54 protein-coding genes and 1 tRNA gene (1 of these 55 only partly in view) are annotated in these 56,376 nt (G+C 72.0%); 26 read left to right on the forward strand and 29 right to left on the reverse strand.

Annotation, left to right across the window (positions count from 1 at the left end):
• The coding region (locus ON36_RS32585; RefSeq protein WP_052313676.1) for a DUF8176 domain-containing protein at positions 1–1,219 on the forward strand (1,219 nt) is incomplete at its 5' end.
• Positions 1,220–1,309: 90 nt separating this feature from the next.
• Positions 1,310–2,491 carry an aminotransferase-like domain-containing protein gene (locus tag ON36_RS05240; RefSeq protein WP_043648316.1) on the forward strand — a complete coding sequence of 394 codons (1,182 nt, stop codon included), beginning with the start codon at positions 1,310–1,312 and terminating at the stop codon, positions 2,489–2,491.
• On the opposite strand, the gene glpK is transcribed toward ON36_RS05240, so the two are convergent.
• Positions 2,476–3,972 carry a glycerol kinase GlpK gene (glpK, locus tag ON36_RS05245; protein ID WP_043648319.1) on the reverse strand — a complete coding sequence of 499 codons (1,497 nt, stop codon included), beginning with the start codon at positions 3,970–3,972 and terminating at the stop codon, positions 2,476–2,478. The genes ON36_RS05240 and glpK overlap by 16 nt on opposite strands.
• A gap of 173 nt (positions 3,973–4,145) precedes the next feature.
• Here glpK and glpD point away from each other — a divergent pair, with 173 nt between their 5' ends.
• Positions 4,146–5,939 (forward strand): glycerol-3-phosphate dehydrogenase, encoded by a 1,794-nt coding sequence (gene glpD / locus ON36_RS05250; protein WP_083884923.1) that lies wholly within the window; start codon positions 4,146–4,148, stop codon positions 5,937–5,939.
• Positions 5,940–5,955: 16 nt separating this feature from the next.
• Here the strand turns inward: glpD and ON36_RS05255 are convergent, their stop codons facing one another.
• From ON36_RS05255 to ON36_RS05270, 4 genes are read right to left on the reverse strand one after another with little or no spacing between them, the layout of a single operon-like run.
• Positions 5,956–6,795 carry an MBL fold metallo-hydrolase gene (locus ON36_RS05255; protein WP_043648325.1) on the reverse strand — a complete coding sequence of 280 codons (840 nt, stop codon included), beginning with the start codon at positions 6,793–6,795 and terminating at the stop codon, positions 5,956–5,958.
• The gene (locus ON36_RS05260; protein WP_043648327.1) at positions 6,795–7,358 is read right to left on the reverse strand and encodes a TetR/AcrR family transcriptional regulator; all 564 of its coding nucleotides are present in this window, start codon (positions 7,356–7,358) and stop codon (positions 6,795–6,797) included. Before ON36_RS05260 ends, ON36_RS05255 begins: the two co-directional genes overlap by 1 nt.
• A gap of 33 nt (positions 7,359–7,391) precedes the next feature.
• Positions 7,392–8,177: an Fpg/Nei family DNA glycosylase gene (locus tag ON36_RS05265; protein ID WP_043648330.1), complete on the reverse strand. Its 786-nt coding sequence runs from the start codon at positions 8,175–8,177 to the stop codon at positions 7,392–7,394.
• A complete protein-coding gene (locus ON36_RS05270; protein WP_043648469.1) occupies positions 8,177–12,898 on the reverse strand; it encodes an ATP-dependent helicase in 4,722 nt (1,573 codons plus the stop codon). The genes ON36_RS05265 and ON36_RS05270 overlap by 1 nt, the downstream gene beginning before the upstream one ends.
• 112 nt (positions 12,899–13,010) lie before the next feature.
• Here ON36_RS05270 and ON36_RS05275 point away from each other — a divergent pair, with 112 nt between their 5' ends.
• Positions 13,011–13,556 (forward strand): histidine phosphatase family protein, encoded by a 546-nt coding sequence (locus ON36_RS05275; protein ID WP_043648472.1) that lies wholly within the window; start codon positions 13,011–13,013, stop codon positions 13,554–13,556.
• A gap of 59 nt (positions 13,557–13,615) precedes the next feature.
• Here ON36_RS05275 and ON36_RS05280 read toward each other — a convergent pair.
• Both ON36_RS05280 and amaB read right to left on the reverse strand, forming a co-directional pair.
• Positions 13,616–13,692, reverse strand: a tRNA-Met gene (locus tag ON36_RS05280).
• Positions 13,693–13,745: 53 nt separating this feature from the next.
• Positions 13,746–15,275, reverse strand: coding sequence for an L-piperidine-6-carboxylate dehydrogenase (amaB, locus tag ON36_RS05285; RefSeq protein ID WP_043648333.1), 1,530 nt, complete (start codon positions 15,273–15,275; stop codon positions 13,746–13,748).
• Positions 15,276–15,386: 111 nt separating this feature from the next.
• Between amaB and ON36_RS05290 the strand changes: the two genes are divergently transcribed.
• Positions 15,387–15,842 carry an Lrp/AsnC family transcriptional regulator gene (locus ON36_RS05290; protein WP_043648336.1) on the forward strand — a complete coding sequence of 152 codons (456 nt, stop codon included), beginning with the start codon at positions 15,387–15,389 and terminating at the stop codon, positions 15,840–15,842.
• A gap of 77 nt (positions 15,843–15,919) precedes the next feature.
• Positions 15,920–17,254 carry an L-lysine 6-transaminase gene (lat, locus tag ON36_RS05295; protein ID WP_043648340.1) on the forward strand — a complete coding sequence of 445 codons (1,335 nt, stop codon included), beginning with the start codon at positions 15,920–15,922 and terminating at the stop codon, positions 17,252–17,254.
• A gap of 15 nt (positions 17,255–17,269) precedes the next feature.
• On the opposite strand, the gene ON36_RS05300 is transcribed toward lat, so the two are convergent.
• The 5 genes from ON36_RS05300 to ON36_RS05320 form a co-directional block, all read right to left on the reverse strand.
• On the reverse strand, positions 17,270–17,614 hold the full coding sequence (locus ON36_RS05300) for a hypothetical protein (RefSeq protein ID WP_043648343.1): 345 nt from the start codon (positions 17,612–17,614) through the stop codon (positions 17,270–17,272).
• A 22-nt stretch (positions 17,615–17,636) separates the two neighbouring features.
• Positions 17,637–19,001, reverse strand: a complete 1,365-nt coding sequence (locus ON36_RS05305) for a hypothetical protein (protein WP_052313678.1) — start codon at positions 18,999–19,001, stop codon at positions 17,637–17,639.
• 104 nt (positions 19,002–19,105) lie between these two features.
• A complete protein-coding gene (locus ON36_RS05310; protein ID WP_083884925.1) occupies positions 19,106–20,074 on the reverse strand; it encodes a patatin-like phospholipase family protein in 969 nt (322 codons plus the stop codon).
• A 138-nt stretch (positions 20,075–20,212) separates the two neighbouring features.
• Positions 20,213–22,018 carry an acetyl/propionyl/methylcrotonyl-CoA carboxylase subunit alpha gene (locus tag ON36_RS05315; RefSeq protein ID WP_043648346.1) on the reverse strand — a complete coding sequence of 602 codons (1,806 nt, stop codon included), beginning with the start codon at positions 22,016–22,018 and terminating at the stop codon, positions 20,213–20,215.
• Positions 22,019–22,198: 180 nt separating this feature from the next.
• A complete protein-coding gene (locus ON36_RS05320; RefSeq protein WP_043648349.1) occupies positions 22,199–23,104 on the reverse strand; it encodes a sulfurtransferase in 906 nt (301 codons plus the stop codon).
• A gap of 181 nt (positions 23,105–23,285) precedes the next feature.
• Here ON36_RS05320 and ON36_RS05325 point away from each other — a divergent pair, with 181 nt between their 5' ends.
• A complete protein-coding gene (locus ON36_RS05325; RefSeq protein ID WP_043648352.1) occupies positions 23,286–24,050 on the forward strand; it encodes a helix-turn-helix transcriptional regulator in 765 nt (254 codons plus the stop codon).
• Here the strand turns inward: ON36_RS05325 and ON36_RS05330 are convergent.
• The 3 genes from ON36_RS05330 to ON36_RS05340 all read right to left on the reverse strand — a co-directional run bounded on the left by ON36_RS05330 (position 23,976) and on the right by ON36_RS05340 (position 26,777).
• Positions 23,976–24,638, reverse strand: coding sequence for a Maf family protein (locus tag ON36_RS05330; protein ID WP_245557914.1), 663 nt, complete (start codon positions 24,636–24,638; stop codon positions 23,976–23,978). The genes ON36_RS05325 and ON36_RS05330 overlap by 75 nt on opposite strands.
• A gap of 5 nt (positions 24,639–24,643) precedes the next feature.
• The gene (locus ON36_RS05335) at positions 24,644–24,964 is read right to left on the reverse strand and encodes an acyl-CoA carboxylase epsilon subunit (RefSeq protein ID WP_306306898.1); all 321 of its coding nucleotides are present in this window, start codon (positions 24,962–24,964) and stop codon (positions 24,644–24,646) included.
• A gap of 172 nt (positions 24,965–25,136) precedes the next feature.
• Positions 25,137–26,777, reverse strand: a complete 1,641-nt coding sequence (locus ON36_RS05340; protein WP_043648356.1) for an acyl-CoA carboxylase subunit beta — start codon at positions 26,775–26,777, stop codon at positions 25,137–25,139.
• A 129-nt stretch (positions 26,778–26,906) separates the two neighbouring features.
• On the opposite strand from ON36_RS05340, the gene ON36_RS05345 reads away from it, so the two are divergent.
• Complete coding sequence (locus ON36_RS05345; RefSeq protein ID WP_043648359.1) at positions 26,907–27,704, forward strand: biotin--[acetyl-CoA-carboxylase] ligase; 798 nt, start codon at positions 26,907–26,909, stop codon at positions 27,702–27,704.
• A gap of 49 nt (positions 27,705–27,753) precedes the next feature.
• On the opposite strand, the gene ON36_RS05350 is transcribed toward ON36_RS05345, so the two are convergent.
• Entirely contained in the window at positions 27,754–28,716 is a 963-nt protein-coding gene (locus ON36_RS05350; protein WP_043648483.1) for an acyl-ACP desaturase, read from the reverse strand.
• Between the two features lie 131 nt (positions 28,717–28,847).
• Here ON36_RS05350 and ON36_RS05355 point away from each other — a divergent pair, with 131 nt between their 5' ends.
• From ON36_RS05355 to ON36_RS05365, 3 genes are all read left to right on the forward strand, one after another.
• Entirely contained in the window at positions 28,848–29,378 is a 531-nt protein-coding gene (locus ON36_RS05355) for a PH domain-containing protein (protein ID WP_043648362.1), read from the forward strand.
• A gap of 40 nt (positions 29,379–29,418) precedes the next feature.
• Complete coding sequence (locus ON36_RS05360; protein ID WP_043648365.1) at positions 29,419–30,129, forward strand: response regulator transcription factor; 711 nt, start codon at positions 29,419–29,421, stop codon at positions 30,127–30,129.
• A 112-nt stretch (positions 30,130–30,241) separates the two neighbouring features.
• Entirely contained in the window at positions 30,242–31,552 is a 1,311-nt protein-coding gene (locus ON36_RS05365; protein ID WP_043648368.1) for a sensor histidine kinase, read from the forward strand.
• Between the two features lie 44 nt (positions 31,553–31,596).
• On the opposite strand, the gene ON36_RS05370 is transcribed toward ON36_RS05365, so the two are convergent.
• Positions 31,597–32,133, reverse strand: a complete 537-nt coding sequence (locus tag ON36_RS05370) for a GtrA family protein (protein ID WP_043648371.1) — start codon at positions 32,131–32,133, stop codon at positions 31,597–31,599.
• A gap of 87 nt (positions 32,134–32,220) precedes the next feature.
• On the opposite strand from ON36_RS05370, the gene ON36_RS05375 reads away from it, so the two are divergent.
• From ON36_RS05375 to ON36_RS05390, 4 genes are all read left to right on the forward strand, one after another.
• Positions 32,221–33,399, forward strand: coding sequence for a 5-(carboxyamino)imidazole ribonucleotide synthase (locus ON36_RS05375; RefSeq protein ID WP_157224796.1), 1,179 nt, complete (start codon positions 32,221–32,223; stop codon positions 33,397–33,399).
• A 25-nt stretch (positions 33,400–33,424) separates the two neighbouring features.
• On the forward strand, positions 33,425–33,934 hold the full coding sequence (purE, locus tag ON36_RS05380; RefSeq protein ID WP_043648377.1) for a 5-(carboxyamino)imidazole ribonucleotide mutase: 510 nt from the start codon (positions 33,425–33,427) through the stop codon (positions 33,932–33,934).
• Between the two features lie 57 nt (positions 33,935–33,991).
• Positions 33,992–34,651 carry a TetR family transcriptional regulator gene (locus tag ON36_RS05385; RefSeq protein ID WP_043648380.1) on the forward strand — a complete coding sequence of 220 codons (660 nt, stop codon included), beginning with the start codon at positions 33,992–33,994 and terminating at the stop codon, positions 34,649–34,651.
• A 172-nt stretch (positions 34,652–34,823) separates the two neighbouring features.
• Positions 34,824–35,981, forward strand: a complete 1,158-nt coding sequence (locus tag ON36_RS05390; RefSeq protein ID WP_043648383.1) for an acyl-CoA dehydrogenase — start codon at positions 34,824–34,826, stop codon at positions 35,979–35,981.
• Between the two features lie 250 nt (positions 35,982–36,231).
• Here the strand turns inward: ON36_RS05390 and ON36_RS05395 are convergent, their stop codons facing one another.
• The 3 genes from ON36_RS05395 to ON36_RS05405 all read right to left on the reverse strand — a co-directional run bounded on the left by ON36_RS05395 (position 36,232) and on the right by ON36_RS05405 (position 38,452).
• Positions 36,232–36,558, reverse strand: a complete 327-nt coding sequence (locus ON36_RS05395) for a hypothetical protein (protein ID WP_043648386.1) — start codon at positions 36,556–36,558, stop codon at positions 36,232–36,234.
• 196 nt (positions 36,559–36,754) lie between these two features.
• Positions 36,755–37,039, reverse strand: a complete 285-nt coding sequence (locus ON36_RS05400) for a GNAT family N-acetyltransferase (RefSeq protein WP_043648389.1) — start codon at positions 37,037–37,039, stop codon at positions 36,755–36,757.
• Between the two features lie 39 nt (positions 37,040–37,078).
• The gene (locus ON36_RS05405; protein WP_245557916.1) at positions 37,079–38,452 is read right to left on the reverse strand and encodes an FAD-binding oxidoreductase; all 1,374 of its coding nucleotides are present in this window, start codon (positions 38,450–38,452) and stop codon (positions 37,079–37,081) included.
• A 228-nt stretch (positions 38,453–38,680) separates the two neighbouring features.
• Here ON36_RS05405 and ON36_RS05410 point away from each other — a divergent pair, with 228 nt between their 5' ends.
• Positions 38,681–38,986, forward strand: coding sequence for a hypothetical protein (locus tag ON36_RS05410; protein WP_043648392.1), 306 nt, complete (start codon positions 38,681–38,683; stop codon positions 38,984–38,986).
• A gap of 52 nt (positions 38,987–39,038) precedes the next feature.
• On the forward strand, positions 39,039–39,548 hold the full coding sequence (locus ON36_RS05415; RefSeq protein ID WP_052313679.1) for a GtrA family protein: 510 nt from the start codon (positions 39,039–39,041) through the stop codon (positions 39,546–39,548).
• Here the strand turns inward: ON36_RS05415 and ON36_RS05420 are convergent.
• Genes ON36_RS05420 through ON36_RS05430 form a run of 3 tightly spaced genes read right to left on the reverse strand, consistent with a single transcriptional unit; the run spans position 39,541 to position 41,497 of the window.
• The gene (locus ON36_RS05420) at positions 39,541–40,206 is read right to left on the reverse strand and encodes a Type 1 glutamine amidotransferase-like domain-containing protein (RefSeq protein ID WP_043648396.1); all 666 of its coding nucleotides are present in this window, start codon (positions 40,204–40,206) and stop codon (positions 39,541–39,543) included. The genes ON36_RS05415 and ON36_RS05420 overlap by 8 nt on opposite strands.
• The gene (locus ON36_RS05425) at positions 40,206–41,048 is read right to left on the reverse strand and encodes a maleylpyruvate isomerase N-terminal domain-containing protein (protein WP_043648399.1); all 843 of its coding nucleotides are present in this window, start codon (positions 41,046–41,048) and stop codon (positions 40,206–40,208) included. Before ON36_RS05425 ends, ON36_RS05420 begins: the two co-directional genes overlap by 1 nt.
• Positions 41,048–41,497: an HIT family protein gene (locus ON36_RS05430; RefSeq protein WP_043648402.1), complete on the reverse strand. Its 450-nt coding sequence runs from the start codon at positions 41,495–41,497 to the stop codon at positions 41,048–41,050. Before ON36_RS05430 ends, ON36_RS05425 begins: the two co-directional genes overlap by 1 nt.
• 195 nt (positions 41,498–41,692) lie before the next feature.
• Between ON36_RS05430 and ON36_RS05435 the strand changes: the two genes are divergently transcribed.
• The 3 genes from ON36_RS05435 to ON36_RS05445 are packed head-to-tail and all read left to right on the forward strand — an operon-like array spanning position 41,693 to position 44,552.
• Positions 41,693–42,811: a Re/Si-specific NAD(P)(+) transhydrogenase subunit alpha gene (locus ON36_RS05435; protein WP_043648406.1), complete on the forward strand. Its 1,119-nt coding sequence runs from the start codon at positions 41,693–41,695 to the stop codon at positions 42,809–42,811.
• Positions 42,811–43,113 (forward strand): NAD(P) transhydrogenase subunit alpha part 2, encoded by a 303-nt coding sequence (locus ON36_RS05440; RefSeq protein ID WP_043648409.1) that lies wholly within the window; start codon positions 42,811–42,813, stop codon positions 43,111–43,113. Before ON36_RS05435 ends, ON36_RS05440 begins: the two co-directional genes overlap by 1 nt.
• 17 nt (positions 43,114–43,130) lie before the next feature.
• Entirely contained in the window at positions 43,131–44,552 is a 1,422-nt protein-coding gene (locus ON36_RS05445) for an NAD(P)(+) transhydrogenase (Re/Si-specific) subunit beta (RefSeq protein WP_043648411.1), read from the forward strand.
• A 73-nt stretch (positions 44,553–44,625) separates the two neighbouring features.
• On the opposite strand, the gene ON36_RS05450 is transcribed toward ON36_RS05445, so the two are convergent.
• The 3 genes from ON36_RS05450 to ON36_RS05460 form a co-directional block, all read right to left on the reverse strand.
• Positions 44,626–46,206: an MFS transporter gene (locus tag ON36_RS05450; RefSeq protein ID WP_245557918.1), complete on the reverse strand. Its 1,581-nt coding sequence runs from the start codon at positions 46,204–46,206 to the stop codon at positions 44,626–44,628.
• 57 nt (positions 46,207–46,263) lie between these two features.
• Positions 46,264–47,583 (reverse strand): MFS transporter, encoded by a 1,320-nt coding sequence (locus tag ON36_RS05455; RefSeq protein ID WP_043648415.1) that lies wholly within the window; start codon positions 47,581–47,583, stop codon positions 46,264–46,266.
• Between the two features lie 77 nt (positions 47,584–47,660).
• Positions 47,661–48,497, reverse strand: a complete 837-nt coding sequence (locus ON36_RS05460) for a Rossmann-fold NAD(P)-binding domain-containing protein (protein WP_043648417.1) — start codon at positions 48,495–48,497, stop codon at positions 47,661–47,663.
• A 94-nt stretch (positions 48,498–48,591) separates the two neighbouring features.
• Here ON36_RS05460 and ON36_RS05465 point away from each other — a divergent pair, with 94 nt between their 5' ends.
• A complete protein-coding gene (locus tag ON36_RS05465) occupies positions 48,592–49,542 on the forward strand; it encodes an AraC family transcriptional regulator (protein ID WP_043648489.1) in 951 nt (316 codons plus the stop codon).
• Positions 49,539–49,961 (forward strand): acyl-CoA thioesterase, encoded by a 423-nt coding sequence (locus tag ON36_RS05470; RefSeq protein ID WP_043648419.1) that lies wholly within the window; start codon positions 49,539–49,541, stop codon positions 49,959–49,961. The genes ON36_RS05465 and ON36_RS05470 overlap by 4 nt, the downstream gene beginning before the upstream one ends.
• Here the strand turns inward: ON36_RS05470 and ON36_RS05475 are convergent, their stop codons facing one another.
• From ON36_RS05475 to ON36_RS05485, 3 genes are all read right to left on the reverse strand, one after another.
• Complete coding sequence (locus ON36_RS05475; RefSeq protein ID WP_043648421.1) at positions 49,962–50,189, reverse strand: hypothetical protein; 228 nt, start codon at positions 50,187–50,189, stop codon at positions 49,962–49,964.
• A 132-nt stretch (positions 50,190–50,321) separates the two neighbouring features.
• Positions 50,322–51,119: an SDR family oxidoreductase gene (locus tag ON36_RS05480; protein ID WP_043648424.1), complete on the reverse strand. Its 798-nt coding sequence runs from the start codon at positions 51,117–51,119 to the stop codon at positions 50,322–50,324.
• A gap of 62 nt (positions 51,120–51,181) precedes the next feature.
• Complete coding sequence (locus tag ON36_RS05485; protein WP_043648491.1) at positions 51,182–51,673, reverse strand: Lrp/AsnC family transcriptional regulator; 492 nt, start codon at positions 51,671–51,673, stop codon at positions 51,182–51,184.
• Between the two features lie 171 nt (positions 51,674–51,844).
• On the opposite strand from ON36_RS05485, the gene pdhA reads away from it, so the two are divergent.
• The 4 genes from pdhA to ON36_RS05505 all read left to right on the forward strand — a co-directional run.
• A complete protein-coding gene (pdhA, locus tag ON36_RS05490; RefSeq protein ID WP_043648427.1) occupies positions 51,845–52,927 on the forward strand; it encodes a pyruvate dehydrogenase (acetyl-transferring) E1 component subunit alpha in 1,083 nt (360 codons plus the stop codon).
• Positions 52,924–53,898 (forward strand): alpha-ketoacid dehydrogenase subunit beta, encoded by a 975-nt coding sequence (locus tag ON36_RS05495; protein WP_043648430.1) that lies wholly within the window; start codon positions 52,924–52,926, stop codon positions 53,896–53,898. The genes pdhA and ON36_RS05495 overlap by 4 nt, the downstream gene beginning before the upstream one ends.
• A gap of 41 nt (positions 53,899–53,939) precedes the next feature.
• On the forward strand, positions 53,940–55,268 hold the full coding sequence (locus tag ON36_RS05500; protein WP_052313680.1) for a dihydrolipoamide acetyltransferase family protein: 1,329 nt from the start codon (positions 53,940–53,942) through the stop codon (positions 55,266–55,268).
• Between the two features lie 78 nt (positions 55,269–55,346).
• Positions 55,347–56,376, forward strand: the 5' portion of a protein-coding gene (locus ON36_RS05505; protein WP_083884926.1) for a nucleobase:cation symporter-2 family protein. The gene runs 395 nt beyond the window's last position; only the first 1,030 of its 1,425 coding nucleotides appear in the window; its start codon is at positions 55,347–55,349; its stop codon lies off the right edge, out of view.

The raw sequence follows: 56,376 nt of genomic DNA on the forward strand, positions 1-56,376 counted from the left end.
GCCCTTCGGCGCCGCCACCCCGCCCCCGGCCGATCCTCCCGCCGCTCAGGCGCCGAACACGGGCGTCACGCCCAACGGCGGCGCGACCCCGTCGGCGTCTGCCTCGCCGTTCGGTGCCGCGACTCCGTCAAGGGCTCCCTCGCCGTTCGGTGAGGCGACCCCGCCCCCGGTTGGCCCGCCCGCCGACCAGGCGCCGTCGGCAGCCGCCTCCCCGTTCGGTGGCGCGACGCCGCCGCCCGCGGGTCCGTTCGGCGCCCCGACCCCGGAGCCCGGCCCGTTCGGCGCCCCGCCGCCGATCTCCGAGGCGACCACGCGTTTCGGCACGAGCCCGGGGCTGCCGGTGGCGGGCGCCCGGCCCGGCACCGATCCGGGTCGGCCCCTGACGGGCCCGGCCGCGTTCGGCGCGCCGACCCGCCCGCGCACCGGCGAGCAGCCCTTCGGCGGCCCGGCCGACGGCGCCGATGCCACCGAGGTGATCCGGCGCGAGTCCGCCGGCCGTGCGGTCGCCCCCGACGCGGCGAAAACCTCCGGCGCGCAGCGGGTTCCGTCCGACGCCGACGATGATCAGCCGTGGTGGAGCAAGCCCGACGACGACGGCCTGATTCCCAAGCCGCCCGCCGAGCCCGGCCTGTCGTGGGCCGACGATCCGATCGCGCGGCGGCTCGCCCCGGCGACGCCCGCTGCCCCGCAGCGTCCCGAGCGGCCCGATCAGCAGCGGCTGTACTGGATCATCGGCGGCGCGGCCGCGGCCGTGCTGCTGGTGATCGGCCTCGTCGTGACCATCGGCTTCGTGAAGCGCGGCGGTGAGGAGGGGCCGACCTCGCCGCCGATCGCGGCGACGACGTCGGCGACGGACTGCAAGCCGGTCTCCGAGCAGGGCGTCACGGTGGGTAACGGTCCCGGCGACACCACCAGCGGCGCCCGTGCGATCCTCGGCTTCCAGTACGCCTTCTATCACGATCGTTCCGGTCCGAAGGTGCGCGAGTTCGTGGCGCCGGACGCCGAGATCAACGGCGCCGAGGTGATCCAGCAGGCGATCGACACCCAGGTGCCGCAGGGGACCACGCACTGCGTGCGGATCCGCCAGACCGACAACGCCCGCTTCGACGTGCAGCTGACCGAGTTCGCCCCGGGCGGCCGCAAGCAGCTGTACCGGCAGGAGATCCTCACCACCAACCGCGACGGGAAATGGCTGATCGTGTCGGTGACGCCGCGCTAGCTTCTCAACATATGGGACAGGAATTTCATATTCCGGTATGAGATATGGGATCGTAGGATGACTTCGCATCGAGTCGTCCCGGAGGTCCCCATGTCGTCGCTCCACGCACCCCTGGCAGGCAAGCTCGCCGGACTGCAGAGTTCGGCGATTCGTGACCTGCTGAAACTCACCGCGCGGGCCGAGGTGATCAGCCTCGCGGGCGGGTTGCCCGACGCCGCCCTCATGCCGCGCGAACGCATCGCCGAGGCGGCCGCCGCCGCGCTGGCCGACCGCGGGGTGCTGCAGTACACCGAGTCGCCGGGCTGGTCCCCGCTGCGCGAGGTGCTGGCCGCGCGCGAGTCGGCCCGCATCGGCCGCGACGTGCCGGTCGGCGAGGTGTTCGTGACGCACGGCTCCCAGCAGGCGCTGTCCCTGCTCGGCGAGGTGCTGCTGGACCCGGGCGCGCTGGTGGTCGTCGAGGACCCGGCCTACGTCGGCGCGCTGCAGGTCTTCCGTGCGGCGGGCGCCCGGATCCGGGCCGTCCCGCTCGACGACGAGGGCCTGCGACTCGACCTGCTCGAGGAACTGCTGGCGGCGGGCGAACGGCCCGCGCTCGTGCACACGGTGAGCAACTTCCACAATCCGGGCGGGGTCACCATGAGCCCGGCCCGCCGCGCGCGGCTGGCGGAACTGGCCGACCGGCACGGTTTCTGGGTGATCGAGGACGACCCCTACGGCGAACTGTGGTTCGACGCGCCCGCCCCCGCGCCGGTGGCCGCGCACTCGCCCAGGATCATCCGGCTCTCCAGCGTGTCCAAGATCCTCGCGCCCACCCTGCGCGTCGGCTGGATGACCGCGCCCGACGAGGTCTGCCGCGCGGTGGAACTCCTCAAGCAGGGTGCCGACCTGTGCGGATCGGCGCTGACCCAGCAGATCGCCACCGAGCTGCTCGCCGACGGCAACTGGCTGGCCGCGCACGTGGAGGGCGTGCGCGGCGCCTACGCGACCCGGGCCAAGGCCCTGGTCGGCGCCGTACGGGAGACCTTCGGCGACCGGCTGCGGGTCACCGACGCGACCGGCGGCATGTTCGTCTGGGGCACGTTCACCGACGGCACCGACACGACCGCCCTGCTCACCGCGGCCCTGGCGGCGGGCGTCGCCTACGTCCCCGGATCGGCCTTCGCGGTCGAGGGCGGGCACGAGTCCGCCATGCGGCTGTGCTTCACCACCTCCGACGAACAGACCCTGCGCACCGCCGTGGCCCGGCTGGCCGCGGCTCACACCCAGTCGTAGGTGCGGGCCACCGCCTTGTCCCATTCGGCCAGCAGGTGGGCGCGCCGCGGCGCCGGCATGTCCGGGTGCCAGGTGCGCTCGGCCGACCAGTTGGCCCGGATGTCGTCGGTGCTCTCCCAGTAGCCGACGGCCAGCCCCGCCGCGTAGGCGGCGCCCAGCGCGGTGGTCTCGCTGACCACGGGCCGGACCACCGGCACGTCGAGCACGTCGGCCTGGAACTGCATGAGCAGCGCGTTGGCCGTCATACCGCCGTCGACCTTCAGGGTGGTCAGCGACAGGTCCAGGTTCTGCGCGGCGGCGTCGGCGCGCATGGCCTCGACGACCTCCCTGGTCTGGAACGCCGTGGATTCCAGTGCCGCCCTGGCCAGATGGGCCTTGGTGACGAAGCGGGTGAGCCCGGCGATGACGCCGCGGGCGTCGGGCCGCCAGCGCGGCGCGAACAGGCCGGAGAAGGCGGGCACGAAGTACGCGCCGCCGTTGTCGTCGACGCTGCGCGCGAGCGGCTCGACCTCGGCGGTGGAGCCGATGATGCCGAGGTTGTCGCGCAGCCACTGCACCAGCGAACCGGTGACCGCGATGGAGCCCTCCAGCGCGTACACCGCGGGGCGGTCGCCGAGCCGGTAGCAGGCCGTGGTGAGCAGCCCGTGCTTGCTGAACACCGGCGTCTCCCCGGTGTTGAGCAGCATGAAATTACCGGTGCCGTAGGTGTTCTTGGCCTCGCCGGGGGACAGGCAGGCCTGTCCGAAGGTGGCGGCCTGCTGATCGCCGAGGATGCCCGCGACCGGGGCGCCGGCGAACGGGCCCGAGGTGATCTCGGCGTACACCTCCGAGGAGCTGCGGATCCGCGGCAGCAGCGACATCGGGATCCGGAAGTCGGCGCAGATCTCCGGATCCCATTGCAGCGTCCGCAGATCCATGAGCATGGTGCGCGAGGCGTTGGTGACGTCGGTGCAGTGGACGCCGGTGAGGTTCCACAGCACCCAGGAGTCGACGGTGCCGAAGCACAGGTCGCCCGCCTCGGCGCGGGCCCGCGCCCCCTCGACGTTGTCGAGGATCCAGCGCAGTTTGGGTCCGGCGAAGTAGGTCGACAGCGGCAGGCCGGTGCGTTCGGCGTAGCGGCCCGGCCCCTGGGTTCCCGCCAGCTCGGCGCACAGGGCGTCGGTGCGGGTGTCCTGCCAGACGATCGCGTTGTAGACCGGCTCGCCGGTGTGCCGGTCCCAGACGACCGTCGTCTCGCGCTGGTTGGTGATGCCGATGGCCGCCAGCTCGCCCGCCGAGATCCCGCCGTTGCCCAGCGCCGCGCCGAGCACGAACTCGGTGTTGCGCCACAGGGTCCGGGGATCGTGTTCGACCCAGCCCGGCCGGGGGAAGATCTGTTCGTGCTCGCGCTGGGCGGTGCCGACGATGCGGCCCTGCCGGTCGAAGACGATGCACCTGCTCGAGGTGGTTCCCTGATCGATGGCGGCCACGAAGCGACGCATCTGTGCAGGCTACTAGAGCCCCGTCCGGGCGCGGCGCGGATCACGACGACACGGGTGCCGCGCGCGGACCGCCGGGCGGGACCGGGGTCTAGCGTGTACGGCAGCGGCGCCGGACGGAGGCAGGGCCGGTGCCCGCAGTGTCCGAGGAGATGACCCGGCGCCGAGGAGTCGAGATGGCCCACCCAGCGGATTCCCCCTTCCTCCGATCCGGCGAACTCGTCGCCGGACGGTCCGCCCGCGACCGTCTCGGCCCCGGCGTGCTGGGACCGGCCGCTCGGGACGCGGCCTGGGAACGGCTCGGCAAGGACCGGTTCGACGTGCTCGTCGTCGGCGGCGGCGTGGTCGGCGCCGGCATCGCGCTGGACGCGGCGACCCGGGGGCTGTCGGTCGCGCTGGTCGAGGCGCGGGACCTGGCCTCGGGGACCTCGAGCCGGTCGTCGAAGATGTTCCACGGCGGCCTGCGCTATCTCGAGCAGCTCGAGTTCGGGCTGGTCCGCGAGGCGCTGAGGGAGCGGGAGCTGGCGCTGTCGACACTGGCACCGCACCTGGTGAAGCCGCTGCGCTTCCTCTACCCGCTGACCCGGCGCGGCTGGGAGCGCCCGTACGTGGCCTCGGGCCTGCTGCTCTACGACACCATGGGCGGCGCGAGATCGGTTCCGGGACAGCGTCATCTGACCCGGCACGGCGCCCTGCGGCTGGCGCCGGGCCTGCGCAGGAACTCCCTGGTCGGCGGCGTCACCTACTACGACACCGTCGTCGACGACGCCCGGCACACGCTCACCGTCGCGCGCACCGCCGCGCACTACGGCGCGGTCATCCGGACCTCGACCCAGGTGGTCGGCTTCCTGCGCGAGGCCGACCGGGTGGTCGGCGCGCGACTGCGGGACACCGAGGACGGGCGGACCGGCGAGGCGCGCGCCGACGTGGTCGTCAACGCGACCGGCGTATGGACGGGGGAGGTGCAGGGCCTGTCGCATCAGCGCGGCCGGTTCCAGGTGCGCGCGTCCAAGGGCGTGCACATCGTGGTGCCGCGCGACCGGATCGTCAGCGACGCCGCGATCATCCTGCGCACCGCGACGTCGGTGCTGTTCGTCATCCCGTGGGGTTCGCACTGGATCATCGGCACCACCGACACCGACTGGAACCTCGACCTCGCCCACCCGGCGGCCACGAAGGCCGACATCGACTACCTGCTCGACCGGGTCAACCAGGTGCTGGTCACCCCGCTCACCCACGACGACATCCACGGCGTCTACGCGGGCCTGCGCCCGCTGCTGGCGGGGGAGAGTGACGAGACCTCCAAGCTGTCGCGCGAGCACGCGGTCGCCCGGGTCGCGCCCGGCCTGGTCAGCATCGCGGGCGGTAAGTACACCACCTACCGGGTGATGGCCGCCGACGCGGTGGACGAGGCGGCCGCCGACATCCCGGCGCGGGTCTCCCCGTCGATCACCGAGAAGGTGCCGCTGCTGGGCGCCGACGGGTACTACGCGCTGGTCAACCAGACCGTGCAGCTCGCCGAGCATTACGGGCTGCACCCGTACCGGATCACCCACCTGCTCGACCGCTACGGCTCGCTCGTCGACGAGGTGCTCGCCCTGGCCGAGGGCAGGCCCGAACTGCTGCAGCCGATCACCGACGCCCCGTCCTATCTGCAGGTCGAGGCGGTGTACGCGGCCGCGGCCGAGGGCGCGCTGCACCTCGACGACATCCTGGCCCGGCGCACCCGTGTCTCGATCGAGTACGCCCATCGCGGGGCGAACTGCGCCGAGCAGGTGGCCCGGCTGGTCGCGCCCGTGCTGGGCTGGGACGACGCGGACATCGACCGCGAGGTGCGGATCTACCAGGCGCGGGTCACCGCCGAGGTCCGCTCGCAGACCCAGCCCGACGACGCCTCGGCCGACGCGCTGCGGGTCGCGGCGCCGGAGCCGCGCCCGCAGCTGCTCGAGCCGGTCCCGCAGGACCGCTGAGGATCGGCCCGCGCGGCTAGGACGCCACGGACTGCCGCTGCAGCGCGCGCAGTTCGGCGGCGTTGTGCGCGCAGAACACCGTCACCGTGTCCGCCCGGTCGCGGGCGAGTTCGGCCAGGCGGCGCTGGTTCTCCCGCCGCGGCCCGCCCACCGTCTCCACCATGCGCTCGAACAGGGCGTTCAGCGGCGGCTGGTGCGGGTGATCGAGGTCGAGGCTGCCGGGATGGAAGTAGGCGTCGCCCGCGGCGAACCGCCATCCGTCGCCGGTGTCGAGGGCGACTCCCGCGTGGCCCCTGGTGTGCCCGGCCAGCGGGACGAGCAGCAGTTCCGCCGGGAGGCCGCGCAGTTCGCGCACCGCGTCGAAACCGAACCACGGCTCGCCGAGGTCGTCGTAGGTCTCCCAGCGCGGGCCGTGCGCGAATTGCGCGGCGCGGTAACGGAACTGCTCGCGCGGGCCGTGATGTCCCTCCAGGGCGCGCAGTTCCTCGCCGTAGACGTGCACCCGGGCGTCGGGGAAGTCGGCGAGCCCGCCCGCGTGATCGAGGTCCAGGTGGGTGACCAGGATGTCGCTGACATCGGTGCGCCGGAAGCCGAGCGCCTCGATCCGGCGGGCGATGGTCAGCTCGGGGTCGAGGACCGGCCGGGTCATCCGCAGGAACTGCGCGCCCAGCCACTCGCCCGGCCGGACGGTGGCCTGTTCGCCGATTCCGGTCTCGATGAGGACGAGCCGGTCGCCGAGTTCGACCAGGACGCAGTGGCAGACGAGCTCGGCCCGGCGCAGCAGGCCGCCCGCGCCGTCGAGCAGGGTGCCGCCGAACGGGCGCAGGGTGCCGCCGTCGAGGTGGTGGATACGCATCAGGACAACTCCGATTCCAGCAGGGTGCGCAGGTGGGTGGCCACCGTGCGCAGCGGGGCGAGGTCGCGCTGGGTGCGGGCCAGCAGCAGCCCGCCTTCGATCAGGGCCAGCGCGACGGTGGCGAGGTGGTCGGCGCGTCCGGCGGGGATGCCCTCGGCGCGCAGGTGGTCTCCGATGGCCCCGCGCCACGACTCGAAGCCGCCGGCGCACGCGGCGCGGATGGCGTCGCTCTCGCCGCCCGCGTCGAGCGCGATGGTGGCGATGGGGCAGCCGCGCGTGTAGCCGGAGTCGGCGAGGACCGCGCCGAGGGCCTCGAACAGGCCGTCGAAGCCGGCCGTGTCGAGGGCGGCGGCCAGCAGTTCGCGCAGCTGCTCGCCGGACTGGGCGAGTGCCTCGGCGGCGAGCTGTTCCTTGCCGCCGGGGAAGTGGAAGTAGAACGAGCCCTTGGGCGCGCCGCCCGCGCTGACCAGCTGGTTCAGCCCGGTGGCGTGGTAGCCCTGGGTGTGGAAGAGGTCGGCGGCGGCGTCGAGGAACCGCTGCCGGGTATCCGTGCGTGGGGTCACACCACGTACGGTACGCCAACTATGACGACTGGTCTAGTTATCGCCGTCCGGGTCCGGCTGGCAGCGCGGGCAGAAGTAGATGCCCCGCTCGTGCCGGGTCACCGAGTCCCCCGGGTCGTCCTCGCCGAGCAGGGCCGAGCGCAGCGCCGTCCCGCAGCGGGGGCAGGGGCGGCGGGCGCGGCCGTAGACCAGGGCCCGCCACGGCGGATCGTGGGCGGCCTTGTGCAGCACCCGGTGGGACTCGTCCACCAGCGCGGGCAGATCCGGAATGGTCCCCGCCGGGGTCGCGGGGTGCACGCGGCGCAGGAAACAGATCTCGCTGCGGTAGATGTTGCCGATCCCCGCCAGCACCCGCTGGTCGAGCAGCGCGAGACCGATCGGGCGGCGCGGATACCGCTCGATGCGGCGCAGGGCCTCCTCGGCGTCCCAGTTCGGGCCGAGCAGATCGGGTCCGAGATGGTCGGTCACGGTGTGTTCGTCGGCGCGGCGCAGCAGCTCCAGGGTGCCGAGGGAGAAGCCGACGGCCTCCAGCTCGTCGGTGGCCAGCACCACCCGCGCCGTCACCCGCGGCTTGGTCCAGCGCTGGCCGCAGTGGAAGACGCGCCACGCGCCCTCCATCTTCAGGTGCGAGTGGATGCTGAACTTCTCGGTGCGGATGAACAGGTGCTTGCCGTAGCTGCCCACCTCGGTCACCGGCTCGCCGGACAGGTCGACCGTCGCGAACCGGGGCACCCGGAAATCGCTGCGGGTCAGGGTCTTTCCCGCCAAGGCGGCGCGCAGCCGTTCGGCCGTCCGGAACACGGTGTCACCCTCGGGCATCAGACCTGCCTGCGCAGCCGCAGACCGCGCGGGGTGGCCGCGAAGCCCGCCTCGGTCAGGAAACCGGCGAAGGTGTTGCCGTGCACGGATTCCCCGTTCACCTTGTCGATCACCAGCGACTCCACCTTTCGCCCCGTGACCAGCCCGGCCAGCGCCGCCGCGGCCGCCCGGCGGGCGTCGGGATCCTCGGTGAAGGTCAGCAGGGTCTTGCCGCCGCGCTCGAGGTAGAGCACCAGCTCGCCGTCGACGAGAACCACCAGCGCGCCCGCCTTCCGGCCCGGCCGGTGCCCGCTGTCGGTGTCGCCCTTGGGCCACGGCAGCGCCGCGCCGAACGGATTGGCCGGATCGCAGGCCGCCAGCGCGAGCGCCCGTGACTCCCGCCGCCGGTCGCTGTCGAAGCCGCGCAGCCGGTCGACGGTGTCGGTGGTGGCGAACTGGGCACCACCCAGGGTGTCCACGAAATAGCCGCGCCTGCACCGGCCCCGGTCCTCGAACTCGGTGAGCACCCGGTACATGAGCGCGAAGCCGCCGGGCACGCCCTCGCTCTGCACCGGCCCGCGGGTGAGGACGCCGTAGCGCTCGAGCAGCTGGTCGGCGGTGGCGTGCGCGCGCACGGTGTTGTCGAGGACGCGGTCGGGCAGCAGCGACCAGCGCCCGGCCAGGGTGGGCGGGCCGGACCGCGTCGGCATCGCGGGCCGGGGCAGGTACGCGCGGCCACGGGGTGCGCGGCGCGGCGTGCGGTGCGCCGTCGTGCTGCGGGTGGTCCCCGACAGCAGGGCACGGACCGGGGCGAAGGTGTCCCCGCTGACGTATCCGGCCCACACCAGCTGCCACAGGGCCTCGCCGACCGCCTTGTCGTCGAGCAGTCCGGTGCTGTCGGCCAGCTGCCGGAAGAAGAACGCGCCGCCGCCGTGCAGCACCGGCGGAAGCCGTTGCCCGCCGGGGTCGTCCGGGCGCGGCTCGATCCGCGCGCCGAGGGCGGCCAGGATGCTCAGCTGCGTCTCGGTGGTGTCGAGGTCGTCGGGCGGGGGCAGGGTGAACGCGGCCTGCTCGGCGACGTGCAGCGCGATCCAGCCGTCGCGGGCGGTGATCGCGCCGTGGCCCGACCACAGCACCTCGCCGGTGGCCATCAGTTCGTCGAGCATGGCGGGCGTGTAGTCGGCGACCCGGGCGGGCAGGATCAGCGACTCCCACGCCGAGGCGGGAACCGGGACGCCCGCGAGCTGTTCCACCACCGTGGCGACGCCGTCCACCCCGCGCAGCGTGCCGGTGCCCACGTGCTGCCAGTCCGGCAGGAAGCGGGCGAAGGCCCCGGTGGAGACCGGCTCCACCTCGTGGCGGGCCGCGGCGAGCGAGCGCCTGCGCAGTCGGCGCAGCACCTGCGCGTCGCACCACTCCGAGCCCGCCGTCGCCGGCGTGAATTCCCCCTCCACCACGCGCTTCTCGGCCGCGAGCCGGTGCAGCGCGGCGGCGGCGACGGCGGGCCCGAGGCCGAAGCGCTCGGCCACCGCCGCCGTGGTGAACGGCGCGTGGGTGCGGGCGTAGCGGCCGACCAGGTCACCGAGGGGATCGGGGACCGGCTCGATGAAGGCGGTCGGCACGCCGATGGGCAGCGGTACACCCAGCGCGTCCCGCAGGCGCGCGGCGTCCTCCACGGCGGTCCACCAGGTGCGGCCCGCGAAGGTGACCGCCAGCGCGCGCCGGGCGGAACGCAGGGTGTCGAACCAGGATTCGGCCGCGGCGAGGGCGGGGTGGTCGGTCGCTTCCTGCTCCTGGGGCGAGCCGGGGTCGCACCGGGCCGCCGCCTCCTCGGGCGTGAGGGGGCCGAGCAGGCGCAGCAGATCGGCCAGACCCTCGGCGTCGCGGGCGCGGCGTTCCGGGGTCAGGCGCTGGAGCTCGCGCTGGGTGAGGTCGAGGACGGCGGGGTCGAGGAGCTCGCGGAGTTCGACCCGGCCGAGCAGCTCGGCGAGCAGGCTCGAGTCGAGGGCGAGCGCGGCCGCGCGGCGCTCGGCGAGGGGGCTGTCGCCGTCGTAGAGGAACTGGCCGATGTAGGAGAACAGCAGGGCGCCGGCGAACGGGGACGGGGTGGCGGTCTCGACCTCGACGAGGCGGACGCGCCTGCTCGCGACCTTCGCCAGCAGCTCGTGCAGCGACGGCAGGTCGTAGACGTCGCGCAGGCACTCGCGCACCGTCTCCAGCAGGATCGGGAAGTCGGGGAACTTGCGCGCCACGTCCAGCAGCTGGGCCGAGCGCTGCCGCTGCTGCCACAGCGGGGCGCGACGGCCCGGATCCCGGCGCGGCAGCAGCAGGGCGCGCGCCGCGCATTCGCGGAACCGGGAGGCGAACAGCGCCGAGCCGCCGACCTCCTCGGTCACGATGTCGTCGATCTCGTCGGGCTCGAAGACGAACAGCTCGGCGCCCGGCGGTTCGTCGGTGGTGTCGGGCAGCCGCACCACGATGCCGTCGTCGGACGCGGTCGGGGCGGCGTCCACCCCGAACCGCTCCTGCAGCCGCGCGCCGACCGCCAGCGCCCACGGCGCGTGCACGGGCATGCCGTACGGCGAGTGCAGCACCAGCCGCCAGTCGCCGAGCTCGTCGCGGAAGCGCTCGACGACCAGCGTCCGGTCGGTGGGCAGCTGGCCGGTGGCGGTGCGCTGTTCCTCCAGCAGCGCCCCGAGATTCGCGACCGCGTTCTGATCGAGACCGATCGCGCGCACCAGACCGCGGATCTCCCGCAGGGGGGCGCTGTCGTCGCCCCCGGACCCCGGCCGGTCGTCGCCGGAGGGTGTCGCGTCGTCGCGGTGGGGGCCGTCCGGCCGCGCGGGCTCGCCGGGCGCCGACCCGGTCTCGCGCACCAGCGTCGACCATCCGTCCTCGCCGACCCGGCCCGCCGTGCGCACGAATTCGCCGAGGGCGGCGCCGAGTTCGGCCGGGCGGCCCAGGCTGTCGCCGTGCCAGAACGGCAGCCTGCCCGGCAGGCCGAAGGCGGGGGTGACCAGCACCCGGTCGAAGGTGATCTCCTCGATGCGCCAGCTGGTCGCGCCCAGGGCGAACACGTCGCCGACCCGGGACTCGTAGACCATCTCCTCATCGAGTTCGCCCACCCGCGAGGCCTTCTCGCCCACCATGTACACCGCGAACATGCCCCGGTCGGGGATGGCGCCGCCGGAGGTGACGGCCAGGCGCTGGGCGCCGGGGCGGCCGGTGAGCGTCCCGGCGTCCCGGTCCCAGACCAGCCGGGGCCGCAGCTCGGCGAACTCGTCGCTGGGGTAGCGGCCGGAGAGCAGGTCGAGCACCGACTCGTAGGCCGAGCGCGGCAGCGTCGCGTAGTTGCCGGTGGCGCGGACGGTGTCGAACCAGGCGTCGACGTCGATGGTCTCGAGCGCGCAGGCCGCCACGGTCTGCTGGGCCAGGATGTCGAGCGGGTGCGACGGCATCTGCATCCGCTCGATCTCGCCGTCGAGCATCCGCCGGGCGGCCACCGCGCAGTGCACGACGTCGGTGCGGTGCTTGGGGAACAGCACCCCGCGCGAGATCTCCCCGACCTGGTGCCCCGCCCGGCCGACCCGCTGCAGGCCGCTCGCGACGGAGGTGGGCGCCTCCACCTGGACGACCAGGTCGACCGCGCCCATGTCGATGCCCAGCTCCAGGCTGCTGGTGGCCACCACGCAGCGCAGCCGGCCGGACTTGAGATCGTCCTCGATGAGCGCGCGCTGCTCCTTGCTGACCGACCCGTGATGGGCACGGGCCAGCAGGGGGTTCGCGCCGTGGATCACCTCGGTGGACGGGCCGAGCTGGGCGGGTGGCGCGTGCTCGGTCTCGACCGGCGTGCCGAGCCGGGCCGCGTAGGCCTCGTTGAGCCGGGCGGTGAGCCGCTCGGCGAGGCGGCGCGAATTGGCGAACACGATCGAGGAGCGGTGTTCCAGGACCAGGTCGACGATGGCCTCGTCGACGTGCGGCCAGATCGACCCCGGCTGCTCGGACTCCCCGGGATCGGTCATGTCGGCGACCGGCACCCGCACCGACAGGTCGAAGGTCTTGGGGGAGGGCGGGGCCACGATGGTGATCGGGGCCGCGCCGACCAGGAACCGGCCCATCTCCTCGGGCGGGCGCACCGTGGCCGAGAGGCCGATGCGCTGGGCGGGACGCGCGGTGAGGCCGTCGAGCCGGGCCAGCGACAGCGCCAGGTGCGCACCACGCTTGGTGCCCGCGATGGCGTGCACCTCGTCGACGATGACCGTGCCGACCTCGGCGAGGGTCTCGCGGGCCGCCGAGGTCAGCAGCAGGAACAGCGACTCGGGGGTGGTGATGAGGATGTCGGGGGGCGTGCGCTGCATGGCGCGGCGCTCGCCCGCCGGTGTGTCGCCGGAACGGACGCCCACGGTGATCTCCGGCGGGTCCAGTCCCAGCCGTTTCGCGGTCTGGGTGACCCCGACCAGCGGCGCGCGCAGGTTGCGCTCGACGTCCACCGCCAGCGCCTTGAGGGGGGAGATGTAGAGCACCGAGGTGCCGCGGCGCTCGCCCGCGGCCGCCGGCGGCCGCTGCGCCAGCCCGTCGATGGCCCACAGGAACGCCGACAGCGTCTTGCCCGACCCCGTCGGCGCGATGACCAGGGTGTGCTCCCCGCCCGCGATGGCCGCCCACGCGCCGAGCTGGGCCGACGTCGGCGCGGGGAACGCGCCGTCGAACCACTGCCTGGTCGCTGGGGAGAACCGGTCCATGGGGTTCAGTGTGCACCGCCGCACCGACAGATCCCCGCAGTCGCGCGGTGTCGCGCCCGTGATCGGCGGATGCCGGTCGCCGCCCTGTTCGCGCACCGTATGCTTGCCGTTCGTGCGATCGGTGCTCAGAGTTGATCTCATCGGCCATGGCCTGACGGCGGCGATGCGCGGCGCGCGGTTCCCCGTCGACGAGGAACTGGACGCGTCCGCCCGGACCGGGCAATCGGACTACCTTCCCCCCGCCGACGCCCGCGTCGTGCTGGGCCCCGAGTTACGTGTGGCCCAGACCGCGGCGCGGTTCGGGCTCTCCGGCGACACCGACGACCGGCTGCGCGACCTCGACGCCGGTTCGTGGCGGGGGGCCGAGATGGGCGGGCTGGCCCAGGACCAGCTCTTCGCCTGGCTGACCGACCCCGACTTCCGGGGCCACGGCGGCGAATCGGTGACCGAGGTGATCGAGCGCACCCGCTACTGGCTGGCCGAGGTCGCCGCGGCGGGCAGCGACACCGTCGCGGTCACCCATCCGGCCGTCGTGCGCAGCGCGGTCGTCGTCGCCCTGGACGCGCCCCCCACCGCGTTCTGGCGGATCGATGTGGCCCCGGCGAGTGTGACGCGCCTGCACTTCCGCGGGCAGTGGACCCTGCGCCTGACCGCCTGACCGCCTGACCGCCTGAACGACGAAGGCCCGGAATGCGTGTGCATTCCGGGCCTCGATCGTGGTAGCGGGAACAGGATTTGAACCTGCGACCTCTGGGTTATGAGCCCAGCGAGCTACCGAGCTGCTCCATCCCGCGTCGTGATTCCTACTGTACACGCATCCGGGCGCGGGACGTAAATCGCCTGGTCATCAGCCGAAATGGATGCCCTGGGCGAGCGGCAGGCCGGTCGAGTAGTTGATCGTGTTCGTGGCCCGGCGCATGTAGGTCTTCCACGAGTCCGAGCCGGACTCGCGGCCGCCGCCGGTGTGCTTCTCCCCGCCGAACGCGCCGCCGATCTCCGCGCCGGAGGTGCCGATGTTGACATTCGCGATGCCGCAATCGGATCCGTCGGCGGCGAGGAAGCGTTCGGCCTCGCGCTGGTCGAGGGTGAAGATCGCCGACGAGAGGCCCTGGGGCACCGCGTTGTTGAGGCCGATGGCCTCGTCGATGGTGTCGTAGGTGAGGACGTACAGGATCGGCGCGAAGGTCTCCTCGCGGACGAGCTCGGTCTGGGCGGGCATGCGCACGATCGCCGGGCGCACGTAGTACGCGCCGGGGCCGACGAGCTCGACGCGCTCACCGCCGCAGACGATCTCGCCGCTCTCGGCGCGCGCCCGCGCCAGCGCCTCCTGCATGGCGTCGAAGGCGCGCCCGTCGATGAGCGGCCCGACCAGCACGCCCTCGTCGAGCGGGTTGCCGACGCGCAACTGGTCGTAGGCGGCGCGCAACCGCTCGACCAGGCCGTCGGCGACGCTGTGGTGGACGATCAGCCTGCGCAGGCTCGTGCAGCGCTGCCCGGCCGTCCCGGCGGCCGCGAAGACGATGCCGCGCACGGCCAGATCCAGGTCCGCGCTCGGGGTGACGATCGCGGCGTTGTTGCCGCCGAGCTCGAGCAGGCAGCGCCCGAACCGCGCCGCGACGCGCGGGGCGACCGCCGCGCCCATCCGCACCGAGCCGGTCGCGCTGACCAGCGCGACCCGGCGGTCGTCCACCAGCGCCGCGCCCGCCTCGGCCCCGCCGGTGACGAGCTGGTGCACCTCGGGGTCGGCGCCCACCTCGGCCGCCGCCCGGCGCAGCAACGTGTGACAGGCCAGCGCGGTGAGTGGGGTCGTCTCCGAGGGCTTCCACACCACCGTGTCCCCGCACACGAGCGCGATCGCGGTGTTCCACGCCCAGACCGCGACGGGGAAGTTGAACGCCGAGATCACCCCGACCACCCCCAGCGGGTGCCAGGTCTCCATCAGCCGGTGTCCCGGCCGTTCGGACGGCATGGTCAGGCCGTAGAGCTGGCGGGAAAGGCCGACGGCGAACTCGCACACGTCGATCATCTCCTGCACCTCGCCGACCGCCTCGGCGCCGATCTTGCCGGCCTCCAGGGTGACCAGTTCGGCGAGCTCGTCGCGGTGGGTCACCAGCAGCGCGGCCAGCCGGCGCACGACCGCGGCCCGCACGGGCGCCGGGACTGTGCGCCAGGCGCGAAAGGCGCTGTCGGCGCGGGCGATCGCCGCGGCCACATCCTGCGGGCCGTCGGCGGGCACCCGGGCGAGGACGCCGCCCGACACCGGGGTCCGCACGGTCAGCGCGCCCTCCGTGGGCAGGTCGGCGCCCAGCCCGTGCAGCAGCGCCCGCGCCCGCAGCGACAGCTGTTCGGTGAAGTGGTCGGTCACGGTCTGTGTCATGCCTGCTCACCTTCTGCGTTGGTATCGCGCACTAAAAAGGTCCGGAAAGTCGGTGCGGGAACAGAAAGAAGTTTTCGCCACGAGGCTTCGCGCCTTGGTTAGGCTCGCGCAATGGCTTCGGATACCCCGGCGAGGGCGCAACTCGACGACATCGATCGACTACTGATCCGGGAACTGATGGCCGACGGCCGGGCCACCCTGTCGAACCTCGCCGAGAAGGCCAGCTTGTCGGTGTCCGCGGTGCAGTCGCGGGTGCGGCGGCTCGAGGCGCGTGGTGTGATCCGCGGGTACGCGGCACAGGTCGACGCGGAAGCGCTCGGTCATCTGCTCTCGGCATTCGTCGCGATCACCCCTCTCGACCCGTCGCAACCCGATGACGCGCCCGCCCTGCTGCAGCACATCCCGGCCATCGAGGCCTGCCACTCGGTGGCGGGGGAGGAGAGCTACGTGCTGCTGGTCCGGGTCGGGTCGCCGCGGGAGCTCGAGCAGCTGCTCCAGGAGATCAGGGCGACCGCCAACGTGCGGACCCGCAGCACCATCATCCTGCAGACATTCTACGATAAGTAACGGTCGAGATAACGATTCCTCGAAATATCTCCGGAGCCTCGTAGTGGTTTCGTAAATATTTGCGTACCCTCGGGGGCGTGACCATCGAACTGGAGCGCCCCGGCGCGGCGGTCACCCCCGCCAACCGGGTACACGAGATCCTGTCCGCCCACCTGCTCGCCGACGGGTTCGAGCTGGTGCTCGACCTGCACAAATCGCACGGACGCACGCTCGTCGACGAACGCGACGGCACCGCCTACCTCGACATGTTCGGTTTCTTCGCCTCCAACGCGCTCGGGATGAACCACCCCGCGCTGGCCGACGACGCGGACTTCCGCGCCGAACTGGCCACCGCCGCGCTGAACAAGCCGAGCAACTCCGACATCTACACCGTCGAGATGGCGCGCTTCGTCGAGACCTTCGCCCGCGTCCTCGGCGATCCCCGGCTCCCGCACCTGTTCTTCATCGACGGGGGCGCGCTGGCGGTCGAGAACGCGCTCAAGGTCGCCTTCGACTGGAAGAGCAGGCACAACGAGGCGCACGGCCGCTCCCGCGACCTGGGGACCCGCGTCCTGCACCTGACCGGCGCGTTCCACGGGCGCAGCGGCTACACGCTCTCGCTCACCAACACCGACCCGGTCAAGACCGACCGCTTCCCGAAGTTCGGCTGGCCGCGCATCGACACCCCCTACCTCCGCGCGGGCGCCGACATGGCCGCGCTGGAGGCCCGCGCCCTCGACCAGGCCCGCGCCGCCTTCGAGCGGTACCCGCACGACATCGCCTGCTTCATCGCCGAACCCGTCCAGGGCGAGGGCGGCGACCGGCACCTGCGCCCGCAGTTCCTCGGCGCGATGCAGCGGCTCTGCCGCGAGCACGACGCGCTCTTCGTCCTCGACGAGGTACAGACCGGCGCCGGGATGACCGGCACCACCTGGGCGTACCAGCAGCTCGGCCTCGAGCCGGACGTGGTCGCCTTCGGCAAGAAGACCCAGGTCTGCGGGATCATGGCAGGCGGGCGGGTGGACGAGGTGCCCGACAACGTCTTCCACGTCGGGTCCCGGCTCAACTCGACCTGGGGCGGCAACCTCACCGACATGGTCCGCACCCGCCGCATCCTCGAGGTGATCGAGGCCGACCGGCTCATCGAGCGCTCCCGCGCGCTGGGGGCCTATCTGCTCGACCAGCTGCACCAGCTCGCCGCCGCCTACCCCGCGCTGGTGTCCGAGCCGCGCGGACGCGGGCTCATGTGCGCGATCACCCTGGAATCCGCGGGGCTGCGCGACGCCGTCGTCGCCGAGCTGCGGGTGCGCAAGCACGTGCTGCTGCTGGGGACCGGCGAGCGCGGGATCCGGTTCCGGCCGCCGCTGACGGTCACCGAGGCCGAACTCGGCCGCGCCGTCGACGCGCTGGACGAGGTACTCGGCGGGCTGTAGCGGCCCGCGAGGGCGTCACGGGCCGACGGGCTCCAGGCCGAGCGCGCCCGCCACGAACCGGTGCACCGAGGCCAGGCCCGCGGCCAGCGCCTCGTCCTCGCCCGGCCGGGCCCAGCCGGTGACGGCGGCGGTGCCGTCGGCGCGCGGGGTCACGCCGATCTCGGCGACCAGTTCCGCGGTGGTCGGCACGCAGACCGCCCAGGAGAAGTGGGACTCGTCGGCCCATTGCGCGGCGCGGTCGGCGACGTAGTCCGGGTCGGTGACCCCGCCCGCGGCCAGCGCGGGCCGGTCGTCGATCCGCTCGTCGGCGCGCAGGGCGCGCAGATACCACGATCCGGCGTTGATCTCGATCGGTTCCACGCCCGGAGCTTAACCGGCCCGCCTAGCGGTAGTAGGGCGTGGCCTGCACCCAGTGGAACCCGCGGGAGACCACCGGGAAGCGCGCGAGATCCACCCGGTCGAGGCGCATGCGCACCGGACGTCCGGCCAGCGTGCCCTCCAGCAGCAGCCGGTCCGGTTCCGGGCGGACGTAGGCGAGAGTCGCCAGCGGCCACCGGTGCTCGGTGTCGCGGGACAGGGTGATCGTGCCCCGGTCGGTGTCCACCCGCGCGGGAAAGGACACCAGGGAATCGTCGAGCCGCTGCGCGGTCATCCCCTGGGGGATGTCGAAGATGACGCGGCGGAAGCGCTGCGCCGGCGTCGGCATCGCGGAATCGTCGCGGCCCCCGCCGAAGACGACGACCGCCGGGACGGCCTCGCCCGCGACGGAGTACTCGGTGACGTCCCAGATGCCGTAGAGCGGAGACCGGGGCCGCGCGCTGCCGTAGGTGTGCCAGCCGTCGTAGGCCTCGACGGTCGTCGCGCACAGGATCCACGCGCCGAGCAGCACCTGCCCGACCAGCAGCACACGGGCGCCGCGCCGGGTCCTCGTCGCGGGCGCCGGGTCGCGAACCGGCACCGCCCGGCCGAGCAGGGCACGCACGACGCGCGCGATGTCGGGGGCGGCCAGCACGGCCGCGAACAGCAGCACCTGGAACGCGAACAGCTTCACCGGCACGTCGAAGGCGAGGTTGACCAGCAGGACCTGCAGCGCGACGATCACCGCGAGCACGGCGCCGATCCCGGAGGTCAGCGGCAGGATCAGCAGCACCGCCGCGGTCACCTCGGCCGCGCCGAGGGCGATCTCGTACGGCTCGGAGAGCGCGGAGTGCGCCCACAGCACCGCCATCGGGCTCATGTCGCCGTACGGCTGCACCAGCCGTTCGAGGTTGAACGACATCTGCGTCGGCAGTACCTTGATCATCCCGTACAGCATCAGCGCGCTGACCAGCGCGAAACGCAGCAGCAGCCGGAACCACGCCAGCAGGCGCGCGTAATGCGGGCGCCCGCGGTCGAGGGCCGACCAGACCGCGGTCACCGGGACGGCGAGCGCGAGCAGGGTGAAGGCGGCCACCCACTTGGCGGCGGTGTCCCCGCTGGCGGTCGCGGCGTAGTCGACCCGGACGTCGAACACGGTCCGGCCGACCCAATCCGAGAGCGGATGCAGCGCGGTCCATTTCGCGATCTCGTCCACCGTCGCCCGCGGCACGCCGACCGTGCGGAGCAGGGCGTGCAGCAGCCACACGCCCGCCGTGCCGAGGCCGACGACGAACCCGAAGCGGAAGGCGACGCGTGCCCCCGGATGCCAGCGCGGCCCCGGTTCGGTCTCGGCGGCGGCCGGCTCGCGCACCAGTACCTCTGTGGTCACCCATCACCCCTACGCTCGAACGGTCGTGCGGGGGAAACGCTAAGGCGGCCTGCGGAACCGGGGAATCCGGCAAAAACTCTGCCCCGACAATCGGGGTGGCCGCGTCAGGCCGGTCGCGGCGGGGCGCCCAGGATCGAATGGACCGCGAGGCGGCCGATGTCGAGCGCGCGGGTGAGCAGATCGGTGTCGCGGGCGGCGCTGTCGATCGGCGGCGCGTCCGCGGGCGGGTGCACCTGCATGACCCGGTCGCCCAGACCGGCCAGGAAGGTGTCCTCGAGCGCCTGCTGACCCGGCCGCTGCGACCACGCCCGGAACGCGCCGGGCGCGATGGCGCGCATGTAGCCGCCGCCGACGACGCGGTGCAGCAGCGGCGCGGGCGGGCGGATCTCGTCCGAGCGCCGGGTCCGCAGCACCAGGGCGTGGGTGGTGCCCGCGGCGACGGCCGTGCGGATCGGGACGGTCTCGGCCAGGCCGCCGTCGAAGTAGCTGCGGCCGGCGAGCTCCACCGGCGGGCCGGCCAGCAGCGGCAGGCCCGCCGAGGCGCGCAGCGCGGTCATCAGCGTCGCCTTGTCGACGATGTAGGGCCCCAGGTCGACCGGCTCGCCGGTGCGCACATCGGTCGCGATCGGGTGGAAGGAGGTGGTGTTGGCCAGGATCGCTGGGAAATCCATCGGCTCGATCCCGTCGTACACGTGGTGCACGAGATAGCGCAGGTCGAAGACCGGGCGGCCGCGCAGGATGCGGACCGGGTCGACCACCCGCCGCATGATCGTGGTGTCGGTCCAGGACCGCATGCCCGAGGCGGCCCGGCCGCACAGCAGCCACGCGCCGTTGATCGCGCCCGCGGACGTGCCGTAGACGGCGTCGAAGATCGCGGCGAGGCCGAGTTCCTCCAGCGCCTGCACCATGCCGCTGGAGTACACGCCGCGGCTGCCACCGCCCTCGATCACCAGCGCCAGCCGATGGCCGTCGCGGCGGTGCCCGGACCGGCGGCGATTCGCGATCACCTCGGCGACCGGCACCGACTCCGGCGAGACCGACCCGTTCTGATCGCTGAGCGCACTGCTGGTCACCCGACCCACGATACGACAGGCGCGCCGGGTCGGGGCAGGTCGGAGGGCTGATCTTCGCCGCCTGTTCACCCGCGCGGGGGCCCGGACGAGAGCGGGCGCCGGTCGGATCCCGACCGGCGCCCGCTCCTCGGACAGCTGTTACTTGATCTCCGCCAGGACGGTGCCCTGGGTGATGGCCGCGCCCGCCTCCACGGCGAGCCCGGTGACCACGCCGGACTTGTGCGCGTTGACCGGGTTCTCCATCTTCATGGCCTCGAGCACCACGATCAGGTCGCCCGCCTCGACGGTCTGGCCCTCTTCGACGGCGACCTTCACCACGGTGCCCTGCATGGGCGCGGTGACGGCGTCACCGGAGGCCGCACCGGCGCCCGCGCCGCCACGCTTGCGCGGCTTCGGCTTCTTGCGGATGACGCCGCCGTTGCCCGCGGCCGCGGCGCCGCCACCGCCGAGGCTGAACTGACCCGGCAGCGAGACCTCGACCCGGCGGCCGCCGACCTCGACCACGACCTTCTGACGCGGCAGGTCCTCGTCCTCGTCGTCGGCGGGGGCACCGGCGCCGGCGTACGGCTCGACGGTGTTGACCCACTCGGTCTCGATCCACTTGGTGTAGACGTCGAACTTCTCGCCGTCACCGATGAAGGCCGGGTCCTCGACGATCGCGCGGTGGAACGGGATGACCGTCGCCAGGCCGTCGACCTCGTACTCGGCCAGCGCGCGGCGGGCGCGCTGCAGCGCCTGGTCGCGGTTCTCGCCGGTGACGATCAGCTTGGCCAGCATCGAGTCGAACTGCCCGCCGATGACGCTGCCCTGCACGACGCCGGAGTCGACGCGCACACCCGGGCCGGTGGGCTCGCGGTAGACGGCGACCGGGCCGGGTGCGGGCAGGAAGCCGCGCCCGGCGTCCTCGCCGTTGATGCGGAACTCGAAGGAGTGGCCGCGCGGGGTGGGGTCCTCCTTGATGGAGAGCTCCTCACCGTTGGCGATGGCGAACTGCTGGCGCACCAGGTCGATGCCCGCGGTCTCCTCGGTGACCGGGTGCTCGACCTGCAGGCGGGTGTTGACCTCGAGGAAGGACACGGTCTCGCCCTGCACCAGGTACTCCACGGTGCCGGCGCCGTAGTAGCCCGCCTCGCGGCAGATGCGCTTGGCCGAGTCGTGGATCTTGGCCCGGACCTCGTCGGACAGGAACGGCGCGGGCGCCTCCTCGACGAGCTTCTGGAAGCGGCGCTGCAGCGAGCAGTCGCGGGTGCCCGCGACGACCACGTTGCCGTGCTGGTCGGCGATGACCTGGGCCTCGACGTGGCGGGCCTTGTCCAGGTACTGCTCGACGAAGCACTCGCCGCGGCCGAAGGCGGCGACGGCCTCGCGGGTCGCCGACTCGAACAGCTCGGGGATCTCCTCGATGGTGTGGGCGACCTTCATGCCGCGGCCACCGCCACCGAAGGCGGCCTTGATGGCCACCGGGACGCCGTACTCCTTGGCGAACGCGACGACCTCGTCGGCGTTCTTGACCGGGTCCTTGGTGCCCGCGGCCATCGGCGCGTTCGCGCGCTCGGCGATGTGGCGCGCGGTGACCTTGTCGCCCAGGTCGCGGATGGACTGCGGCGAGGGGCCGATCCAGATCAGCCCGGCGTCGATGACGGCCTGGGCGAAGTCGGCGTTCTCGGAGAGGAAGCCGTAACCCGGGTGGATCGCGTCGGCACCGGACTTGGCGGCGGCGTCGAGGATCTTGTCGAACACGAGGTACGACTCGGCGGAGGTCTGGCCGCCGAGGGCGAAGGCCTCGTCGGCGAGCTTGACGAACGGCGCGTCGGCATCGGGCTCGGCGTACACCGCGACGCTGGCGAGTCCGGCGTCCTTGGCCGCCCGGATCACGCGGACTGCGATCTCGCCGCGGTTAGCTACGAGTACCTTCGTGATCCGCGCGCTGGCATGGCTGGGCACTGAGCCTCCTGTGTGCAATCTTCATCGGTCGCTTCCCGAGGGGGACGCTGCGCCCGGTCTCGACAAACTTTCGTCTCGGGGGAGTGTAGGCAGTCTGCCAACACCGCTCGAACTCGGCTAGCCCTACTTGTCAGTAGGTCGCAGGTCACACTAACAGCCGCCCTGTGACGGGGGTCTTTTTCAGGCGTTTGCGGGTGCGACTCCCGGTTCACTTCCCACCGCAATGGGCAATCGCACGGAATTCCCCCACTCGATCCAGGAACCGTCGTAGTTCCGCACCCCGTCGCGGCCGAGCAGATAGGTCAGCACGAACCAGGTGTGGCTCGACCGTTCCCCGCCGCGGCTGTAGACCACGGCCTCCGGGCCCAGCCCGTCGTAGAGCGCGTCGAGCTCGGCGCGGGAACGGAAGCGCCCGTCGGCGCCGCAGGCCGCGGTCCAGGGGATGTTCACGGCGGTCGGCACGTGGCCGCCGCGCACCGTGCGGAATTCCTGACCGGCCCCGGACGCCCCGGCCGCCCCGAACGCCTCCGCCTCCCCGGAGTACTCCTGGGGCGCGCGCACGTCGACCAGCGGCGCGCCCAGCCTGCCGAGCAGCTCGTCGCGGAAGATCCGCGCGGTGTAGTCGTCGCGGGTGACCTCGGGATAGTCGCTCCCGGCGGTCACCGGCTGATCGAAGGTGGTGTCGCGTTCCTCGGAGATCCACGCGTCGCGGCCGCCGTCGAGCAGGCGCACGTCCTGATGGCCGAACAGACCGAAGATCCAGGCGGTGTGGGCGGCTTGGACATTGCCCCGGTCGCCGTAGATCACTACCGTGTCTTCCCGACCGATTCCTTTGGTTCGCATCAACTGCGTGAACCGGGCGCCGTCGAGGTAATCGCGGGTGACCGGGTCGCTCAGATCGCCGCGCCAATCGATCTTGACCGCGCCGGGGACGTGGCCGATGTCGTAGAGCAGGATGTCGTCGTTGGACTCGACGATCTTCAAACCGGGCGCACCGATGTTTGCCGACAGCCATTCTGTGGTTACCAATCGGTGCGGGCACGCATAGGAACCGAAGGCGGAGTGTGGATCCGGAGCAACGGGCACGGTGTGTTCCTCGGGTAGTCGGTGGGTCGGGTCGGCGATCGGCGGTCCGTGCGCGATGGTATGTGTGTGTGGGAACGAAGGGCCCGGTGGCGTAGACCCTCGTTTCACATCACAAATCGACGCAATGGCCGAATAAAGCGCACAAACGTCCGATAAAGTCTCCGGAGAGGAGGGGTGAGTCATGTCCGATTCTTGGCCGCGGCGGCGACTGCTCGCGATCCTACGCGGCGCCACCGAGCCCCTCGATGCCCAAGAACTGGCGCGCATCACCGGACAGCATGTCACGACGGTGCGATTCCACCTCGACGTGCTCACCCGGGAGTCGCTCGTCCGCCAGTTCCAGCAACCGCCGCGCGGCCGCGGCAGGCCCCGCATCGGCTACCGGGCGGTACAGCGTTCGGTCGGCTATCAGGAACTCGCCCAGGTGCTCGCCGACCAGCTCGGCCCCGACCCGGTCACCCGCTCGGCCGCCGCGGTCGCGGCGGGCCGCGCCTGGGGCGCGCGCATGGACGTGGGCGGTCGGCCCATCGAGACCCTCGCCGACGCGCGCGACATCACCATGTCGCTGATGTCGGAACTGGGCTTCGCGCCCGAGAAGGACGGCACCCCCGAGACCCCGGAGCACGTGCAGATCCGGCTCACCGCCTGCCCGCTGCGCGAGCTCGCCCGCTCGCACGCGGAAGTGGTGTGCGGGGTGCACATGGGCCTGATGCGCGAGGTCCTCGAACGCAACGGCGCGCAGGGGCGGGTCGAGGTGTACCTGCACCCGTTCACCGAACCCGAGCTGTGCACCGCCCGGCTCGAACTGACGATGAATCCGGCCGCCCCGCAGATCGGGTCCGACACCTCGGCCGAACAGCCGGTGGTGCCGTCAGGCCCGCGAGTGCCGCCACAGCTGCGCAACGCCGACACCGACGTCTTCGAGCAGCCTGCGCAGCAGCGGTAGGCCGATCCCGATCACGCTCGACGGGTCGCCGTCGATGCGGTCGACGAACCAGCCGCCGAGGCCGTCGAGGGTGAACGCGCCCGCGACCTGCAACGGTTCCCCGGAGGCGATGTAGGCGTCGAGTTCGGCCTCGCCGGGCGAGGCGAAATGGACTGTCGTGCTGCTGCAGTCGACCGCCTCGGCGGTCACCACGCCGTCGCGCAGCCGCAGCACGCAGTGCCCGGTCATCAGGTCGGCGCTGCGGCCTGCCATCGACTTCCAGCGCGTGCGGGCGACCTCGGGCGTGTGCGGCTTGCCCTGGAGCTGCCCGTCGACGAGCAGCATGGAATCGCAGCCGACCACGACGGTGTCGGCGCCGAGATCGGTGACGGTCGCGGCGACCGCCGCGGCCTTGGCCCTGGCCAGGGCCACGACCACGTCGGCGGGCGCGGTGTCGGCGGGCAGCGCCGCCTGGACCGCGTCCTCGTCGACGTCGGAGACCCGGACGACCGGATCGATGCCCGCCGAACGCAGGACCTCACGCCGGGCCGGCGAGGCCGAACCGAGCACGAAGACGATGCGGCCGGCGGGCGCGCTGGTGTCGGTCACCCGCGTCAGCGCAGGTGCGACAGCAGCGGATACGCGTAGGGCGAGAACGGCGATGTGCCGCGGTGCAGCAGGGTCGGCACGCCCCACGAGTCGCGCGGGCCACCGGCGGGGGCCGCGCCCGCGCCCGAGGACGCTGCCGCGAACACCGCGACCAGCGCCGCGATCTCCTCGTCGGAGGGGTTGCCCTTCACGATGCGGAACGCCGGCTGCGCGCCGGTCGCGTCCACCACGTCCGCGACCGCGGTCGCCGCCTGGTCGACCTCGTCGACGATCGGATCGACGGCGAGCTCCAGCTCGGCGGCGGTCAACACATCTTCTTCTGCCACGGTGGTCACAGTGCCAGGTCCTTCCTGCCTCGCCCGGGAGGTCTACCCCGGGCGACGGCTGTGGTACTCGATGTCACAGCACGGTTGACGCGATCATTCCCGGTGGGGACGCATCGATCAACCGTTGTGCCGTGACAACCAGTGTGCGCGCCCCACCGGGGTTATCGCATTTTCAGAGCGGAATGTTGCCGTGTTTCTTCGGCGGGAGGGTCACCATCTTGCGCTCGAGCAGACGCAGCGCCGCCACGATCTGGCCGCGGGTGTGCGACGGCGGGATGACCGCGTCGACGTAGCCACGCTCGGCCGCCACGTAGGGGTTGACGAGGGTGTCCTCGTACTCGTTCTGCAGCTCGAGGCGCAGGGCGTCGACGTCGGCGCCCTCCTTGGCGGCGTCAGCCAGCTGTTTGCGGTAGACGAAACCGACGGCGCCCGAGGCACCCATGACGGCGATCTGCGCGGTCGGCCACGCGAGGTTCACGTCGGCGCCCATGTGCTTGGAACCCATGACGTCGTAGGCGCCGCCGTAGGCCTTGCGGGTGATGATGGTGATCTTGCCCACAGTGGCCTCGCCGTAGGCGTAGAGCAGCTTCGCGCCGCGGCGGATGATGCCGTTGTATTCCTGGCCGGTGCCCGGCAGGAAGCCCGGCACGTCGACCAGGGTGATGATCGGGATGTTGAAGGCGTCGCAGGTGCGCACGAAGCGCGCGGCCTTCTCCGAGGCGTCGATGTCGAGGCAGCCGGCGAACTGGGTCGGCTGGTTGGCGACGATGCCGACGCTGCGGCCGTCCACCCGGCCGAAGCCGACGATGATGTTCATCGCGCGCTCGGCCTGGACCTCGAGGAACTCGTCGTCGTCGAGCAGCCGGGTGATGACCTCGTGCATGTCGTACGGCTGGTTCGGCGAGTCCGGGATGATCGAGTCGAGCTCGAGGTCCTCGTCGGTCAGCGATTCCTCGATGGAGCCGGTGATCGGGTCCGAGGGCTCGGTGCGCGGGGCCTCGGCGCGGTTGTTGCTCGGCAGGTAGCTCAGCAGGTCCTTGACGTAGTCGAGGGCGTCCTGCTCGCCGGAGGCGACATAGTGGGCCACGCCCGACTTGGTCATGTGGGTGTGCGCGCCGCCGAGGTCCTCCATGGTGACCTCTTCGCCGGTGACGGTCTTGATGACGTCGGGTCCGGTGACGAACATCTGCGAGGTCTGGTCGACCATGACGACGAAGTCGGTGAGCGCGGGGGAGTAGACGTGGCCGCCTGCGGCCGGGCCCATGATCAGCGAGATCTGCGGGATCACGCCGGACGCCTGCACGTTGCGGTGGAAGATTTCGCCGTAGAGGCCGAGGGAGACGACGCCCTCCTGGATGCGCGCGCCCGCGCCCTCGTTGATGCCGACGAGCGGGCGGCCGGTGCGTAGCGCCAGATCCATGACCTTGACGATCTTCTCGCCGTAGACCTCGCCGAGCGAGCCGCCGAAGACGGTGACGTCCTGGGAGAAGATGCAGACGTCGCGGCCGTCGATGGTGCCGTAGCCCGTGACGACGCCGTCGCCGAGCGGCCGGTTGTTCTCCAGGCCGAAGTTGACGCTGCGGTGCCGGGCCAGCGCGTCGAGCTCGACGAACGAGCCCTCGTCGAGCAGGGCGAGGATGCGCTCGCGGGCGGTCATCTTGCCCTTGGCGTGCACCTTGTCGACCGCGGCCTCACCCATCGGGTGCTGCGCCTCTTCCAGCCGATTCCGCAGATCAGCCAGCTTCCCGGCGGTGGTGTGGATGTCGGGGGAACCCGCGGATTCCGATGCGGGCTGCTGCTGGACACTCGTCATGGGTTGCGAGTGTAACGAGTGCCACCTGCCCGCACTACGGCAGTCTCGCCTACCGGTCAGTAGAAAACCGCAGCTCGTGGCCGCCCCGACTGTCGTTGTGCAGGGCGTTCTCCGGGTAGCGTTCCGGAAATGGACAGGCCCCCACTCGATGCCGAACTCCTGCGCCGCAACCTCGGCGCAACCACCCCCGTGTTCTACGACCGGATCGATGTCGTGGCGTCGACCGGGTCGACCAACGCCGACCTGATCGCCCGCGCCACCGCCGACCCGCACGCCGATCGCCAGGCCCTGCTGGCCGAGACCCAGGAGCACGGCCGCGGCCGGCACGCGCGGACCTGGGTGAGCCCGCGCAACGCGCAGATCGCGCTCTCGGTGCTGGTCCGGCTGCCGGGGATCGCGCCCGACGCGCTGGGCTGGCTACCGCTGCTGACCGGCGTCGCGGTGGTCGACGCGCTGCGCGGGACCGCCGGGGTCGACGCGGTGCTGAAGTGGCCCAACGACGTCCTGATCGGCGGGCGCAAGGTGTGCGGCATCCTGGCCGAGGTGGCCGAACCGGGCCCGCGGCCCGCCGTCGTGGTCGGCGCGGGGATCAACGTCAGCCTGACCGAGGACGAGTTGCCCGTGCCGCACGCGACCTCGCTGCTGCTGGCCGGGGCGACCGAGACCGATCGCACCCTGCTGGCCGAGTCCGTCCTGACGGCCTTCGGCCGCTGGTTCACCGCCTGGGAGCGGGCCGGTTGGGCCACCGCCGACCTGGCCGTCGCCTACCGCGAACGGTGCGCGACCATCGGCGCGGAGGTCCGCGCGGAGCTGCCCGGCGGGAGCACGCTCCTCGGCACGGCCACCGGCGTCGACGACACCGGGCGTCTGCTCATCGGCGACCAGGCCGTCTCGGCGGGCGACGTCACCCACCTGCGCCCGGCCTGATCCGATCCCGGACGGGGTCGGTCGTCACGGTGACGCCGGCCCCGAAGGCTCAGCCGACGGGGACGGCCCGGCGTTCGGCCAGCTGACGCTCGCGCGCGAGCATCCGGTCGCGCTGCTCCTCGAAGCGGACCACGTCGGCTTCCAGCTTCTCCAGGAACGCGCCCAGCTCCTCGCGGGCGGCCTCGCCGCGCGGCCCGAAATCGGTGCGGCCGAAGATGTTCCACTGCTTGAGCACCGGCCGCACCACCTCGTCGAGGTGCTGGCGCAGGTCGTAGATGCCGTGCTTGGCCATGAGCACGCCGTTGCGCCGCCAGTTGGGCATCCCCGCGCCGGGCATCTCGAAATTGGTGAGCACCTTGGTGATCGCGGGCATGGCCTGATCGGGGACGAGGTCGAGCGCCGCCCCGCACAGCGTGCGGTAGAAGATCATGTGCAGGTTCTCGTCGGTGGCGATGCGCTGCAGCATCCGATCGGCGATCGGGTCGTCACAGACCCTGCCGGTGTTGCGGTGGCTGACCCGGGTGGCCAGTTCCTGGAAGGTCACGTAAGCCACGTTGACGAGGAAGCCGCCCCAGTCGGCCGGCGCGTGCGCGCCCTGGGTCATGTGGATCATCCGCGCCTGTTCGAGGGCGACCGGGTCGACGCCGCGGGTGACCACCAGGTAGTCACGCATCACGATGCCGTGGCGGTTCTCCTCGGCGGTCCAGCGTCCGACCCAGGTGCCCCAGGCGCCGTCCTGGGAGAAGTTGGCCGCGATCTCGCGGTGGTAGGAGGGCAGGTTGTCCTCCGTGAGCAGGTTGGTGATCATGGCCGCCTTGGCGACCTCGTTGAGCTTGGATTGCCCGGGCTCCCAATCGATTCCGCCCATGGCGGCGAAGTTGCGGCCCTCGCCCCACGGGACGTAGTCGTGCGGGTGCCATTCCTTGGCCATGGACAGATGCCGGTTGAGATTGGCTTCGGCCACCGGCTCCAGGGCGGTGAGAATGTCGAGCTGAGTCAGATCCTTGGTCACGCGAGCCTCCACTGTCGGGGGTTCCAGCAAGCGAGCTATCGGGTCGAACCTGGCGTCTGGCGCGGAAACAACAGTATCGCCCCGGTCGTGGCAACCGGAAATACCGTGTCCGGAAGGGGTATTCTGCGCGCATGGGTTATCCGGAGGACGTGCTCGCGCCCGAGGAACAGCTGATCCTGCATCGGCACCCGCATTGGAAGATGCTGGTGTGGCCGGTGGTCACACTGATCGCCGCGACCGCGATCGCCGGTTTCCTCGGGGGGCTGATCTGGCGCAACGCCGAGGGGCACACCCGCACCGTGCTGCTGATCCTGCTCGGCCTGATCTACGCGGGCGTGATCGCCTGGCGGGTGATCGGCCAGGTGATCGGCTGGAAGTCAACCCATTTCATCGTCACCGACCGGCGGGTGCTGGTCCGCCAGGGCGTGCTGACGCACACCGGCATCGACATCCCGCTGAGCCGGATCTCGAGCGTCCAGTTCCGGCACGGCGTCTTCGACCGGATGCTGGGCACCGGCACCCTCATCATCGGCTCGTCCTCGGACGAACCGCTCGAATACGACGACATCCCGCAGGTCCAGCAGGTGCACTCGCTGCTCTACCACCAGGTGTTCGAGGTGGACCGGCCGCGCGGCGATGCGCACTGGGGCGGCTATCGGTGAGGTGCGCGCCCCGGCACCGCCGGGTCCGTAATCTGGGGGCATGACCGCTGTACTGCTGGCCGAAGACGACGAGGCGATCGCCGCGCCCCTGTCGCGCGCGCTCGGCCGCGAGGGCTACACCGTCACCGTCGAACGGTTCGGTCCCGCCGTACTGCGCCGCGCCCTCGAAGGCGACCACGACCTGCTGATCCTCGACCTCGGCCTGCCCGGGATGGACGGCCTCGAGGTGTGCAGGCAGGTGCGGGCCAGCGGCGCCGACCTGGCCGTGCTCATGCTGACGGCGCGCACCGACGAGGTGGATTTCGTCGTCGGTCTCGACGCGGGCGCCGACGACTACGTCGGCAAGCCGTTCCGGCTGGCCGAGCTGCTCGCCCGGGTGCGGGCGCTGTTGCGCCGCAGCGGGATCGGCGACGACGCGGTGGAGGTCGGCGGGATCCGCCTCGAGTCCGCCGCGCGCCGGGTGCTGGTCAACGGAGCCGAGGTCAACCTGGCCAACAAGGAGTACGAGCTGCTCAAGGTGCTCATGGACCGGGCGGGCCAGGTGGTGCCCCGCGAGACCATCCTGCGCGAGGTGTGGGGCGACGCCGACCTGCGCGGATCCAAGACCCTGGACATGCACATGTCCTGGCTGCGCCGCAAGATCGGCGACGAGGGCCCCATGGCCGAGCGCCGGATCGTGACGGTCCGCGGCGTCGGCTTCCGGCTCAACTCCGACGGACCGGTCAAGCCCGGAGGAGGGAGCGGAGCATGACCACGCAGGGCTCCGGTCCGGCGGCATCCGGCGCGGGCGGACCGGTCAAGCCCGGAGGAGGGAGCGGAGCATGACCACGCAGGGCTCCGGTCCGGCCGGGCGGCGCTGACCCGTGCGCCGTCGGATCCTGCGGTCCATTCTCACCGTGCTCACGCTGACCACGGTGGTGCTCGGCGTGCCGTTGATCTACACCGCCTGGCTGTGGGTGGAGGACATCACCCGCAACGACCTGAAGTCCCGGCTGGATCGGATGGCGGCGGAGATGCTCGTCCAGGAGGGCGCCGACGGCACCGTCGGCAACGTGCTCGAGCTGCACGCGCTCAGCGCGCTGGTCCCCGAGGGCGGCAGGTTGACGGTGATCTATCCCTCGGCCCAGCACAACGCCGCCCGGGTCGACATCGGCGTCGACACGGTGCCCGATCCGCTGGTGGAGTCGCTGTCGATGGGGATGGAGGGGTCGTTGCGGCTGGAGGTGCCGTCGGCGCCGATGCACGCCCGCCAGCGGCAGGCGGTCGCGGTCGTCGGGCTGGCGGTGCTTGCCTCGCTGGGCGCGGCCCTGTTCGTCGCGGTGCTGACCGCGCGCCGGGTGGCCGACCCGCTGCGCGACGTGGCGGCGCGGGCGGCCCGGCTGGCGATGGGCGACTTCCGGCCCGACCCGCGCAGGCACGGCATCGCCGAGCTGGACCGGGTCTCCGACGTGCTCGACTCGGCGACGGTCGAGATCGCGGGCCGGCTGCAACGCGAGCACGCGCTGGTCGCCGACGTGTCCCACCAGCTGCGCAGCCGCCTGACCGCGGTGCGCCTGCGCCTCGACGAGCTGTCCACCCACGCCGACCCCGAGGTGGTGCACGAGGCCGAGGAGGCGATGGCCCAGGTCGACCGGCTCACCGACGCCATCGACGACCTGGTCCGCGCCTCGCGGGACGAGGACGCCGCCGACCGCGATCCGGTGCCGGTGATGGCCGAGCTGCGCGGGGTGGTGGCCGAGTGGCGGCATCCGTTCGCCGAGGCGGGGCGCGATCTCGTGCTCACCGGCGACGACTCGCTGCGCGCCCCGGTCACCGGTTCCCGGCTGCGCGAGGCGGTCGCGGTGCTGGTCGACAACGCCCTCATGCACGGGGGCGGCACGTGCACGGTCTCGGTGCGCACCGCGCGGACCCTGTCGGCGCGCTATCCGCTGGTGTGCGTGGAGGTCGCCGACGAGGGCGACGGCGTCCGCGACGAGCTGGCTCCCCACATCTTCGACCGGGGGTTCTCGGCGGGAGGGTCGACCGGCGTCGGTCTCGCCCTGGCCAGGGCCCTCATCGAAGCCGACGGCGGCCGCCTCGAACTCCAGCGCCGCAGGCCCGCCCTGTTCGCGGTCTTCCTCGGCGCGAAGAACAACGTCCGCCCCACGACCGGGGCCCTACCCGAACCTCGCTGACGCACCCTTCCGACGTGACCGGGGACCCGCGGCCCCGGCCGCCGTCAGTGCAATTTCTCCTCTTCGACCAAGTTCTCGAACTCGGCCACGATCTCGTTCATCTCGTCCGGGAAGACCCACCGGCGCATGGCCCAGAAGCGGAACGCCATCTGCAGGAAGTTGCCGATGACGAAGGCGCTCACGAAGTCGGCGATGTTCTCGACCAGGAAGCTGACGTCGGGTTGGCGCAGGTCGAGCACGTAGCTCGATATCCACAGCGGGATGTTGCTGAGGATCACACCGATGCCGCTGACCCCGAAGAACAGCAGCGCCTCGTGGTGGCGCTCCCGTCCGCCGCGGTTCTTGAACGACCACTCACGGTTGAGGATGTAGGAGGCGATGACGGCGATGACACCGGAGATGATCTTGGCGGTCACCGGCTTCTCGGCCAGCACCGTCCATTTCAGGAAATAGAAGATCCCGCTGTCGATCACGAAGGTGGTCGCGCCGACGATGGCGAACTTGATCAGCTCCTTGTGCCGGTACGCGAGTTCGCGCAGGCTCGGAGGTAGGACGCTGACCGCGTTGTCGACGAAAGACACAGCGACCGAGTGTACCGGTCGCGGAAATGCTGATTCGACATGACAGAATTCCACGACGTGAGTGCTCGTTCGTTCGATCCGTCCGCGATGCCCACCGTCACCATGATCGGTGGTGGTCAGCTCGCGCGTATGACCCATCAGGCCGCGATCGCCCTCGGACAGCGCCTGCGGGTGCTCGCCGAGCGCCCCGAGGACCCGGCGGCCCAGGTCAGCCCCGATGTGGTGTTCGGCAGCCACACCGACCTGTCCGCCCTGCGCAAGGCCGCCGTCGGCTCGCACGCGCTGACCTTCGACCACGAACACGTGCCGACCGAGCACCTGGAGGCGCTGGTCGCCGAGGGTGTGAACGTGGCCCCGCCGCCGCAGGCGCTGGTGTTCGCCCAGGACAAGCTGGCCATGCGGGTCAAGCTGTCGGAGCTGGGCCTGCCGGTGCCCGCGTTCACCGAGGTGACCGCGCCCGCCGACGCGATCGCCTTCGGCGACGAGCACGGCTGGCCGTTCGTCCTCAAGGCGGTGCGCGGCGGCTACGACGGCCGCGGCGTGTGGATGCCCGCCGACGCCGCCGAGGCCGAGCGCCTGGTGACCGACCAGCTCGCGCACGGGGTGCAGCTGCTGGCCGAGGCGAAGGTCGACCTGAGGCGGGAGCTGTCGGCGATGGTGGCCCGCTCGCCGTTCGGGCAGGCCGCGACCTGGCCGGTGGTGGAGACCGTGCAGCGCAACGGCCAGTGCGCCGTGGTGATCGCGCCCGCGCCGGAACTGCCCGAGGAGCTGGGTCACGAGGCCGAGAGCATGGCCCTCGAGCTGGCCGCGGGGCTCGGTGTGGTCGGCGCCATGGCGGTGGAGCTGTTCGAGACCCACGACGGCCGCCTGCTGGTCAACGAGCTGGCGATGCGCCCGCACAACTCCGGGCACTGGGGCATGGACGGTGCCCGCACCGGCCAGTTCGAGCAGCACCTGCGCGCCGTCCTGGACTACCCGCTGGGCGACACCAGCCCGCTGGCCCCGGTGACGGTGATGGCCAATATCCTCGGTGCGGCGCAGGCCCCGGCGATGTCGATGGACGAACGCCTGCACCACCTGTTCGCCCGCCTGCCCGAGGCCAAGGTCCACCTCTACGGCAAGGGCGAGCGCCCCGACCGCAAGATCGGCCATGTCAACGTCCTCGGCGACGACGTCGCCGAGGTACGGGAGAAGGCCGAGCGCGCCGCGCACTGGATGTCGCACGCGGTGTGGACCGACGGCTGGGACCCGCACGGCGCCGCCTGATCCCCCACAGCAAGGATTGTCACGAATGAGCGAGAACAACGGCCCCCAGGTCGGCCTGATCATGGGCAGCGACTCGGACTGGCCGACCATGGAGGCCGCCGCCGAGGCGCTGGCCGAGTTCGGTGTCCGCTTCGAGGTCGGCGTCGTCTCCGCGCACCGCACCCCCCAGCGCATGCTCGACTACGCCAGGGACGCGGCGGGCCGCGGACTGAAGGCGATCATCGCGGGCGCGGGCGGCGCCGCCCACCTGCCCGGCATGGTCGCCTCCGCGACGCCGCTCCCGGTCATCGGCGTCCCCGTCCCGCTGAAGTACCTCGACGGCATGGACTCGCTGCTCTCGATCGTGCAGATGCCCGCGGGTGTCCCCGTCGCCACCGTCTCCATCGGCGGCGCCCGCAACGCGGGCCTGCTGGCCGTCCGCATCCTCGCCGCCCACGACGAGTCCCTGCGCGCCCGCATGGAGTCCTTTCAGTCCGGCCTCGAACAGATGGTCCTCGACAAGGACGAGGCCCTGCGCCGCACCCTCCTGGGCTGAGCGCGCGTATCGGGGTCGCCCGGCGTGCCGGGCGGCCCCGATGGCTACCGTTGACCCGTGGCACACGACGACGCAGGGCAGTTCCGGCTGGCCGTGGTGGATCAGGCGCTGCGGCTGTTCGCCGAGCAGGGGTACGAGGCGACCAGCGTGGACGAGATCGCCGAGGCGGCGGGGATCTCACGGCGCACCTTCTTCCGGCAGTTCCGGTCCAAGGAGGACGTGATCTTCGCCGATCACGAGGCCCAGCTGGCGCTGGCGCAGGAGTCCCTTGCCCGGGCGGCGGGTGACCCGTGGGACGCCGTGTGCGAGACCGTGGCGGAGGTGTTCGAGCGGTTCACCCAGTGGCGCGAGATCGCGGCCCGGCGGTATCAGGTGGTGCGCAAGGTGCCCGCGCTGCGCGAGCGCGAGATCGTGACCGTGTTCCGCTACGAGCGCCTGTTCACGGATTTCCTGCGCGCGCGGCTGCCCGAGGTGCCGGACCTGGCGCGGGTGCAGTTCACGGCGGCGGTGACCGCCACGCACAACTATCTGCTGCGCCGGATGGCCAGGGGCGAGGCCGCGGCCACGCCGCAGGACCTGCGGGCCGAGCTGGCGCGGATCCCGCGCGGGCGCCGTCCCGGCGCCGGGGGCGACGACCTGGTCGTCGCGGTCTTCCCCCGGGACATGCCCGCCCACGAGCTGTCCGATCTGCTCACCAGCCGTCTCGGTAATCTGTGAGCGTCGCCACCCGATGGCCGGGACCGATCATCGGGCCGTGACACTGAGTGCCACCGATGTATGCCCATGTGGCGGGTCGAGCACGGGCGTATACTGACGATCGATTGGCACTCAGTGCCGATGTAATGCACGCTGACACGCACAGCGATCACGACAACCAGGAGTGTGCCCGATGGCGGGAAACCCCGATTTCGCCCTGTTCCAGCTCGAGGACTTCCACGATGAGCTCCGCGCGGCCATCCGTGGCCTGGCCGAGAAGGAAATCGCGCCCTACGCCAAGGACGTCGACGGCAACGCCCGGTTCCCCGAGGAGGCGCTGACCGCCCTCAACGCCGCCGGCTTCAACGCCGTGCACGTGCCCGAGGCGTACGGCGGCCAGGGCGCGGACTCCGTCGCCACCTGCATCGTGATCGAGGAAGTCGCCCGCGTCTGCGGTTCGTCCTCGCTGATCCCGGCCGTGAACAAGCTGGGCACCATGGGTCTGATCCTGAACGGCTCCGAGGAGCTGAAGCAGAAGGTCCTCGGCGACCTGGTCGAGGGCAAGATGGCCTCGTACTGTCTGTCCGAGCGTGAGGCGGGCTCCGATGCCGCCTCCATGCGCACCCGCGCCAAGGCCGACGGCGACGGCTGGATCATCAACGGCTCCAAGTGCTGGATCACCAACGGCGGCAAGTCCGAGTGGTACACCGTGATGGCCGTGACCGACCCGGAGAAGGGTGCCAACGGCATCTCCGCGTTCATGGTGCACAAGGACGACGAGGGCTTCGTCGTCGGCCCGCTCGAGCACAAGCTCGGCATCAAGGGTTCGCCGACCGCCGAGCTGTACTTCGAGAACTGCCGCGTCCCCGGCGACCGCATCATCGGCGAGCCCGGCACCGGCTTCAAGACCGCGCTGCAGACCCTGGACCACACCCGCCCGACCATCGGCGCGCAGGCCGTCGGCCTCGCCCAGGGCGCCCTGGACGCCGCGATCGCCTACACCAAGGACCGCAAGCAGTTCGGCAAGGCCATCGCCGACTTCCAGAACACCCAGTTCATGCTGGCCGACATGGCGATGAAGGTCGAGGCCGCCCGCCTCATGGTCTACACCTCCGCGGCCCGCGCCGAGCGCGGCGAGAAGAACCTCGGCTTCATCTCCGCCGCCGCGAAGTGCTTCGCCTCCGACGTGGCCATGGAGGTCACCACCAACGCCGTCCAGCTCTTCGGCGGCGCCGGCTACACCACCGACTTCCCGGTCGAGCGCATGATGCGCGACGCCAAGATCACCCAGATCTACGAGGGCACCAACCAGATCCAGCGCCTCGTCATGAGCCGCCAGCTCCTGCGCTGATCGCCTCCCTCGACGCGGAACACCGTGGGCCCCGGCAGTTCTCCTGTCGGGGCCCACGCTCGTCCTCGGCCGGCCTCGGGAGCGGCGGTCGCGCCCCGCGGAAAGCGGTGGCACCCAGCGGGACTCGTGCGCCCCGGATGCCCGCGCCCGCGCACAGCCGTGCGCCTCGGTGCCCGCGCCCCGCGCACGGCCCGTGATGCCCGCCGGGCGACGGCCGCGCCGGGGCGTGGGCCGAGCCCCGCGTCCGGCGTCAGGGCCTGCGGTACCGGTTGGCCACGACGGCGCCGACGATCAGCACCGTGGCCAGCAGCGCGCGTTTCCAGAGCCGGATGACGGCCTGGTCGAGGACGATCCCGAGGCAGTCCGCGCACGTGGTCGCCTCGGCGATCGCCATGCGGTCGTGGACGAGGGCCGGGTCGCTGAGGATCTCGTCGAGGCGGAGCCCGGCGACCGCCTGTTCGTGGGTGAGGCGGTACTCGGGCAACCAGCCGAGCCGCCAGTGGCCGTCGGGCCCGAGGGTGGCGCGTTCGGGGGTGCGATCGCTGCCGATCGTCCGGTCCGTGTGGAAGATCGCCATCGGTGCCTCCTTCGGGGGCTGGCTTTCCTTCCTTCCCACCACGGTCCAGGAAAAGCGCCGAACACGCCAGATGGCAATTGCCTGGTTAACCGTCTACCATGCGCGCCGTCTCGCCCTCAGCAGTGACGATGGGTGGCGCGGGCGCGGCAGCCGCGCGCCGCGCCGTGGCATCAGCTACGGCCGGGCATTGCCCCGCTCAGTGCACCAGTTCCGCGTACTCCGGGTGTTCCTGGATGTACTTGTCCACGTACCAGCACGTCGGGATGACCTCGTAGCCCGCGGTGCGGGTGTCGTCGAGGGCGTACCGGACGACCTGGCCCGCCACGCCCCGGCCCCGGAACTCGGGGAAGGTCATCGTGTGGTGGAAGTCGCGGACCTTGCTGTCCTCGCGCTCGGCGTAGTCGGCGTAGCCCGCGAGGACGTCGTCGAGATAGATCTCGTACCGGGTGTCGGCGACGTTGTGTTCCAGCCTGGTGCTCATACCCGAATCAAACCATCCCGGCCGCGGCGGTGTTCCGCGCTACAGGATCGCGCCCGGATTGAGGATGCCGGTCGGGTCGAGGGCGTGTTTGATGCGCCGGGTCAGCTCCATGACGTCGGGGCCGACCTGATCGGGCAGCCAGGCCTTCTTCAGGCGCCCGACGCCGTGCTCGCCGGTGATGGTGCCGCCGAGCGCGATGGCCAGGTCCATGATCTCGCCGAACGCGCGGTGGGCGCGCGCGGTGTTGTCGGGGTCGGTGGGGTCGTGGACGATCAGCGGGTGGGTGTTGCCGTCGCCGGCGTGGGCGATCACCGACACGATGACGTCGTTGCGTTCGGCGACCGCGGTGATGCCCGCGACCAGGTCGCCGAGGCGGGGCAGCGGGACGCCGACGTCCTCGAGCAGCAGCGGGCCGATCTTCTCCACCGCGGGGATGGCGTAGCGGCGCGCGGCGGTGAAGGCCTCGCCCTCGGCCGCGTCGTCGGTGGCGAAGACCTCGGTGGCCCCGGCCTTCTCGCACGCGGCGAGCATGATCTCGGCCTCGCGGGCGGCGTGTTCGCCGGGCGCGTCGGAGCGGGCGACGAGCAGCGCGGCGGCGGTGCGGTCCAGACCCATCCGCAGCTCGTCCTCGACGGCGTTGACGGCCACGGTGTCCATGAACTCGAGCATGGCGGGCCGCAGCTGCCCCGTGATGGCCAGGATGGCGTCGGTGGCGGCGGTGAGGGTGCCGAAGGTGGCCACGACCGTGCTCTGCGGCGGCTGGGCGGGCAGGAGGCGCAGGGTGAGTTCGGTGATCACCCCGAGGGTGCCCTCGCTGCCGACGAACAGTTTGGTCAGCGACAGCCCGGCGGAGTCCTTGAGGCGCGGGCCGCCGAGCCGGACGGCGGTGCCGTCGGCGAGGACCACCTCCATGCCGAGCACGTAGTCGGTGGTGACCCCGTACTTCACGCAGCACAGCCCGCCCGCGTTGGTCGCCGCGTTGCCGCCGATCGAGCACATCTCGAAGGACGAGGGGTCCGGCGGATACCAGAGCCCGTGCGCGGCAACGGCTTTCTTGACCTCGGCGTTGAGCAGGCCGGGCTGGACCACGGCGGTGCGGGTGACCGGGTCGACGGTGATCTCGCGCATCCGCTCGGTGGTGAGCACCAGCCCGCCGTCCACGGCGGTCGCCCCGCCGGACAGGCCGGATCCCGCGCCGCGCGGCACCACGGGCACCCCGCGCGCGTGCGCCCAGCGCAGGGTGGCCACGACGTCGGCCGTGGTCGCCGCGCGCACGACGGCGCGGGGGGTCCCGGCGTCGGGGTCGCGGGCCCAGTCGTGCCGGTAGCCCTCGAGCAGGTCCGGATCGGTGAGCACCGCACCGTCGGAGACGGTCGCGATCAGGTCGGTGAGGTCGGCAGGAGTCGGCACCACACGTACCACGCTATCGGCCGTCGCCGGGATGTGTGTCCGAACAGTACGGTTTCCGCATAGCTGTGATTTGGCGCGCCGAGTTGGTGTATACGGCGTCCACCTGGTCACAATGCCTGAGAAGGGTGTAGTGCTTCGCGCACCCGGTGTTTCGAGTTCTGCTCCACGGGTGCGCCCTCGCGCATCAACCGCGCCGCGCATCGCGGCCACGAGATTCGCAGGAGGACACCGATGAGGGAGACGCAGTCCCGCCGGGACCTGATCGGGGCGCTGCTGGCCGCCGAGTACCTCGACGCGGGCGTCGAACCCGAGGCCATGACGTCGATCCACCGGGGCGACCACGACGAGTGGCTGTCGGCGGTGGAGACGACCGGGGTGTTCGGGGTGCGCGCGCTGGCCGAGATCGCCGCCGAGTGGGCCGCCGACCCGCGCGTGCTGCGCGACGCGGTGCTCGCCGAGGCCGACGAGTTCACCCGCCGCCGCTGCCTGGCCGCGTGGGCGGCGCTGGAGGCCGGTCCGGTCGCGGCGGTGCGCTAGCCGGACGCCGGCTGCTCACCTGGCCGTCACCTTCCGCTGGCACGCTGGCCCCGTGCAGCAGGGCAGTCTCAGCGCGGCGGCGGACCGGTTCTCCCAGTGGTGCGCGGCGTTCGTCGCGCGCCTGCCCCTCGGCCTCGACCGGCTGATCGCGCCGACCTTTCTCGGCTTCGCGGTCATCAACGGCTTCACCTTCGCGGTCGACCTGCTGTTGCTGACCGCGCTGCACAGCGGCCTCGGCCTGCCGATCTGGCTGTCGGTGACCGTCGCCTACGTCGCGGCCTTCGGGCTCAGCTTCCTGCTCAACCGCACCTTCAACTTCCACTCCCACGCGCCGGTCGGCCGCCAGGCGGTCGTCTACGCGGTGGTCGTGCTGATCAACTATCTGGCGTTCATCCTCGGTGTCGGGTCGGGCCTGACCGCGCTCGGCGTCGAGTACCACCTCGCCCGCCTGCTCGCGGGCGCCTGCGAGGCGGTGTACATGTACGCCGCCATGCGCTGGATCGTGTTCCGCGGCAGGGGTTCCGGCGCGGTGGCGATCCCGGAGCGGGCGGGCGTCAACTGACGGGCCGGGTGCCGGGCCGTCCCCGCAGCACCTCGGGCGGGCCGCCGTCGACGAGTACGACGTCGTCGTCGGTCAGCGCCCAGTACGGCACGCCCTCGGTCGCGAAGCGGCGGGCGAGGACCGGCGCGTGCCCTTCGGGATCGGTGGGGGAGTCGAGGTGGACGACGAACCGGTGATCCACCAGACCCAGCCCGTCCCACCGGGTTTCGGTGCCGGTCGCGGGCAGGACCTCGGCGGGGTCGTCGGAGTCCTCCAGCCCGTGCAGGGAGGGGCCGAGCAGCACCGCGCCCGCGCTGTAGCCGGCGTAGGCGAGCGCGTCCTCGGCCAGCAGCGTCGCGAGCACGGCGTCGGCTCCGCTGGTCGCGAATCGGGCCCGCAGCACGAACGTGTTGCCGCCGCGCACCCAGACGGCGGGGAACCGCCGCAGGGTCCGTTCCAGGGCGGCCGGGCGGCCGGTGTACTCGCGCAGGTCGACCACCTCGGGCGCGTAGCCGAGCTCGCGCAGCGGCCGCACGTCGCTGGTCACCGCCGCCTGCCACTGCCGCGGCCACGCGTCGCAGGCGTTGGCGATCACCGCGATGGGCCCCGGCCCGCCGGTCAGCCGGACGAACCGGTCGCGGAAGGCGCCGAAGCGATACGACGCGAGGAAAAGCCGCATCAGATGGTGAAGGCCAGCGACCTGATCAGCCGCTCGCCGAGGGCGGTGTCGCCGGACAGCGCGTAGGCGCCGGGGTGGGCGTCGACGGTCGTGCGGCCGCCGCGGAGCCGGGCGAACAGGCCCGAATCCAGGGTGACGACCGCGGCCGGCTCGGCGTCGACGAGGTCGATCAGCGCGCCGCGGCCCTCGCGGACCCCGACCCACACCTCCCGCCGGAGCGGGCCGGTGAGTTCGAAGCCGACGACCGTGTCGTCCGGCGTGCCCGCGCCCTTGACCACGGCCCGCCCCAGGCCCGCGGTGAGCTCGTCGAAGGCCGCCTCGGCCCGGGCGCCGCCCTCGTCGACCGAGCGGCCGAGCCCGTCGGCCAGGTCGAGCTGGTGCATCCAGCAGTCGAACAGCCGCACCCGCATGAAGCGGGCGTAGGGCACCTGCCCGATCGGGGAGACGGTCGGCTCGCTCCACGCCTGGTCGTCCATGCTTGCCAGGACCGCGCGCCTGCGCTCGGTGACCTCGTCGTAGAGCGCGAGCAGCCGCGCGCCCGAGAGGGGGCGCAGCCGGTCGACCCAGATCTCGTTGAGCATCGCGACCTCGTTGCGCACGTGCGGCAGCGACCGCAGGTCGGTCTTGGGGCGCAGCGGGTCGTGCGGCGGCGGCTTCTCCCCGAGCAGCCAGGATTCGGTGCCGACGACGTGGGCGACCACGTCGTGGATGGTCCAGCCGGGCAGCGGGGACGGTGCGCGCCAGGCGTTCTCGTCCAGATCGGCGACCAGGGCGGCGATCGCCTCCCACTGCTGGGCCAGCAGGTCGGTGAGACGCTCGCGGTCGGGAATCCGGTCGGGCATCAGTTGGCTCCTTCGTCCTCGGCGGCGTCGAGCGCGGTCAGCCCGGCCCGGATGGCGGCGGCGGTGGACGCCGGATCGTGCGGGCGGCGCAGCAGGAAGCCCTTGGCGAAGGACAGCTTGTCACCATGCCTGCGCGGCACCACGTGCAGGTGGACGTGGCCGACCGTCTGGAAGGCGGCGACGCCGTCGTTGAGGATGAGATTGGCGCCGTCGCCGTCGAGTCCGCCGTAGCGCACCGCGCGGGCCAGCCGGTGCCCGGTGCGGAAGATCCGGGCACCCAGTTCCGGGTCGAGGTCGTCGAGTTCCCCGGCGTGGATCCGGGGCACGATCAGGGTGTGTCCCCGGGTGATGGGGCGGATGTCGAGGAAGGCGCACACCGCGTCGTCCTCGTAGACCTTCGTCGCCGGAGCTTCGCCTGCCACGATCCGGCAGAAGACGCAGTCGTTCACGTGCTGAACCTTACGGATCGGACCCGGTCCGGGGCTATCGGGTGATCGGACGGGGTGATCTGTGACGGGCGTCTCCACCACGCTCACGACCGGCCGGGTACAGTTGCGAGGATTTTCGGCCTCACCTACCAGCCAGTAGGTGAGGTCTGCCAGTTATGCCGGGCTCCAAGCCAGCACGAGAAGGAAGTCTGACTAGTGGAGACAACGCACAACGGGGGCGACGCGACGCCCCGCGGGGCGCGTGTCGGAGTCGTTCGCGAATCCGGCACGGGTGAACGCCGCGTCGCATTGGTACCCAAGATCATTCCCACCCTGCTGAAGCAGGGCGTCGACGTGATCGTGGAATCCGGTGCGGGCCTACACGCGCTGATCCCCGACTCCGCCTACGAGGAGGCCGGGGCCACCATCGGTGATCCGTGGTCGGCCGAGGTGGTCGTCAAGGTCGCCCCGCCCAGCGACGCCGAGGTGGCGAAGCTGTCCTCCGGGCAGACGCTGATCGGGTTCCTCGCCCCGCGTAACGCCGACAACCAGATCGGCGCGCTGAAGGCCGCCGGTGTGCAGGCTTTCGCGGTCGAGGCGATCCCGCGCATCTCGCGCGCCCAGGTGATGGACGCGCTGTCCTCGCAGGCCAACGTCGCCGGCTACAAGGCCGTGCTGCTGGCCGCCTCCGAGTCGACCCGCTTCTTCCCCATGCTCACCACCGCCGCGGGCACCGTGAAGCCGGCGACCGTGCTGGTCCTCGGTGTCGGTGTCGCCGGCCTGCAGGCGCTGGCCACGGCCAAGCGGCTCGGCGGCCGCACCACCGGCTACGACGTGCGTCCCGAGGTCGCCGACCAGGTCCGTTCGGTCGGCGCGCAGTGGCTGGATCTGGGCATCGACGCCGCCGGTGAGGGCGGGTACGCCCGCGAACTCACCGAGGACGAGAAGGCCCAGCAGCAGAAGGCGCTCGAAGACGCCATCAAGGGCTTCGACGTCGTCATCACCACCGCGCTGGTCCCGGGCCGCCCGGCCCCGCGCCTGGTCACCGCCGCCGCGGTGGAGGGCATGAAGCCCGGTTCGGTGATCGTCGACCTGGCCGGCGAGACCGGCGGCAACTGCGAGCTGACCGAGCCCGGCGAGATCGTCGTCAAGCACGGCGTCACCATCGCCTCGCCGCTGAACCTGCCCGCCACCATGCCCGAGCACGCGAGCGAGCTGTACTCCAAGAACATCGCCGCCCTGCTGGAACTGATGCTGGTCGACGGCAAGCTCGCGCCGGACTTCGGTGACCAGGTGCTCGCCGATTCCTGCGTGACCCGTGAGGTGGAGGCCTGATGTACACCGAACTCCTCGCGAACATCGCGATCCTGGTGCTGTCCGGGTTCGTCGGCTTCGCGGTCATCTCCAAGGTTCCCAACACCCTGCACACCCCGCTGATGTCGGGCACCAACGCCATCCACGGCATCGTGGTGCTCGGCGCGCTGGTGACGCTGGGCAACGTGAAGGACCCCTCGATCCTGGTCCAGATCATCCTGTTCGTCGCCGTGGTGTTCGGAACCCTGAACGTCATCGGCGGTTTCGTGGTCACCGACCGGATGCTCGGCATGTTCAAGGGCAAGAAGAAGGCGGCCGAGTGATGCATGCCACAGACAACATGACCTACCTGGTCAACGGCCTCTACATCGTGGCCTTCTCGCTGTTCATCTACGGCCTGATGGGCCTGACCGGCCCGAAGACCGCGGTGCGCGGCAACCAGATCGCCGCCGTCGGCATGGCGATCGCCGTCGTGGCGACGCTGATCTCGGTCCGGCACGCGGAGCTGATCAACTGGATCCTGATCGCCGCGGGCCTGGTCGTCGGTGTGGCGCTGGGTGTTCCGCCCGCGGTGCGCACCAAGATGACCGAGATGCCGCAGCTGGTCGCGGCGTTCAACGGTGTCGGTGGTGGCACGGTCGCGCTCATCGCGTGGGCCGAGTTCATCGACAGCTCGGGCTTCTCCGCGCTGGAGGAAGAGCCGAACATCCACATCATCATCGGCTCGCTGTTCGCCGCGGTGATCGGTTCGGTCTCGTTCTGGGGCTCGATCATCGCCTTCGCCAAGCTGCAGGAGATCCTGTCCGGCAAGCCGATCGGCATCGGCCGGCTCCAGCAGCCGCTGAACCTGCTGCTGCTGGTCGGCGCGGTCGCCTGCGCCGTGGTGATCGGCCTCGGCGCCGACAACGGCGGCGTCTCGCAGCTGTGGATGATCGCCCTGCTGGTGCTGGCCGGCGTGCTCGGCCTCATGGTCGTGCTGCCCATCGGCGGCGCGGACATGCCGGTCGTCATCTCGCTGCTCAACGCGCTGACCGGCCTGTCGGCCGCGGCCGCGGGTCTGGCGCTGAACAACACCGCGATGATCGTGGCGGGCATGATCGTCGGCGCGTCCGGCACCATCCTGACCAACCTCATGGCCAAGGCCATGAACCGGTCCATCCCGGCCATCGTCGCCGGCGGTTTCGGTGGTGGCGGCGGCGCCGCGGCCGGTGGCGCGGGCGGCGAGCAGAAGCAGGCCAAGGCCACCTCGGCGGCCGACGCCGCGATCCAGATGGCCTACGCCAACCAGGTCATCGTGGTGCCCGGCTACGGCATGGCCGTCGCCCAGGCCCAGCACGCGGTCAAGGAGATGGCGGCCCTGCTCGAGGCGCGCGGCGTCGAGGTCAAGTACGCCATCCACCCGGTCGCGGGTCGGATGCCCGGCCACATGAACGTGCTGCTGGCCGAGGCCGAGGTGTCGTACGACGCCATGAAGGAGATGGACGACATCAACGGTGAGTTCAACCGCACCGATGTCGCCCTGGTCATCGGCGCCAACGACGTCACCAACCCGGCGGCCCGCGAGGATTCGGCGAGCCCGATCTACGGCATGCCGGTGCTCAACGTCGACCAGGCCAAGAACGTCATCGTGCTCAAGCGCTCGATGAACTCCGGCTTCGCCGGCATCGACAACCCGCTGTTCTACGCCGACCACACCTCCATGCTGTTCGGCGACGCGAAGAAGTCCGTCGGCGCGGTCACCGAGGAACTGAAGGCGCTGTAGCGGTTTCGTCCGCCCTGCGCGAGAGGCCCTGTCGTTCTCTTCCGAGAACGGCAGGGCCTCTCGGCTTCTGCGGTCAGCCCGCGTCGGCGGGCGCGTCCTGCGGCGCGGCCGAGTTCGGTGCGGGGAGCTTGCGCAGCAGCGTGAGCACCAGGGCCGTCGCGACCAGGGTGAGGCCGATGGCGACCACCGAATTCACCTGCAGCGCACGGGTGAACGCCTCCCGTGCCAGCGTGCCGAGGTCGGTGCCGAACTCGCCTGGCAGGGCCGCCGCGACGTGCAGGGCGCCCGCCAGAGTGTCGCGGGCGGCGGCGTCGGCGTCGGCGGGCAGGCCCGCGGGCAGCGTGTCGTCCATGCGCGCGCGGTAGACGGCGGTGCCGATGCTGCCGATGACGGCGACGCCCAGCGCGGTGGAGAACTCCTGGCCGGTCTCGGAGATGGCCGAGGCCGCGCCCGCGCGGGCGGGGTCGACCGCGCCCACGATGAGGTCGATGCCGAGCACGAACATCGGGCTCAGCCCGAAGGAGAAGACGATGGACCCGAGCACGATCAGCGGTAGGTCGCCCGCGCCGGAGAGCTGGGTGAACAGCAGATAGCCGCCGCAGGCCACCAGCAGCCCGCTCGCCATCAGATACGCGGGCCGAACGTGTGGCGCGATCGCGCTGACGACCCCCGCGGCGATCACCATCGCGCCCGCCTGCGGCACCGACCACAGCCCCGCCTCGAGCGCGGACAGGCCCAGCACCAGCTGGGTGTACTGGGTCAGCAGCAGGAACAACCCGCCCATGGCCAGCATGGTCACCATCAGCGCGGCCAGCGATCCGCTGAACCGCACGTTGCCGAACAGGCCGAGGTCGATCAGCGGATCGGCGATCCGCCGCTGGCGCAGCACGAACAGCACGCCGAGCACCACGCCGACCAGCCCGATCAGCGCCGGTTCGAGCGCCACGCCGCCCTTGGCGAGTTCCTTGATGCCGTAGATGACCCCGATGACCGCGAGCAGCGACAGCGCGGCGCCGATCACGTCCAGCTTTCCCGGCGCCGGGTCCTTGTACTCCGGCAGCAGCAGCGGGCCGGTGACCAGCAGCAGCGCCATGGCAGGCACCGCGACCAGGAACACCGAGCCCCACCAGAAGTGTTCGAGCATGGCCCCGCCGACCAGGGGGCCGATCACCATGCCGACCATGAAGCTGGTCATCCACACGCTGATCGCGGTGGTGCGCTGGCGGTCGTCGTGGAACATGTTGCGGATGAGCGCCAGCGTCGAGGGCATGAGGGTGGCGCCCGCGATGCCCAGCAGCGCCCGGGTGCCGATGAGCATGTTCGCGGTCGTCGAATAGGCGGCCAGGATCGAGGTGACGCCGAAGGCGAGCGCGCCGATCATCAGCAGCTTGCGCCTGCCGATCCGGTCGCCGAGCGTGCCCATGGTGATCAGGAACCCGGCGACGAGGAAGCCGTAGACGTCCAGGATCCACAGCTGCTGGGAACTGCTGGGCGAGAGCGCCTCGCTGATCTGCGGCAGGGCCAGGTACAGCACGCTCAGATCCATGGAGATCAGCAACGTCGGCAGCGTGAGCACGGCCAGCCCGGCCCACTCCCTGGCACCGGCCCTCGGCTCGGGCCGGGTATGGGCGGGCTCCGTCGGTGTGGTGGTCACCCGACCGACGGTACCGAGCATCACCGACAGTTCTCGACAGGTTTTCGGGCGGACCGCTCAGCCCGCGGGGGCGGGCGGCGCGACCACGTCGGCCCGCCAGGCGCACAGCAGGACGAGGACCAGCGGCACGATCAGGGCGGCGGTCAGCGGGACGAGCACGGTGAGCCAGCCGATCACGGCCGGGCCCGCGAGCAGCCCAAGGTACCCGACGGTGAAGACCTTCGACATGTCGGTCGCCGCCGTCGCGGTACCGAGATTGCCCGCGGCGGTGAAGATCTGGGGGACGCCACCGGCGATGCCGAAACCGCAGAGTGTCCAGCCGAGCAGGCTCGTGATCAGCCACGGCGAGGCCACCACCAGCGCGAGGCCCGCCGCGGCGAGCAGGCTGCCGTAGCGCACCATCGCGACCCGGCCGATGGCGCCCGCGACCCGGTCGGCGCCGAACCGGCCCAGCGTCATGGCCGCCGAGAACGCGCCGAACGCCAGCGCCGCGGTCGCCTCGGAGGTGTTCAGGTGGCCGCGGACCTGCAGCGCGCTCCAGTCGGCGGCGGCGCCCTCGGTCAGCAACAGGACGAACGCGATCGCGCCGAGCGCGAACACCTTGCGGGAGTGGGCCCGCGCCTCGGGCCCGTGTGCACGGTCATGGGCCGGGTCGCCGCCGCCGGACCCGCGACCGGCCTCCGGCGCGGGCCCCGGCGTCGCGCCCGGTTCCCCGGCCGGGCGGGCGGGGGATTCCGGTCCGGCGGGCGAGGTCGGCCCGGGTGTATCGCCCGCGGGCCCCGGGACGTCGATGGTCGCGTGTGGGGTACCCGTCGGCAGCAGCCGGGGCACGAGGACGGTCGTGGCGAGCAGGCCGGCGGCGCTCGCGCACAGCACCGTGACCCGCAGGTCGACGCCCGCGTGCTGGGCCGCCCAGCCGACCAGCGACCCGGCGAATCCGCCGCCGGAGAACATGGCGTGGAAGGCCGACATGATCGGCCTGCCGTAGGCCCGTTCCACCAGGACCGCCTGGGTGTTCATCGAGACGTCGAGCGCGCCGTTGGCCAGGCCGAACACCGCCAGTGTCAGCCCGAGCGCCACCGGCCCGCCCGCGAACCCCGGGCCGAGCACCGCCACCGACACCCCGCCCGCCGCCAGCGCGACCAGCGGCCTGCTCCCGAACCGGTCCGCCGCGGGCCCGGCGGCGCGCATCCCGATCAGCGCGGCCCCGGCCAGCACGAGCACGAACATGCCGAGCAGCTCGGCCGATACCCCGGTCCGGTCGGTGATCGCCGGGATGTGGACCACCCACATGGCCAGCAGGAATCCGTTCAGCGTGAACGTGGCGAACACCGCGGCCCGTGCCGCCCGGTACCGGGAATCGACCTTCGCGTCCACTCCTCGACGGTACCGGGGCCCGCGGCGGGCGCCGGGCGGTTCGCGCCGCGCCGAGCGAAAAGCGTTGCCGCCGAACGTCAGTTCCGCCACACGCCGGTCGCCGCGGTCTGCGTCGCGTACTCGGCGAAGTCGCGGGGCGCGCGGCCGAGCGCCTGCCGGACACCGTCGGCGGGCGCGGAGTTGCGCCCGTCGAGCACCGTGCCGAACAGGTAGTCGAGCAGGTCGACGACGTCGGCCGGCATCTGGTAGTCGGTCAGCGCGGCCACGAACTCCGGCCGGGTGACGGGGACGAAGGCGATGTCGCGCCCGGCGGCCGCCGCGATCTCGCCGACGGCCTCGGCGAAGGTCAGCGCCCGCGGCCCGGTCAGCTCGTAGACCCGCCCGTCGTGCCCGCCCGCGAGGGCGGCGGCCGCGACCTCGGCGATGTCGTCGGCGTGCACGAACGGTTCGGGCACGTCCCCGTTGGGCAGGGCGACGGTGCCCGCGCGGATCTCGTCGAGGAACGCGCCCTCGCTGAAGTTCTGCGCGAAGAAGCTGCATCGGACCACGGTCCAGGCCAGGCCGGAGTCCCGGACGGCCTGTTCGCAGGCGAGGGCCTCGGGTTCGCCGCGCCCCGACAGCAGCACGATCGAGCGCACCCCGGCGGCCCGCGCCGTGGCGGCGAAGTCCGCGATGATCTCGGGTGTCCCCGGCACCGCGAGGTCGGGCTGGAAGGCGAGGTACACCGAGGAGACGCCGGCCAGCGCCGGTCCCCAGGTGCCGCGATCGGTCCAGTCGAACGGGATCGGGGCGGTGCGGGAGCCGACGCGGACCGGGTGTCCGGCGGCCCGCAGCAGCGCGGCGACCCGGGAACCGGTCTTGCCCGTGCCGCCGGTGATGAGGGAAAGTTCCTGGTGGTCAGTGTTTTTCGTCATGCATCGAGTACACCGCCCGCCCGCCCGGACCGACATCGTCGAGCCGCTCGTCCGCATGCGCCCGCGTCTCGGCGCACGGACCTACACTGGCCGGGTGGATGCTTTGGCCGGTCTGCTCGAGGGGCCGCGCGCCCGGGGCGCCTTCCTCATGTGCTCGCTGCTGAATCCGCCCTGGTCGCTCCGGGTACAGGACGAGGCGCCGCTGACCGTCGTCGCGGTGGTGCGCGGCGGCGCCTGGGTGCGGCCCGAGCAGGGCGAGCCGCGACGTCTCGGCGCGGGCGACGTGGCGATCTTCCGTGGGCCGCAGCCGTACACGGTCGCCGACCACCCGGACACCCCGCCGCAGATCCTGATCCTGCCGGGGCAGGTCACCACGACCCCCGACGGCGAGATCCTCTGCGAGACGCTGAATCTCGGTGTGCGCCAGTGGGGGACCGATCCCGACGGCGAGACCGCGCTGATCACCGGCACCTATGAATCCGCGGGCGCGGTGAGCACCCGGCTGCTGCGCGCCCTGCCCCCGGTCGCGGTGCTGCCCGCCGGGGAGATCGACGAGCGTCTGCTCGGCCTGCTGGTCGACGAGGCCGTCCTGGACCGTCCCGCCCAGGGCGCCGTGCTCGACCGCCTGCTCGACCTGCTGCTCATCGCCGCCCTGCGCGCCTGGTTCGACCGGGCCGACGCGCCCGCCTGGTACCACGCCTACAGCGATCCGCAGGTCGGCAAGGCGCTGCGCCTGCTGCAACACAATCCCGCCCACCCGTGGACCGTGTCGAGCCTGGGCGAGGCCGTCGGCATGTCCCGGGCGGCGCTGGCGCGGCGGTTCGGCGAACTGGTCGGCGAACCGCCGATGGCCTTCCTCACCGAATGGCGGCTCTCCCTGGCCGCCGACCTGCTCGCCTCCTCCGAGGCCACCGTGGAGTCGATCGCCCGCCAGGTCGGCTACAGCAGCGCCTTCGCGCTCAGCACCGCCTTCAAACGTCACTTCGGCGTGAGTCCCCGCGACCACCGGCAGGGCGCGGCCGCTGCACTATCGTCCTCGGCATGAGTGCGACGCAGTACCCGGTCCTGTGGCCGATGCCGACCCGGTGGGCCGACAACGACCAGTACGGCCACGTCAACAACGTGACCTACTACTCCTACTTCGACACCGCGGTCAACGCCTGGCTCATGCGCGCCACCGGCACCGACATCACCGCCCTGCCCGCGCTCGGGGTCGTCGCCACCACCTCGTGCACGTTCCACGGCTCGGTCAGCTTCCCCGACCAGCTCCAGGTCGGCCTGCGCATCGAGCGGCTCGGCAACTCCAGCATCACCTACGACCTGGCGATCTTCCGCGACACCGAGGCGGGCCCGGAACTGGCCGCCACCGGCAGCTTCGTCCACGTCTACGTCGACGCGGACACCCGCGAGCCGGTGCCGATCCCCGAGATCGTCCGGGCCGCCGCGGCCGAACTGGTGAACTGATCAGGAGGCGATGACCCCGACGTCGGGCCATTCGCCCGCCCGGCGGGCGCGGAGCGCGATCGGGCCCGCGGCGGTGCGGAAGTTCTCGTCGGAGTGCTCGGGCAGGGCGGCGAAGTTCGACTTGTCGATGACCACGGTCGAATCGAGCTCGTCCCGGCTCGGCCCGAAGTGGTATTCCACCGCCCCGGCGTCGTCGCGAACCTTCTTGAAGTACACCAGCACAGCCATGGGTCGATCTCCGTACCGCATCGTCCGACGTCCTCGGCCGGCGCAGATCGTGCTCCGGCCGAGGACAACTCTGGCAGAAACTGGAAGTTTGCGAGTGCGGTGCGGGAAAAATTCCGATCCGAAAAATTCGGCTCAGCCGGTGACGAGGTCCTGGAAGCGGCGCATCCCCGACAGCCACCGGTCGTAGTCCGAGCCCTTCTGCCGGTACATCTCCAGGACCTCCGGATGCGGCAGCACCAGGAACCGTTCGGCCGCCATCGCCTCGACGACCGCCTCGGCCACCTCCGCCGTCCCGAGCACCTTGCCCGCCGTCCGGACCGCGCGGATCGCCACCGCCGACGCCTCCGGCGCGTCCGGGATCAGGTCGCCGTCGAGCAGTGCGGTGTCGACGCCCATGGGGCACAGGCAGCTCACGCGCACGCCCCGGTCGCCGTAGGTGACCGCGAGCCACTCGGCGAAGCCGACCGCCGCGTGCTTGGTCACCGAGTACGGCGCCGACCCGATCTGCGTGAGCAGGCCCGCCGCCGAGGCCGTCGACACGAAGTACCCGCCCCCGCGCTCCACCCAGCCCGGCACCAGTAGTCGCGCGGCGCGCACGTGCGCCATCACGTTGACCCCCAGCGCCGCCGCCCACTGCTCCTCGGTGCTCTCCAGCCCGGGCCCGCCCCCGATGCCCGCGTTGGCGAAATACAGGTCGACCGGGCCGAATTCGCTCTCCGCGCGCGTGATCGCCGCGCCGATCACCTGCTCGTCGGACACGTCGCCGACCACCACCGGTGCCCCGAGGTCCGCCCCGACCCGCCGCGCGCCGTCCTCGTTCAGATCCGCTACCACGACCCGCGCCCCGCCGTCGGTCAGCCGCCGTGCGAGCGCCTCCCCGATACCCGCACCCGCGCCGGTGACGATCGCAACCTTGCCCGAAATCTCCATGGGCGCACGATAGCGACCGCCGCCCGGTCGCCGGGTCGCCTCGGCGAAATGGGGACCGGGCGCTACTCGGCCTGCGGCCCGGCCAGCCGGTCGAGCAGCGGGGCGGTGCGGGGACCGACCAGCTCGCGCATGATCAGCGACATCGTGGTGCGCTCGACGCCGGGGATCTTCAGCACCGCGCCTGCCAGCCGGTAGAGATCGTCGGCGTCGCGGGCGACGACGCGGACGGTGAGGTCGGTGGCGCCGGTCATGCCGCAGACCTCGGTGACCTCGGGGATCCGCGCGAGCTCGTCGACGACGGCGTCGAGCCGGTGCTGGTCGACGACCACGGCGACGAACGCCGAGAGCGGGTAGCCGAGGGCGCGCGGCTCCACGCGGCGCTCGAAGCCGGCCAGCACGCCGGCGGACTCCCAGCGCGCCAGCCGCGACTGCACGGTGTTGCGGGCGAGGCCGAGCCGGGCCGCCAGCTCGACGCCCGTGGCGCGGGGATGGTCGATCAGCTCGCGCAGCAACCGGGCGTCGGTGGCGTCGAGGGCGGGCTCGCGACTGGACATGGGTTGCAGTATGACAGGCAGCGTGGGGGTGCAGCAGTGCATTCTGCTCAGATTCGTGTCGTTCGCTTGCGCACCCGGCGCAACGGTGCATCCTGGGTGATACATCGCACACCCGCGATGGATCCACCCTGCGTCGGCCCACCCGCAGCCGATGGTGAGGAGGCGAGATCGATGCCGGACAAGCAGCCCTACCCGGTCCAGCTCGTGCAACCCGACGGCCGCCGTGTCCTCGACCGCGAGCACGCCGCGCTGGTCGCCGACGTCGGACCGGATCAGCTCCGCCGCCTCTACACCGACCTGGTGGTGACGCGCCGCATCGATGTCGAGGCCACCGCCCTGCAGCGCCAGGGCCAGCTCGGCCTCTGGCCGCCCCTCTTCGGGCAGGAGGCCGCCCAGGTCGGCTCCGCGCACGCGCTGCGCCCCGAGGACTACGTGTTCTGCAGCTACCGCGAGACCGCGGTCGCCTACTGCCGCGGCGCCGACCCGGAGATCCTGACGCGGCTCTGGCGCGGCGCCGCACACCACTGCTGGGATCCCGGCGAGCTGAACATGACCAACGCCAACATCGTCGTCGGCTCCCAGGGCCTGCACGCCACCGGCTACGCCTACGCCGCGCACCTCGACGGCGCCGACCTCGCGGTGATCACCTACTTCGGCGACGGCGCGACCAGCCAGGGCGACATCGCCGAGGCGCTCGGTTTCGCGGCCGCCTGGACCGCGCCGGTGGTGTTCTTCTGCCAGAACAACCACTGGGCGATCAGCGAACCGGTGAGCGTGCAGAGCCGGGTGCCGCTGGTGCGCCGCGCCTTCGGCTACGGGATCCCCGGCGTGCAGGTCGACGGCAACGACGTGCTGGCCGTGCTCGCGGTGACCCGCCAGGCCGTCGAACGGGCGAGGGCGGGCGGCGGACCCACCTTCATCGAGGCGCTGACCTACCGGATGGGCCCGCACACCACCGCCGACGACCCCACCCGCTACCGCACCGCCGCCGAGGCCGAGCTGTGGGAGCAGCGCGACCCGATCGACCGCGTGCGGCGGCTGCTCGACCGCGAGGGCCTGCTCGACGACGCGTTCGCCGCCGAGGTCGCGGCCACCGCCGACGACGTGGCCCGGCGGTTGCGGACCGCCACCGTGGAGATGCCCGATCCCGACCCGGCGACCCTCTTCGAGCACGTCTACGCGACCGAGCATCCGCTGGTCGCCGAGCAGGCCGCCGCGTTCGCCGCCTACCACGCCGAAGGAGCCACGTCATGATCACCACCTTCGCCGCCGCGCTCAACACCGGCCTGCGCCGCGCCATGGACGACGACGCCAAGGTGGTCCTGCTCGGCGAGGACATCGGCAAACTGGGCGGCGTCTTCCGGGTGACCGACACCCTGCAGAAGGACTTCGGCGACAACCGGGTCATCGACACGCCGCTGGCCGAATCCGGCATCATCGGAACGGCTTTCGGCATGGCGCTGCGAGGCTACCGGCCCGTGTGCGAGATCCAGTTCGACGGGTTCGTCTACCCCGCCTTCGACCAGATCGTGTCCCAGGTCGCCAAGATCCACTACCGCACGGGGGGAAAGGTGCGGGCGCCCTTGACGATCCGCATCCCGTTCGGCGGCGGCATCGGCGCGGTCGAGCACCATTCCGAATCGCCGGAGGCCTATTTCGCGCACACCGCGGGGCTGCGGGTGGTCAGCCCGAGCACCCCCGCCGACGCCTATGCCATGCTGCGCCAGGCGATCGCGCTCGACGACCCCGTGATCTTCTTCGAGCCCAAGCGCCGCTACTGGGACAAGGCCGACGTCGACTTCGACGCGGCGCCGGACCTGCCGCTGCACCGGGCCCGCGTCGTGCGCGCGGGCGCCGACGTCACCGTCGCCGCCTACGGCGGCACCGTCGCGACCGCGCTCGCCGCGGCGAAGATCGCCGCGGAGGAAGGACATTCGCTCGAGGTCGTCGATCTGCGCAGCCTCTCGCCGCTCGACACCGACACCCTCGCGGAGTCGGTGACCAAGACCGGCAGGCTCGTGATCGTGCACGAGGCACCGGTGTTCGCCGGGCTCGGCGCCGAGATCGCCGCGCGGATCACCGAGCGCTGCTTCTATCAGCTGGAGGCGCCGGTCCTGCGCGTCGGTGGCTACGACATCCCCTACCCCCCGGCTAAGCTCGAAAAGCATCATCTGCCCGACCCCGACCGCATCCTGGCCGCGGTCGACCGGAGTCTGGCTGCTTGACCCGATCGGCGACGAATCCGAGAGAGCCTGAGAGGTGCCGCGTGCCCGAATCTGCCGCCGACGACAGCCACATCCTCGAATTCCGGTTGCCGGATCTCGGCGAGGGCCTCGCCGACGGTGACCTGGTGTCCTGGGCGGTGGCTGTCGGCGACACGGTCGAACTGAACCAGACCATCGCCGAGGTGGAGACGGCCAAAGCCGTTGTCGCGCTGCCCTCCCCGTTCTCCGGGACGGTCGTGGAGCTGCTCGCCGAGCCGGGGGACACGGTGCCGGTCGGCGCGCCGCTGATCCGGGTGCGCAACGACCTCGAGGTGGTTTCGCCGCCGACGGCCGAATCGGTCGGCCGCCCCGATGTGCTCGTCGGCTACGGCCCGGAGGCCGAGGCGACTTCGCGCAGGCGGCGCGGCGCGCCCCCGGCGGCCATGGCCGCGACCACACCGAGCGCGCACCGGGCCTCGGCGACGCCCGCGGCCCGCAAGCTGGCGCGCGAGCTCGGCATCGACCTGTGGTTCGTCGCCGGGTCGGGGCCCGACGGCGCGGTGACCGTCGCCGACGTGCGCGCCGCGGTCCCGGTGACCGCGCCCTCGGCCGCGCCACGCGCCGCGGGCGACCCGTCGGCGCCGCCGGCACGCAGGCCCGACGGCACCGAGGGCACCGCCGGATTCCGCGAGCGGGAGGCGCGTGAGCCGGTCGCGGGGGTGCGCAAGCGGACCGCCGCGGCCATGGTCGCCAGCGCCCGCACCATCCCGCAGGCCAGCACCTTCGTCACCGTGGACTGCACCGCCTCGATGGAACTGCTCGACCACCTGCGCACCACGCGTTCGTTCGAGGACGTCCCGCTGACGCCGCTGTCGCTGGTGGCCCGCGCGGTGCTCGCGGCGATCGGCGACCATCCCGGGATCAACGCCGTCTGGGACGAGCAGAACCAGCAGATCGTCACCAAGCACTACGTGAACCTCGGCATCGCGGTGGCGACCGAACGCGGGCTGCTGGTGCCCACCCTCAAGGAGGCCCAGACCCTGAGCCTGCGCGAGCTCAGCCGCGAGATCGCCTGGCTGGCCGAGACCGCCCGTTCGGGCACCGCCACCCCCGCCGATCTGCTCGGCGGCACCTTCACCATCACCAACGTCGGCGTCTTCGGGGTCGATTCCGGTGTGCCGCTGGTGAATCCGGGGGAGGGCGCGATCCTGTGCCTCGGCGCGATCCGGAAGCGGCCGTGGGTGCACCGCGACGAGCTCGCGGTGCGGTGGGTGACCACGCTCGGTGTCTCCTTCGACCACCGGATGATCGACGGTGAGCTCGGCGCCCGCTTCCTCGCCACCGTCGCCGGGTTCCTGGAGGACCCGTTGACCCTGCTCAGCCGCGTCTGAATCGATATATCCGGGTCGTCACCGGGCGGAAACACGGGCTGAATACGCCCGACAAGACGCCGGGATAGACCTGGGGGCATGAGCCGGGAACACTCCGTCGACGTCCGGTTGCCGTTCGCGCGGCTCCTGGTGTTCGGCATCCAGCACGTCTTGATCATGTACACCGGGTGCATCACGGTGCCCCTGGTCTTCGGCGCAGCGGCCGGGCTCGACCGGGCGACGGTCGGCCTGCTGATCAGCGCCGACCTGCTCGTGGCCGGCATCGTCACGCTGATCCAGAGCCTCGGCGTCGGCCGGCTGGCCGGCGTGCGGCTGCCGGTGGTGTGCGGGGCCACCTTCGTCGGTCTCAACCCGATGATCCTCATCGCGAAGGAGTACGGGCTCGACGCCGTGTACGGCTCGATGCTCGTCGGCGGCGTCCTCGGAGTCGCGCTGGCCTGGCCGTTCGCGCGGGTCGTCCGGTTCTTCCCCCCGCTGGTCACGGGGACCGTGCTGACCGTGGTCGGGGTCTCGCTCATCGGGGTGGCGGGCGGGCTGGTCGTCGGGACCGACCCGGCCGCACCGGGTTACGCCGCGCCCTCGCGGATCGGGCTCGCCGCGCTGGTCGTGCTCGTCGCGGTGGGCTTCCTGTGTCTCGGTCGCGGCGTGTGGTCGCAGCTCGGCGTGCTGATCGCGCTGGTCGCCGGGATCGTGGTCGCGATACCGATGGGCCTGGTCGGTACCGCCGGGCTGGGGTCGGCGAGCTGGCTCGGGCTGCCCCAGCCGTTCCACTTCGGCACGCCGGAGTTCCCGGTGACCGCGGTCGTGGCGATGAGCATCGTCATGGCGGTGGTGTTCGCCGAGTCGACCGCGAGCATGCTCGCGCTCAGCGAGATCACCGGAAAGACCCTCACCAAGGGGGATCTCGCGCGCGGGCTGGTCGGCGACGGACTCTCCGGCGTGCTCGGCGGCGTGTTCACCGCCTTCGTCGACACCGTGTTCAACCAGAACGTCGGGGCGGTCGCGGCGACCCGGGTCCACAGCCGCTACGTCACGGCGGTCAGTGGCGCGATCCTGGTGGTCCTCGGACTGGTGCCGCGCGTCGGCGAGATCGTCGCGCTCGTGCCCC

This window comes from Nocardia thailandica NBRC 100428, assembly GCF_000308795.1.
In the GTDB taxonomy this organism is placed as follows: domain Bacteria; phylum Actinomycetota; class Actinomycetes; order Mycobacteriales; family Mycobacteriaceae; genus Nocardia; species Nocardia thailandica.

What these genes read in the sequence shown, in the direction of transcription:
- ON36_RS05240 (WP_043648316.1), top strand. Translation starts at nt 1,310, where the DNA reads ATGTCGTCGCTCCACGCACCCCTGGCAGGCAAGCTCGCCGGACTGCAG.
- glpK (WP_043648319.1), bottom strand. Translation starts at nt 3,972, where the DNA reads ATGCGTCGCTTCGTGGCCGCCATCGATCAGGGAACCACCTCGAGCAGG.
- glpD (WP_083884923.1), top strand. Translation starts at nt 4,146, where the DNA reads ATGGCCCACCCAGCGGATTCCCCCTTCCTCCGATCCGGCGAACTCGTC.
- ON36_RS05255 (WP_043648325.1), bottom strand. Translation starts at nt 6,795, where the DNA reads ATGCGTATCCACCACCTCGACGGCGGCACCCTGCGCCCGTTCGGCGGC.
- ON36_RS05265 (WP_043648330.1), bottom strand. Translation starts at nt 8,177, where the DNA reads ATGCCCGAGGGTGACACCGTGTTCCGGACGGCCGAACGGCTGCGCGCC.
- ON36_RS05270 (WP_043648469.1), bottom strand. Translation starts at nt 12,898, where the DNA reads ATGGACCGGTTCTCCCCAGCGACCAGGCAGTGGTTCGACGGCGCGTTC.
- amaB (WP_043648333.1), bottom strand. Translation starts at nt 15,275, where the DNA reads ATGACACAGACCGTGACCGACCACTTCACCGAACAGCTGTCGCTGCGG.
- ON36_RS05290 (WP_043648336.1), top strand. Translation starts at nt 15,387, where the DNA reads ATGGCTTCGGATACCCCGGCGAGGGCGCAACTCGACGACATCGATCGA.
- ON36_RS05325 (WP_043648352.1), top strand. Translation starts at nt 23,286, where the DNA reads ATGTCCGATTCTTGGCCGCGGCGGCGACTGCTCGCGATCCTACGCGGC.
- ON36_RS05340 (WP_043648356.1), bottom strand. Translation starts at nt 26,777, where the DNA reads ATGACGAGTGTCCAGCAGCAGCCCGCATCGGAATCCGCGGGTTCCCCC.
- ON36_RS05345 (WP_043648359.1), top strand. Translation starts at nt 26,907, where the DNA reads ATGGACAGGCCCCCACTCGATGCCGAACTCCTGCGCCGCAACCTCGGC.
- ON36_RS05355 (WP_043648362.1), top strand. Translation starts at nt 28,848, where the DNA reads ATGGGTTATCCGGAGGACGTGCTCGCGCCCGAGGAACAGCTGATCCTG.
- ON36_RS05360 (WP_043648365.1), top strand. Translation starts at nt 29,419, where the DNA reads ATGACCGCTGTACTGCTGGCCGAAGACGACGAGGCGATCGCCGCGCCC.
- ON36_RS05375 (WP_157224796.1), top strand. Translation starts at nt 32,221, where the DNA reads ATGCCCACCGTCACCATGATCGGTGGTGGTCAGCTCGCGCGTATGACC.
- purE (WP_043648377.1), top strand. Translation starts at nt 33,425, where the DNA reads ATGAGCGAGAACAACGGCCCCCAGGTCGGCCTGATCATGGGCAGCGAC.
- ON36_RS05390 (WP_043648383.1), top strand. Translation starts at nt 34,824, where the DNA reads ATGGCGGGAAACCCCGATTTCGCCCTGTTCCAGCTCGAGGACTTCCAC.
- ON36_RS05395 (WP_043648386.1), bottom strand. Translation starts at nt 36,558, where the DNA reads ATGGCGATCTTCCACACGGACCGGACGATCGGCAGCGATCGCACCCCC.
- ON36_RS05400 (WP_043648389.1), bottom strand. Translation starts at nt 37,039, where the DNA reads ATGAGCACCAGGCTGGAACACAACGTCGCCGACACCCGGTACGAGATC.
- ON36_RS05410 (WP_043648392.1), top strand. Translation starts at nt 38,681, where the DNA reads ATGAGGGAGACGCAGTCCCGCCGGGACCTGATCGGGGCGCTGCTGGCC.
- ON36_RS05420 (WP_043648396.1), bottom strand. Translation starts at nt 40,206, where the DNA reads ATGCGGCTTTTCCTCGCGTCGTATCGCTTCGGCGCCTTCCGCGACCGG.
- ON36_RS05425 (WP_043648399.1), bottom strand. Translation starts at nt 41,048, where the DNA reads ATGCCCGACCGGATTCCCGACCGCGAGCGTCTCACCGACCTGCTGGCC.
- ON36_RS05440 (WP_043648409.1), top strand. Translation starts at nt 42,811, where the DNA reads ATGTACACCGAACTCCTCGCGAACATCGCGATCCTGGTGCTGTCCGGG.
- ON36_RS05445 (WP_043648411.1), top strand. Translation starts at nt 43,131, where the DNA reads ATGACCTACCTGGTCAACGGCCTCTACATCGTGGCCTTCTCGCTGTTC.
- ON36_RS05460 (WP_043648417.1), bottom strand. Translation starts at nt 48,497, where the DNA reads ATGACGAAAAACACTGACCACCAGGAACTTTCCCTCATCACCGGCGGC.
- ON36_RS05470 (WP_043648419.1), top strand. Translation starts at nt 49,539, where the DNA reads ATGAGTGCGACGCAGTACCCGGTCCTGTGGCCGATGCCGACCCGGTGG.
- ON36_RS05475 (WP_043648421.1), bottom strand. Translation starts at nt 50,189, where the DNA reads ATGGCTGTGCTGGTGTACTTCAAGAAGGTTCGCGACGACGCCGGGGCG.
- ON36_RS05480 (WP_043648424.1), bottom strand. Translation starts at nt 51,119, where the DNA reads ATGGAGATTTCGGGCAAGGTTGCGATCGTCACCGGCGCGGGTGCGGGT.
- ON36_RS05485 (WP_043648491.1), bottom strand. Translation starts at nt 51,673, where the DNA reads ATGTCCAGTCGCGAGCCCGCCCTCGACGCCACCGACGCCCGGTTGCTG.
- pdhA (WP_043648427.1), top strand. Translation starts at nt 51,845, where the DNA reads ATGCCGGACAAGCAGCCCTACCCGGTCCAGCTCGTGCAACCCGACGGC.
- ON36_RS05495 (WP_043648430.1), top strand. Translation starts at nt 52,924, where the DNA reads ATGATCACCACCTTCGCCGCCGCGCTCAACACCGGCCTGCGCCGCGCC.